A 56,104-nucleotide genomic window follows, 5' to 3' on the forward strand; every position below is an offset into this window, starting at 1 on the left:
GTATCACGGCGACCACCGACCTCGACGCCGTCGGCGACGCGGACATCGTCGTCGAGGCCGTCTTCGAGAAGCTGGAAGTCAAGCACGAGATCTTCCGCGCGCTGGACAAGATCGCGCGCGAGGACGCCGTACTCGCCTCCAACACCTCCGCCATCCCGATCACGAAGATCGCGGCCGTGACGGAGCGTCCGGAGCGCGTCGTGGGAACGCACTTCTTCTCACCGGTCCCGATGATGGGGCTGTGCGAGCTGGTGCGCGGATACAAGACGAGCGACGAAACCCTCGCCACCGCAAGGGAGTTCGCCGAATCCGTCGGCAAGACCTGCATCGTCGTCAACCGTGACGTGGCCGGGTTCGTGACGACCCGTCTCATCTCGGCGCTCGTCGTCGAGGCGGCGAAGCTGTACGAGTCGGGCGTCGCCACCGCCGAGGACATCGACCTCGCCTGCAAGCTGGGCTTCGGCCACGCGATGGGCCCGCTGGCCACCGCGGACCTCACCGGCGTCGACATCCTGCTGCACGCGACGAGCAACATCTACACCGAGTCACAGGACGAGAAGTTCGCCCCGCCGGAGCTGATGCGCCGAATGGTGGACGCCGGTGACATCGGACGCAAGAGCGGGCAGGGCTTCTACAAGCACTGAAACCGCACACGCCCCTCAGCCATCACACGCAGGGGTGAATTCGGTATCGGTTCGCTCACAGACGGCAACCTCCCGGCACTTCACGCAGTCAGAGGTTGCATCACCCACATCACGGAGTACGCCACCGCACTCACGGGGAGCGCATATGTACATCAGGGGCGACCACGTCGAGCTGGTCGTCGGGGGCCGCCTCGACGTCCGCAGCGCGGCGGACGCCCGTACGGTCCTTCACTCGGCCGTCGACGACGGAGTCGGCGATCTGGTGCTGGACCTGTCCGAGCTCGACTCCTGGGACGCCACCGGCCTCGGCGTCATCATGGGAGCCCACCGACGGGCCGGCCGCTGCGGTCGCCGTCTGGTGCTGCGCCGCGTACCGCCGCAGATGCAGCGCCTGCTCGTGGCCACCCGGCTGCACCGCATCCTCGCCATCGAGGGCGGTATCGGGGTGGAGTCACTTCCCAGAGTGTGACACTTTCGCCGAAAGTGTCACACTTTTCCGAAGTGGCCTCGTCAGGTGCCCGGGAAATGTGCGGCGCGCACAATCCTCACGAGACTGTGACGTCTCGGGCGGCGCGGTACCCCGGGCTGTCGTAGATACTGTGCGAAGGTTTAGGGTTCGGTCGCCCGCTGCCTTACAACCCTTCGAGCGGGCCCGGACCAGAAGCGACAGCGCGGTGTGCACAAGGCCGGGAGGGGCCTTGGGTCCTGTCGACCCGCACACGACGCTTTTGGGGGGCTTGGACCTATGGACCCGATCGACCGGGGACCCGAGGAGTACGGCCATGACGGCGACGACACGTCGTCGCGTCTGCGCCCGCCCCGGGAACCCCACACACCCGACTTCGGCCAGCACACACCCGCGCTCGCCCGCACCGTGCAGCTGGTCACCGGTGACTTCCTGCTCACCGTCAACCCCGTCGACGGCAGCGAGATCGAGGCCTGCCCGCCCGGCCAGCGGCCCGGCCGGCCCGCGAAGTTCGGCGCCGCCGAGCGCGCCGAGACGGCCCGCGCGGCCAGACCGCCCGTCCCGCCCGGCCTGAAGCGCCCCGAACTGCCGCTCCTGGAGCGCCAGGAGGAGCGTGAGCGTCTCGTACGGCTGCTCGCCCGCGGCCGTTCCGTACGCCTCACCGGCCCCTCGGGCTCCGGGCGCACCAGCCTGCTCGACCTCGTCGCCGAGGACTGCCTGGACCTCGCCCCCGACGGCGTGATCCGCCTCACCGGCTTCCACCGCACGGCCACCGACCTCCTGTACGACCTCTTCTACGCCGTCTACGACGCACCCCTGCACCGGCCCGGCCGGGAGGAACTCCTCGCGCTGACGCGGGAGATCGGCGCGGTCGTCGTCCTGGACGACATCGAGTTCGGCGCGTCCGCGCTCGACGAACTCCTCGACGCGACGCCCGAGTGCGCCTTCCTGATCGCGGCGACCCCGGAGGTCCCGGCACCGTCCGCGGACTCCGCCATCGAGGAGGTCTTCCTCGGCGGACTGGGCCGGCCCGGCGCCGTGGAGGTCCTGGAGCGCGCCGTGGGCCGCGTCCTCACCGAGGAGGAGGCGAACTGGGCGGGCGACCTGTACTTCGAGTCCGAGGGCCTGCCCCTGCGCTTCGTCCAGGCCGGCGCCCTGCTCCGGCAGCGCGACCAACTGCGCGTCGGCACCAGTGCCGTCGAGGAGTTCGGCGTCTTCCAGGACGTGCCCCCCGTCGACGCGCCCTTCGACGCGCCGCCCCTCGCCGCCGACGAGGCCGACGCCGTACCCCTGCCGTCCCTCGGTGAGGCCGCCGCGCCCGCGCCGCTGCTCGCCTCCCGGCTCAGCACCTCGGCCCGCGCCACCCTGCGCTTCGCCGTCGCGCTCGGCGGTGAGGTGCCGCACCAGGCGCATCTGCCCGCGCTCGTCGGCGACACCCACGCGGACGCCGCCCTCGGTGAACTCGCGGGCTGCGGACTGGTCTCCCCGGTCGGCTCCCGCTACCGGCTCGCCGCCGGCGTCCAGACCCAGCTGGAGGCCGCCGGATACGGCGACGAGGTCGCGTCCGGTGCCCTCATCGCCGCCCTGCACTACTCCTGGTGGGCCGGACACCCCTCGGTCACGCCCGAGCGCGTGTGCGCCGAGGCGGACGCCCTGCTCGCCGCCCTCGTCGCCCTGGTGCCGGCGACGACACCGCCCGGCGAGGGCGAGGAGAGCACCACCGTCCAACTCGCCCGCACGGCAGCGCCCGCGTTCGCCGCCGGGCTGCACTGGAGCGCCTGGGAGCGTGCGCTGCGCTCCGGCATCGAGGCCGCCGAGCTTGCCGCCGATGTGAGTGAACAGGCCTATTTCCAGCATGAGTTGGGCGTCCTCGCGCTCTGCGAGGGCGACCTCGACCGGGCCCGTGCCGAACTGGAGTCGTCCATCGGCCTGCGCGGCGTCGCCGCCGACAAGCGCGGCACCGTCGCGGGGCGGCGCGCCCTCGCCCTGGTCGCCGACCGCTCCGGCATCGCGCTCGGCCTCGGCTCCACGGCCGGCGAGGAAGTGCCGGACGCTCGCTACGAGGAGTCGGCCTCGCCGCCCGGCGGCATACCGGCGCCCTTCCCGCCGCTCCAGCCGCCCGGCGACACCTACACCCTCGTCGCGCACCAGGCCTCGCCCCCGAAGTCCCACAACAAGGCCCGGGGCGGCCTGCGCGGCTACGCCCGGCGCAACCTCGTCGCGGCCGGCGCGGGCGTCCTGCTCGCCGCCGTCCTCGGCACGGTCGTGACCCTGGGCGCCACGTCCAACAACAACAACGCCGACAACCCGTCCGACAAGGTCGGCGTCAACCCGTCCGCCAGCCAGGGCACCGGCGACGACAGCCTCGGCGCCGACAAGGCGAAGAAGGGCGACAACACGGGCACGGCGACCAGCCGGCCAACCGACCCGGGCCCGGACGGGACTTACGGCACGTCGGACGATCCGACGCCGACGGACAGCGGGCAGCCTTCGGACAACCCGAGCGGGACGAGCGGGTCGGGGAACGGGTCGCACACGCCGTCGCCGACCAAGTCCACGTCGAGCAGGCCGACTTCGTCGAGTCCGACTCCGACGAAGTCGACGTCCCCGAGCACTTCGGCGTCACCGTCCCAGAGCGGGTCCCCGACGCCGACCGAGTCGCCCGCGCCGTCGATCACCCCGTCCACCGAGACCTCGGCGAGCGGCGCGGCCTCAAGTGCCCCCGTCGAGACGACGAGTTCGGCCGCGCCGGTCGGCAGCAGCGCGGACACGTCGAGTAGTGCGGGTGCCGTCATCTGACCCTCCGTACGACACGAAAGGGCCGGCTCCGATGATCGGAACCGGCCCTTTTCGTCGTAGTGAAGTCGGTGTCTGGCGACGGCTGTTCAGAACAGGCGCAGTTTGTCGTCCTCGATGCCGCGGAGGGCGTTGTAGTCCAGGACGGTGCAGCCGATGCCGCGGTCGGTGGCGAGGACGCGGGCCTGGGGCTTGATCTCCTGGGCGGCGAAGACGCCGCGGACCGGGGCGAGATGGGGGTCGCGGTTCAACAGCTCCAGGTAGCGCGTGAGTTGCTCCACGCCGTCGATCTCCCCGCGCCGCTTGATCTCGATCGCGACGGTCTGGCCCTCGGCGTCCCGGCACAGGATGTCGACCGGGCCGATGGCCGTCATGTACTCGCGGCGGATCAGCGTGTAGCCCTCGCCGAGGGTGTCGATGCGGTCGGCGAGCAGCTCCTGGAGGTGCGCTTCCACGCCGTCCTTGATCAGGCCGGGGTCCACGCCGAGTTCGTGCGAGGAGTCGTGGAGGATCTCCTCCATCGTGATGATGAGCTTCTCGCCCGCCTTGTTGATGACGGTCCAGACGCCTTCGTCATCGCCGGAACCCTCCTTCAGCGTGCAGGGCGGCGACATCCAGTTGAGGGGCTTGTAGGCCCGGTCGTCCGCGTGGATCGAGACGCTGCCGTCCGCCTTCACCAGGATCAGACGGGGGGCGGAGGGGAGGTGGGCGGTGAGCCGGCCCGCGTAGTCCACAGAACACCGGGCAATGACGAGACGCATGGTCGGCAACGCTACTCGACGGGCGTGGGTGCACGCGATTCGCCCACCCGTCTCCCGCCACCGCCCTCGAACGGGTCCTGCGGGCCGCCCCTGTTGTCCTGGAAGACCCGTGACGCCCCTTGTTCATTAGTGGCCGATTGTGGGCCTATTGAGAGTTCCCTATGTACGCATTCTCCTGGTGCCGCCACCCTCCGTTGCCTACCGTATAAACGGGAGGTCGCGAGACGTGTACGCAGCGTGTTCGTAATCGCGGACTCCCTTACCTGTCCGGCAACCCCCGCGAGTTGGGGGTGCGAGAGGAGAACCCATGTCGCTCGACGTCTCACCGGCCCTACTCGAAAAGGCCGAGCGAGGCGAGGTCGACGAAGCTGAATTCGTCGACTGCGTCCGGACCTCCCTGCCTTACGCGTGGGAGATGATCAGCTCCCTGGTGGCTCAGCTGAAGGTCGACGGCGGTGCGTTCGCCGACAACCAGACGCCGCCGCCGGACGAGCAGGCACGCGGTCAGTTGCTGCGTGCGCTCGCGAGTGACGCGATACGCGGCGCGCTGCAGCGGCACTTCGGTGTACGTCTTGCCTTCCAGAACTGCCATCGGGTGGCGGTGTTCCCGCTGGACGGCTCGGTCGACGAGACGCTGGCCCGCTTCACCTCGGTGCGCAGTCAGCTGCTGAACCAGTCCCCGGAGTTCCGGGACTGCTGACGCGGCGGACGGCGCACTGCTTGCCGCTCCGTGCGCGGGAGGTGCACTGTACGGGGCGGCAAGCTCCCCGCGGTTCGCTCAGCCGAGGTGAGGGAGCACCTCGGCACCGAGCCGCCGTACGTTCTCCTCGGTGGCCGCGAGGTCCCCGGACCCCTCGACGAGCAGCGCGAAGCGGGAGATGCCGGTCCGCTCCGAGGTCGCCGCGAGCCGGTCGGCGCACAGTCGCGGGGTGCCCACCGGGTGCAGCCCGCAGAGGAGTTCGGTGTACGCCAGCGGGTCGCGCATCCGGCGCTCGCGGTCGTCCACCGTCACATGGGCGTCGAGCCCCTGCTTGAGCCAGCCCGGCATCGCCTTCACCAGGGTCTCCACGGCGTCGGCACGCTTGTCCGCGATCTGGCAGACGCCGGCCGACACATGGGCCGCGCCGAGGATCTCCTCCGCCGGCCGCCGGGCCGCCCGCGCGCACTGCCGCCACAGGGCGACCATCTCGGCCTTCTCCTCGTCCCCGACATGCATGCCCAGGAGCATCGGCAGGCCCCGCTCGGCCGCCAGCCGCACGCTCGCGGGCGAGGTGCAGGCGACGACGACCTCGGGGCCCGGCGCGTCCGACAGCGCCTCCGACGGCCTTGGTACGACGGGGACTTCACGGAACGCGAAGCGGCCCCCGGGGCCCGCGACCGACGGCTCGCGCAGCCAGCGCACCAGCAGATCGAGTGATTCCGGGAACCCCTGTTCGTACGCCGCGAGGCCCGAGCCGAACACCTCCAGGTCGACCCACGGCCCGCCGCGCCCCACGCCCAGCGAGAAGCGTCCCCCGCTCGTCACGTGCAGCAGCGCGGCCTGCTCGCCGAGGGCGACCGGGTGGACGGTGGGCAGCACGCTGACCGCGGTGCCGACGCGGATGCGCTGGGTGCGGCCCAGCAGTAACGCGGCCAGGGTGATCGCGGACGGGCAGGTGCCGTAGGGCACGAAATGGTGTTCGGCCAGCCAGGCCGTGTCGAGACCGGCTTCCTCCGCGACCTCCACCGAGCGGACCGCGCGGTGCAGTGCCTCCCCCTGGCCCTGCCCCGGGAACTGGGCCGCCAACACAAAACTTCCGACGCGCATGGCTTTTCCTGCTTCCTTGGCCCCGACACGGAGCTCCCCCACCGGGCATAACCGTGCGACACGTGCCGAGGACACGGCCTGGCAAAGAGATTTGCGGATTGTCTGCAGAATGCGCGGTCCCGAGGGGGACTTGTGCGGGTTGATGCCCTTCGCATACCCCTGCGCGCGCCACGTAGGCTGGACACAGCCCTTGCCTCCTGTATAGCCCCGTGAGGTGTTCTGTGTCCCCGCGTCGCAACCGACCCAAGGAGTCCGGTTCCCCCGGCCAGAGTGCCGACGACGACCGCTCCGGCCGCTACGGCGGCTGGCAGTCCGCGGAGCACTGGCAGGGCGAGGAGTGGAGCGTGCGCCATGTCGCCGGGGCGAGCGCGCAGGGCAAGACGTACCGCTGCCCCGGCTGCGACCAGCAGATCCCCTCCGGTGTCCCGCACGTCGTGGCCTGGCCGGAGCACGCGGGCGTCGACGACCGCCGCCACTGGCACAAGGCCTGCTGGAACGCGAAGGACCGCCGCACCACACGGGTGCAGCGGTCCAGGAACGCGCCGAGGTTCTGAGAGTCCTACGACCTACACGTCCCGCTTCTCCAGCAGCGCGACCGCGCCCGCGAACGCCACGGCCGTCACGCCCACGATGATCCACAGCGGGTCCCAGCCCGAAGGGCCGGAATCGGTGAGGGAGTTGGAGTAGAAGACGCTCATCTGGTTCGGGATCGAGTACTCGAACAGCCTCTGGCGTACGCCCTCCAGCGACTGCGAGAACATGAACAGCGCGATGACCAGCGGGGCGAGCACGGCGCCGATCATGACGGTGATGGCGCCCGCCGAGTGCCGGATGATCGAGCCGATGATCAGCGAGAGCAGCCCGAGGAGCGCGATGTAGAGGGAGACGCCGACCGTCCCCTTGAACCACTCGCTTGCGGACGGGTCCCTCGCGCCGTTGTTCTCCAGCAGTGAGGCGTCCACGAAGGCGACGAACGTCGAGGCCGCCAGCGTGACCACGAAGGCGACCCCGAAGAACACGATCGACTTCGCCGCGAGGACCCGGCCGCGGCTGGGGCAGGCGGTCATCGTCGTGCGGATCATGCCGGTGCCGTACTCCGAGGCCGTGGTCAGCACGCCGAGCGTGATGACGCACATGCAGCCGAGCAGCAGCCCGAAGAAGCCGTAGGACAGCGGGTTCTCGTCGTTCAGCTCCGAGGAGGAGTTGCTGACCACGGCGGCGGCGAGCAGGCCGATGCCGACGACGAGGACCACGAACACACCGAGCGTCCAGAGCGTCGAACGCACCGACTTGATCTTCGTCCACTCGGAGGCGAGCGCATGCCCGAGATGCGTGCGCACCACCGGGATCGGCGAGGTGTACCCGCCGTACGAAGGACCGGGCGCCGCCTGCCAGTTGGGCGCGGCTGCCTGCGGCATCGGGGGCTGGGGCGTACTCATCGGGCGTCCTCGGGCTTGGTCAGGTCGGCGGCGGGTGCGGGGGAGGAGGGCTGCGCGGGGGCGGACGCGGCTGCGGCGGGGGCCGGGGTCGCCTCCACGGCCGGAGCCGGAGCGGCGGCCGTGGCCTGAACCGCGGGCGCATCCGGAGCCGGGGCCTGAGGCGGCTGTGCGGGCGTCTGCGGGGCCTGGGGCGCCGGAGCCGCGTACGGGCCCGGTGCGACCGCGCCGGGCGCCGCAGGGGCGCCGTACGGATTCGGGGTGCCGTAAGGATTCGCCGGAGGCTGCGCCATGCCGAACGGCCGGCCGCCCTGCTGGGGTGACGGAGGCGCGTACCAGCCCGGCTGGCCCTGGCCCGGTACCGGCATGGGCGGCTGTGCGCCCGGCGGCAGTTGCTGCATCAGGCCGGCCTTCTGGTCGATCGTCGAGCGGTAGTCGACGGCGCCCTGCGTCATCCGCATGTACGCCTCCTCCAGCGAGGCCTGATGCGGGGACAGCTCCCACAGGCGTACGTCCGTGTCGTGCGCGATGTCGCTGATGCGCGGCAGCGGCAGTCCCGTGACGCGCAGCCCGCCGTCCTGCTCGGGCAGCACGTGGCCGCCCGCCTCGGTCAGCGCGGAGGTCAGCTTCTCGCGCAGCTGGGGCTCGCTGTCGGGGGTGCGCACGCGCGCGAAGTCGGCCGAGTTCGCCGAGATGAAGTCCCGCACGCTCATGTCCGAGAGGAGCTGCCCGCGCCCGATCACGATCAGGTGGTCGGCGGTCACCGCCATCTCGCTCATGAGGTGGGAGGAGACGAAGACGGTACGGCCCTCCGCCGCGAGCGCCTTCATCAGGTTCCGCACCCACAGGATGCCCTCGGGGTCGAGCCCGTTGACCGGCTCGTCGAAGAGCAGCACCTGCGGGTCGCCGAGGAGCGCGGCGGCGATGCCGAGTCGCTGTCCCATGCCGAGTGAGAAGCCCTTGGAGCGCTTTCTCGCCACATCCTGGAGGCCCACGACCCCGAGCACCTCGTCCACGCGCCGGGCCGGGATGCCCGAGAGCTGGGCCAGGCTCAGCAGATGGCTGCGGGCGCTGCGGCCGCCGTGCACGGCCTTGGCGTCGAGGAGGGCGCCGACCTGACGGGGGGCGTTCGGCAGCTTGCGGTAGGGGAAGCCGCCGATCGTCACCTGGCCCGACGTGGGGTTGTCCAGGCCGAGGATCATGCGCATCGTCGTCGACTTGCCCGAGCCGTTGGGCCCGAGGAAGCCGGTGACGGCACCGGGCCGCACCTGGAAGGAAAGGTTGTACACGGCGGTCTTGTCGCCGTATCGCTTGGTCAGGCCGACAGCCTCGATCATGCTCCGCACCCATCGAAAGGATCAGGACAGCAGGGCACACGCCCCCGTAAGGGTTAGGAGGATATCGGGGCGCTGACGGTTCCGCCCAAGAGAAAGTAAAGCAACGCCCGAGCCGTGCCCGCGCTACGCGTCCCGCCGCTTCAGCAGAACGTACGCGCCGACGAGCGCCGCCAGCACCCACAGGGCCATGATCCCGAACCCGCCCCAGGGTCCGTAGGGCGCGGAGTCGTCCACCGGGGTGACCACCTGCATGATCTTGCTGCCGGCCTGGTCGGGCAGGTACTGGCCGATCTTCTTCGTCGCGGAGACGTTGCCGAGGATGTTGGAGATCAGGAAGAAGAACGGCATCAGGATGCCCAGCGACAGCATCGGCGAGCGCAGCATCGAGGCGACGCCCATGGAGAACATCGCGATCAGGGTCATGTAGAGCCCGCCGCCGATCACCGCGCGCAGCACGCCCGGGTCGCTGATCTCCGCCTTGTGGGAGCCGAGCATCGCCTGCCCGAGGAAGAACGTGACGAAGCTGGTCACCAGCCCGACGACGAGACAGAGCCCGGTGGCCACCGCGATCTTGCCGAACAGGAACGTGCCGCGCTGCGGGACCGCCGCGAGCGAGGTGCGGATCATGCCGGTGCTGTACTCGTTCGACACGACGAGCACCCCGAACACGATCATCGCGAGCTGCCCGAGACTCATCCCGGCGAAGCTGATGAACGTCGGGTCGAAGGACAGCTTGTCCTTGGCGCTCATGTCGTCGAACTGGCTCTTCGACAGCGCCGAGATCAGCATGCCGAGCCCGATCGTCACCACCACGGCGAGGGAGAGCGTCCACACCGTCGACGCGACGGAACGGATCTTGGTCCACTCCGACCGGATGACCTGGGTCGCCGCCATGCTCAGTCCTTCTTCCAGCCGTCGCCCCAGCCCGGCCGCGCGGCCGGTGCCTCGGGGATCTGCACGTCGGAGGGCGCGTCACTGTGCGCGTGGTACTCCACCGACTCCGCGGTCAACTGCATGAACGCCTCCTCCAGGGAGGCCTGTTGGGGACTCAGCTCGTGCAACGTGATCTGGTGCCCCGCGGCCAGCTCACCGATCTGCTCGGACCTGCTCCCGTCGACCTCAAGGGTCCCGTTGCCGGATTCGACCACGGTGATCCCGGTCTGGTGCAGCACGTCGAGCAGCCGCTCGCGGTGCGGGGTGCGGATCCGGACGTAGGACCGCGAGTTCTGCTGGATGAAGTCGGCCATGGAGGTGTCCGCGAGGAGCCGGCCCTGGCCGATGACGACGAGGTGATCGGCCGTCAGCGCCATCTCGCTCATCAGGTGCGAGGAGACGAAGACCGTACGGCCCTGCCCGGCAAGGGACTTCATCAGGTTGCGGATCCAGTGGATGCCCTCGGGGTCGAGCCCGTTGACCGGCTCGTCGAACATCAGGATCCGCGGATCACCGAGCAGCGCGCCCGCGATACCGAGCCGCTGGCCCATGCCGAGCGAGAACCCCTTGGCCTTCTTCTTCGCCACCGTCGTGAGCCCGACGGTGTCGAGCACCTCGTGCACCCGGCTGTTCGGGATCCCGTTGCTCTGCGCGAGACACAGCAGGTGGTTGAAGGCGCTGCGCCCGCCGTGCATGGCCTTGGCGTCGAGGAGGGCGCCGATGTACTTCAGCGGGTCCTTGAGCTGGTCGTAGCGCTGGCCGTCGATGCGCACGTCACCGGCGGTCGGCCGGTCGAGCCCGAGCATCATGCGCATCGTCGTCGACTTGCCGGCGCCGTTCGGGCCGAGGAAGCCCGTGACGATGCCGGGTCTGACGGCGAAGGTGAGGTTGTTGACCGCCATCTTCTCGCCGTACCGCTTGGTCAGCCCGTCGAGCTCGATCATGCGGCCACGCTAAGACGGGCGTTCGGCGGATGCCACCCGAACGGGCAAACAGAGTCCGACACCGCAGGCAACAACGGTGAACGCGGTGGCCCAGCCGAACGCGTGCGGGAACGCCGTGCCGCCGTGTCCGTGCGCCAGGACCGTCGCCAGTACGGCGGTGCCGACGGACCCGCCGAGCTGCTGCACGATCCGGACGGTGGTGCTCGCGTGCGGGATACGGGCGCGGTCGAGACCTTGGTACGCGCCCACCATGACCGCCATGTTGGCCGCGCTCACCCCGAGGCCCCGCACGACCAGGGCGACGAGGAGCGGGGCGGCGCCGGGACGCGGGAGAAGGAAGGGGAGGGTGCCCAGCGCGCACAGCAGCATGGCCGCCACGGCGACCGGGCGCGGCCCGAGCCGGTCGGTCAGCGGTCCGGTGGCCCGGGCCAGCAGACTGCCCAGCTCTTGCGGCGCCAGTAGCAGCCCGGCCGCGATCACGCCCTCGCCGCGCGCCTGTTGGTAGTAGAGGGGGAGCAGGAACATCCCGCCGAACAGGGCGAGCCCGTTCAGGAAGGTCAGCACCGAGGAGACGGCGAACGCGCGGTCCTGGAACAGCCGTAGATCGACGAGGGGTTCGCGGGCGCGCAGCGCGTGACGGGCGAACAGGGCGATCAGTACGGCGCCCACCGGGACCGCCGTCGCGCGGGCGACGCCGGTCTCGGACAGGCCGTAGACCAGGGTGGCGAGGCCGGGGGAGAGGAGCAGGAGGCCGGTCAGGTCCAGGTGGTGGCCGGGGCGCGGGGTGTCCTTCGGGACGCCGCGCCAGGCCAGGGCGAGGGCCAGGAGGCAGACGGGCAGGTTGACGTAGAAGATCCAGCGCCAGCTGAGGTGGCCGACGATCAGGCCGCCGACGACCGGGCCGAGGATCGGTACGACCATGGCGGGCAGGGTGATCACCGCCATCAGGCGGCCGAGGCTGCGACCGCCGGCGGCTCGCATGACCAGGGTCTGCAGGACGGGCAGCAGCAGTCCGCCGCCGATGCCCTGGACGACCCGGAAGGCGATCAGCGAGCCGATGTTCCAGGCGAGCCCGCAGAGCAGGGACCCGGCGAGGAAGAGGGTCAGCGCGCCGAGCCAGACGCTCCGGGAGTCGAAGCGTTCGACGGCCCAGCCGGAGACCGGGACGACCGTCGCGAGGGTGAGGAGATATGCGGTGCTGACCCTCCCCCACTGCCTTAAAGGCGTGGGGGGACCCCCATCGGCTCGTCGTGGAGGCGTTCAGGTCGTGGCCCAGGGTGTGCAGGGCTATGGAGACGATCGTGCTGTCGAGGAGCGGGGCGAGGGCGCCGAGCACGAGGATGTCGGCGAGCCTGCGGACGGCCGGGTCGAGGTGTTCGGAGGAGCGGACGGTGGTGTCGGACAAGGTGGTAACCCCTTTAGAGACGCTGCGTCTCTAAAGGGCCACGATAGGCTGGGCCCGATAAGAGACGCAAGGTCTCCTAAGTGGAAGGTGCCGGTGATGACCGGAGAGCAGACGCGGCGGCGCGGGGCCGCGCTGGAGGCCGACATCCTGGACGCCGTATGGGAGGAGCTGGCCGAGGTCGGCTACGCCCGCCTCACCATGGAGGGCGTCGCGGCCCGCGCCCGCACCGGCAAGCAGGTCCTCTACCGGCGCTGGCCCAACCGCGCCGAACTCGTCAAGGCCGCCATGCCCCACCGCACCGGCTTCATCGCCGACCACCTCCCCGACACCGGGGAGCTGCGCGAGGACGTACTGACCCTGCTGCGGCTGATGGTCGTACGGCAGCGGGAGATCGGGCCCGACGTCATCCGGGGCCTGCTGGCGGAGGCGCCCGACCTGGACCCGAAGGTGTTCGGGATCATGCACGACATCCTGCTGACCCTGCTTCAGCGGGCCGTGCGGCGGGGCGAGATCCCCACCGCCGACCTTCCCCGGCGGGTCGTCACCGTCCCCGCCCAGCTGCTGCGTTACGAGATGGTCATCTCCCGCGACCCGGTCGCCGACTCCGCCCTGGTCGAGATCGTGGACGCCGTGTACCTGCCCCTGCTCGCCGGACACGGCAGACACGGCTGAGACACGGCCGGGACACGGCTGAGGCCCGCACCCCCGAAGGGAATGCGGGCCTCAGCCGGCGTTCACATACCTACTGACCGGTGCTTACCGGGACTGCTGAGCCGGAACTCCACGAGAGATCGGCTCGTCCTCGACCGGCGAGGTCGCGGCGGCCACCGCGGCACCGGTGAGCGTGGCGAGCATCTCGCGCACGTTCGTCAGCTGCGCGTTGATGCTGTCGCGACGGTTCGTCAGGGCGGCCAGCTCGCGCTCGGACTCCGAGCGGATGCGGTCGGCCTTGGCGTTCGCGTCGGCCACGATGTCCTCGGCCTGGCGCTGAGCCGTCTCCACCGTCTGACGGGCGCGACGCTCGGCGTCCGTGCGCAGCTTCTCGGCCTCCAGCCGGAGCTGCTCCGCGCGGTGCTCGATCTCCGCGAGGCGCTTCTCCGCCTTCTGCTGACGCGACGCCAGGTCGCGCTCGGACTGCTCGCGACGCTTGGCGAGGTTCGTCTCGAAGTCGGCGGCGGCCTGCGCGGCCTTGGCGCGGGTCTCCTCGAAGAGGGCGTCGGCCTCCTCGCGCTTCTGCTGCGCGTCCTTCTGGGCCTCGCCACGCAGCTGGGCGGAGTCGCTCTTGGCCTTCTCGACGATCCGGACGCCCTCGTCCTCCGCCTTGGACTTGCGCTCCGCAGCGAACGATTCTGCGTCGTTGCGGACCTGCTGAGCAGCGGACTCCGCGAGTTCGCGGTGCTGCTCGGCCGCGCGCCGTGCCTCCTCGCGCAGGTCCTTGGCCTCTTCCTCGGCGAGGCGGAGGATCTTCTCGACCCGCGCGCCGAGACCGGCGTACGACGGCTCTGCGTCGCTTACCTGGGCCGCGGCGTTCTGCGTTTCGAGGTGGAGCTCCTCGATGCGCTTTTCGAGAGCAGTGATACGGGCCAGAGCGCTGTCACGGTCGGAGACGAGCTTCGAGATGCGTTCGTCCACCTGAGCGCGGTCGTACCCACGCCGCACAAGCTCGAAGCCGTAGGGGGAAGTGTCGCTCATGGGGTTCCTGTCGAATGAGACCGGTGAGGTGATAGGGGGAATCCTAGGGGCCGAAGCGGTGTGTCATCGAGCGGATGCGTGTTTGATCTGGAGAATGACACCCCTTTTGAGTGGCTAACCGTCGGACCGCTTGCCAAAGACCGGGTCAAAGGCCTCAGAACGCCCGAACCTCACAGGAGGCTCCCAGCCTTTCCTAGCCTTCAACGGACTTGCCACCCGAACGAGTTGCGCCCGCGGTGACTCCCGCCTTGACCCCGCCGTCCTTGGCCACTGTCGGGGCCTCGAAAGACTCCAACGCTTCCAGGACGTCCTGGACACGGGAGATCTCGGCGTTGATGTCCTCGCGGCGGCGCACCAGCACCTCCAGATCGCGCTTGCCCTCCTCGACCGTGCGGCGGGCCTCGCGGATCGCCTCCGCCTTCAGCTCCTCCGCCTCGCGGATCAGCGTGGACTTCTTCTGCTCGGCCTCCTTGAGGAGACCCTCGGCCTTCTTCACGGCGGCGATACGGACCTTGCCCGCCTCGGAGTTGGCCTCCGAGACCAGCTCCTTGGCCTTCGCCTGCGCCTTGCCGAGCTGCTCCTCCGCGGCCTTGATGAGCGCGTCGCAGCGGTCGCCGGCCGACTTCATCGTCTCGGCGGACTCACGGCGGGCCCGCTCGTGCAGGTTCTCGATCTCGATGGTGATGCGGTCGCGCAGTTCCTCGGACCGCTCCCTTATGGCGGTGGCGTCCCGGCGCGCGCCGATGAGCAGCTCGTCCGCGTCCGTACGGGCCTGCTCCACCCGGGAGTTGCCCTCGACCGTGCCCTCGGACACCAGCCGGTCGGCCTCGCTGCGGGCCGCGCCGACCATGGAGTCGGCCTGCGCCTCGGCGTCCGCCGTCGTCTTCTGCGCCTGCTGCTGGGCCTCGCTGAGCAGCTTGTCGGCCTCGGCCGCGGTCTCCGTGATGAGGGTGTCGACCTGCTCGGCCGCCTCGGAGCGCCGTTTGTTGGCCTCCTTGCGGGCCTCGTCCAGCATCCGCTCGGACTCCTCGCGCGCCGCCGAGGTGACCCGCTCGGCGTCCGCCGCCGCTTCCGCCTTGAGGCGTGCGGCCTCGCTGCGGATCCGCTCGGAGTGCTGCTGCGCGGACCCCACCGTGTCGGCGGCCTCGGCACGCAGCCGCTCCGCGTCCCCGGTCGCGTCCGAGATGAGTTTCTCGGCCTTGGCCACGGCCTCCGACCGCACCCGCTCGGCCTCGTTGATCGTCTCCGTCTGGAGCCGCTCCGCCTCCGCCGTCACCTCGGTGATGAGGGTGTCGGCCTGCGTCGCCGCGTCCGAACGGATCCGGTTGGCGTCCTCGCGGGCGTCCGCCCGGGCCCGCGCCGCGTCCTGGTCGGCCTGCGCGATCGTGTCCGACGCCTGGGTGCGCACCTGCTGGGCGTGCTCGGCCGACTCCGACCGCAGCCGCTCGGACTCCGCGATCGCGTCCGAAACGGTGCGCTCCGCAAGGGCCTTGGCGGCGTCCGTCTCCTCGGCCGCCCGGCGCCGGACGCGGTTGGCGTCCTCGGTGGCCCGCTCCCGCTCGCTGTACGCGTCGGCGCGGACCCGGTCCGCCTCCTCCTGCGCCTCGCGCCGGGTGCGGTCCGCCACGTGCTCGGCGGCCGACCTGATCCCGGAGATCTCCTCCTGCGCCTGCTCGTGCAGCCCGGCGACCGACTCCCGTACCTGCTGGGCGTGTTGCTCGGCGCCCGACACCATCTCGGTGGCACGCCGGTCGGCCTCCTCGACCAGCCGTACGGCCTCGCCCTGTGCCTCCTCGACGCGGTTGCGCGCCGAGGCCAGCAGCTCCTCGCTCTGCTCGCGGGCCTGCTCGCGCTCCTGCCCGGCCTCCTCACGGGCCGACCCGAGCAGCTCCTCGGCCTCACGACGACGTCGTACGGCCTCCTCCTGGGCGGCGGCCAGCGTCTCCGACGCCTCCGTGGCCAGCCGCTCGGCGGCGGCCTGCGCCTCCGCGCGGACCCGGTCGGCGGTGTCCTGCGCCTCGGTCTTCAGCCGCTCGGCCTCGGCCGACGCCTCGGACCGCAGGCGTACGGCGATGGCCTCGCCCTCGGCGCGCGAGGCGGACGCGTCGCCCGCGGCCTCGTTGCGCAGCCGGTCGGCCTCCGTCTCGGCCTGCGCCTGGAGGGAGCGGATGCGGTCGGCGGCCTCGCCGCGCAGTCGCTCGGTCTCTTCGGCCGCCTCGCGGCGGATCCGCTCGGCCTCCTCGCGGGCGTCGATGAGTGCCTGCTCGGCAGCGGCGAGCCGCTCCTCGGTCTCCGTGTGCAGCCGCCTCAGGCCCTCGGCGGCCTCCTCGCGGCGTGCCTCTATGGCCCGCTCGGTCTCGTCGCGCAGGTCGCGCGCGGCCTGTTCGGCGTCGGCCTTGATGCCCTCGGACTGCTCGATGACCTCCGAGCGGTGCCGCTCCGCTTCCTTGCGGGTGCGGTCGAGGGTCTCCTCGGCCTGGCGGCGCAGCGTGGTGGCGCGCTCGATGGCCTCGGTGCGGACCTTCTCGCTGTCCGTGGCGGCGGTCTGACGCAGCTCGTCGGCGTCGACACGGGCCTTCGACAGCAGTTCCTCGGCGGTCTTGGCCGCCTCCTCGATCTGCTGGACGGCCTCGCGGCGGGCCTCGGCGCGGATGCGCTCGCCCTCGCCGACCGCGTCGGCGCGCAGCTGCTCGGCCTCGCCGCGCAGCCGGCGCGCCTCCTCCTGCAGCTCGACCGTCTTGGCCCGGTACTCCTTGGTGTCGTCCTTCGCCGCGCCCTTGAGCCCCTCGGCGATGTCGTGCGCCTGGGCGCGCAGCCGGTCGGCCTCGGCCTCCGCCTCGGAGCGGATCCGCTCGGCCTCCTCGGTGGCGGCCTTCGTGGTGTTCTTGGCTTCCTCGGACGCCTTGTCGAGCACGTCCTCGGCGGTACGGGCGGCCTTCGCGAGCTGGGAGGCGGTCTCCTCGGCGGTGAGGCTGCGGGCGTTCTCCTCGGCCTCCGCGACGATCTTGTCGGCCTTGGCCTGCGCCTCGGCGACGACCTGCTCGGCGTCCGACTTGGTGGACTCGGCCTCCTTGGTGGCCTCCGTCACCAGCCGGGCGACCTGCTCCTTCGCCGTCCGCGTGCGCTGCTCGTTGGCCGACTCGGCGCTCGCGAGGGCCTTGGCGGCGGCCTCCTTGGCCTCGGAGAGGACCTTCTCCGCCTCCAGGCGCGCCTCACGCAGTGAGGTTTCGGCCTCGGCCATGCGGGTCTCGGCGGCCCGGCTCATTTCGGTGGCCTGACGGCGGGCGGAATCCGACTCGTTGACCGTGGAGCTGCGCAGCTGCTCGGCGTGGTCGGTGGCCTCCTGGGCCTGCGAGGAAGCCGCGTTCAGCAGCCGCTCGGCGTCCGTGCGGGCACGGCGCAGGAGTTGCTCGGCCTCCGCGCGGGCCGTCTCGGCGTCGATCTCCAGCCGCTGGCGGGCCTCGGTGGCGACCCGCTCGGCCTCGGCGCGGGCGGCGGCCAGGGCCTGGTCGGCCTCGGCCCGCGACTCGTCCACGAGACGGCGGGCCTGCGACTCGGAGCGGGCGCGGAGCTGCTCGGCCCACGCCACGTTCTCGTTGACGTGCGACTCGACGGTCTGCCGGCGCTCGGCCAGCTCCTGGTCGAGCTGCTGGCGCCGGGTCACGGCCTCCGTGTGCAGCTCCGCCTGGAGGCGCGCGGCCTGCTCGGCGTGCTCCTGGAGGATGCGCTGGGTCTGCGCGCGGGCCTGGCTCAGCTCCCGCTCGGCGTCCTGCCGCAACTGGTCGGCCTGGACCTGGGCATTACGAAGCATCTGCTCGGCCTGGTAGCCGATGTCACCGCCGTCGTAAGCCGGTCGGGACATGAGGGTGCGGCGCGCCTCGTGCAGCTTGGCGCGCAGCACCTCGACCTGGTAGCCGAGGTCCTCGGCATGCTGGATCGCCTTTTCCCGCTCGGTCTTCAGCCGCTCCATCTCGGCCTCGAACCGAGAGAGGTGGTCGACGTCAGCCGCCGGCTCTCGCTCCTGGCGTTCGTAGCCCCGCACTGCGCGGTCCCATCCGTCCCCTGGTCGCGGTTTACTCCAACGAGCCCCGTCCATCCGCCGGACGGTGCTCCCGGGGAATGGTGTCAGATCAACGACGGAGCATGGGCTGCTGCCCGACGCTCGCCCCCCGAAACCCGGACCCCGGCATGCGGTCGCCCTGGTTGCGAGCGACGACCGACCCCAACCCTACCGGCCCATATGTACGCGGGTCAGTGCTCAGGTGACTCAACAGGCGCCGAAGTGACCAGTTCTGTCAGTACGCCATGGCAATCCTTTGGATGCAGGAACGTGATCCGTGACCCCATGGAGCCGCGCCGGGGCTCCTCGTACAGAACGCGTACGCCCTTGCCCCGGATGTCCTCGGAGTCCGTGTCGACGTCCGCCGTACCGAAGGCGATGTGGTGGACACCCTCCCCGTTCTTCGCCAGCCACTTTCCTACGGCGGAGTCCTCGCGGGTCGGTTCGAGGAGCTGGAGGTAGGAGGCACCGCCGTCGTCCGTGTTGTTGATCTTCAACATGGCCTCGCGTACGCCCTGCTCCTCGTTGACCTCGGAGTGGAACACCTCGAAGCCGTACGTGGCCCGGTAGAACTCGACTGTCTTGTCGAGGTCGAAGCAGGCGATCCCGATGTGGTCGATTCGCGTCAGCATGTATGTAGTGCAGCGCTCGCGCGATGGTTACGCAACGTGCGCGCGATCACACCGACGGCCCGATGACGGGGTGGACTACCGCTCAGTACATTTCAAGTAAACCCTCGTTCACTCCTCAGCTGAAACACGCTGGAAGGGGATCGCACCTCATGTCTGGAACGAACAGCACGACCTCGGTGATCGTCTCGGGCGCCCGGACGCCCATGGGACGCCTGCTGGGCTCCCTGAAGTCCTTCTCCGGAGCCGATCTCGGCGGCTTCGCGATCAAGGCCGCCCTCGACCGTGCGGGTATCGGTGGCGACCAGGTGCAGTACGTGATCATGGGCCAGGTGCTCCAGGCCGGGGCAGGGCAGATCCCGGCACGCCAGGCCGCCGTCAAGGCGGGCATCCCCATGAGCGTCCCCGCGCTCACCATCAACAAGGTCTGCCTCTCGGGCCTCGACGCCATCGCGCTCGCCGACCAGCTCATCCGTGCAGGTGAGTTCGAGATCGTCGTCGCGGGCGGCCAGGAGTCCATGACCAACGCCCCCCACCTGCTCCCCAAGTCCCGCGAGGGATACAAGTACGGCGCGATCGAGATGCTCGACGCGATGGCCCACGACGGCCTGACCGACGCCTTCGAGAACATCGCGATGGGCGAGTCCACGGAGAAGCACAACACGCGGCTCGGCATCGCCCGCCCCGAGCAGGACGAGATCGCCGCCCTGTCCCACCAGCGGGCGGCGGCCGCGCAGCAGAACGGCGTCTTCGAGGCCGAGATCACCCCCGTCGAGATCCCGCAGCGCAAGGGCGAGCCGGTCGTCTTCAGCAAGGACGAGGGCATCCGCGCGGAGACCACGGTCGAGTCGCTGGGCAAGCTGCGCCCGGCGTTCACCAAGGACGGCACGATCACCGCCGGTACCGCATCGCAGATCTCGGACGGTGCGGCGGCCGTGGTCGTGATGAGCAAGACCAAGGCGCAGGAGCTGGGCCTGGAGTGGATCGCCGAGATCGGCGCCCACGGAAATGTGGCGGGACCCGACAACTCCCTCCAGTCGCAGCCGTCCAACGCGATCCTGCACGCCCTGAAGAAGGAGGGCCTGGAGGTCGAGAGCCTCGACCTGATCGAGATCAACGAGGCCTTCGCCGCCGTGGCCGTGCAGTCAATGAAGGACCTCGGGGTGTCCACGGAAAAGGTGAACGTCAATGGCGGGGCCATCGCCCTGGGCCACCCCATCGGCATGTCGGGCGCCCGCCTGGTGCTGCACCTGGCCCTGGAGCTCAAGCGGCGCGGTGGCGGGGTCGGCGCGGCGGCGCTGTGCGGCGGCGGCGGTCAGGGTGACGCGCTGATCGTGCGGGTACCCAAGGCCTGAGCATGTCGTACGGATATCTCTAGGAACGGAGCTGTGATGGAGGACGTCGCCTCGCTGGTGGCCCAGGCCAGGGAAGGCCGGCCGCGGGCCGTGGCCCGGCTGATCTCCCTGGTGGAGGGGGCGTCCCCCCAGCTCAGGGAGGTCATGGCGACGCTCGCACCGTTGACCGGCGGGGCCTACGTCGTGGGCCTCACCGGATCGCCGGGCGTGGGCAAGTCGACCTCGACCTCCGCGCTGGTCACGGCGTACCGCAAGCAGGGCAGGCGGGTCGGCGTCCTGGCCGTCGACCCGTCCTCGCCGTTCTCGGGCGGCGCCCTGCTCGGCGACCGGGTCCGCATGTCGGACCACTCCTCCGACCCGGGCGTCTACATCCGCTCGATGGCCACCCGCGGCCACCTCGGCGGCCTCGCCTGGTCGGCCCCGCAGGCGATCCGCGTCCTCGACGCGGCGGGCTGCGACGTGATCCTGGTCGAGACGGTCGGGGTCGGCCAGTCGGAGGTGGAGATCGCCTCCCAGGCGGACACATCGGTCGTCCTCCTGGCCCCGGGGATGGGCGACGGCATCCAGGCGGCGAAGGCGGGAATCCTGGAGATCGGCGATGTCTACGTCGTCAACAAGGCCGACCGCGACGGCGCCGACGCGACCGCCCGCGAGCTGAACCACATGCTCGGCCTCGGCGAGTCCCGCGGCCCCGGCGACTGGCGCCCCCCGATCGTCAAGACGGTCGCCTCCCGCGCCGAGGGCATCGACGAGGTCGTGGAGGCCCTGGAGAAGCACCGGGCGTGGATGGAGGAGCACGGCGTCCTCGCGGAGCGCCGCGCGGCCCGAGCCGCCCGCGAGGTCGAGACCATCGCGGTCACGGCCCTGCGCGCCCGCATCGGGGACCTGCACGGAGACCGCCGCCTGAGCGCGCTCGCGGAGCGGATCGTGGCGGGCGAACTGGACCCGTACCGGGCGGCGGACGAGTTGATCGCGGGCATTACGGAGGGCTAATTCGATGGTCAACGGCCGTGTCCCGTTGGTACGTTGACCGCATGTTCCTTCTCTTGGCATAGGGCCGCCCGGCCCGCGCACGGCAGCGACCACATCGCATTGCACTGCATCGCACCGCTTTGCGTTGTACCGGATCGCATCGTCGTCGCGCGGCGCACAGGCGTCCCTTTCTCCTGCCTCCAGTTGAGGAACATCTCGCATGTCCGCGCCTTCTTCCACGCCGACTTCGGCGTGCCCTTCGTATGCCGCCGTGCTCCAAGTCCCGTACGCCCGGCGCACGTTCGCCGCCGCCCTCGTCGGCCGGCTCTCGTACGGCATGGTCTCGCCGGCGGTGCTGCTCGCGGTCGTCCGCGCCACCGGCTCCTACGCGGCGGCCGGCACGGTCATGGCCGTCTTCGGGGCCGCGACCGTCCTCCTGCTGCCCCTGCGCGCGGCCCTGGTCGACCGCCACGGCCCCCGCCGCGCCCTCCTGCCTATGGCGACGCTCTACGGCGGTCTCCTGTGCGTCCTCGCGGCGGTGACCTGGAGCCCCGGGACGCCAGAAGTGGTGCTCGGAACGGTGGCCGCGCTGACGGGCATGTGCGCGCCCCCGCTTGGACCCACCATGCGCTCCGTGTGGGCCGAACTCGTCGGCGACCGTGGGCTGTTGCAGCGCGCGTACAGCCTCGACGGCGTCGCCGAGGAACTCCTGTACGTCATCGGCCCGTTGGCGGTCGGCGGTGTGCTCAGTTTCGCTCCACCGGCTGCCGGGGTCCTGCTCAGCGCGGCTCTGATCGTGACCGGGGCGTTCGCCTTCGTCATGTCACCGGCGCTGTCCGGTGTACGCGTATCTGCGGGCGCCGAGCGGAAGTTGAGGCTTTCCAGGGTTCGCGGGCTGCTCGGGCCGGTCGTCGTGGCCGGCGGGATGGGGCTCGCGTTGAGTGCCGTCTACTTGTTGGTGATGGCGTTCGTGGAGCAGCGGGGGTACGGCGATGACGTCGTGCCCTGGGTGCTGGCCGCGCTGTCGGCGGGCAGTGCGGTGGGTGGGCTGCTGAACGGGGCGGTGAACTGGCGCACGGCCGCGCGGGTTCGGCTTTCGGGGGCGGCGTTGGGGCTCGGGGTGGCGTTGGCCGCGGCGGGGTTTGCCTCGGGGGTGTGGTCACTCACCGTGGCGGTGGGGTGTGCGGGGTTCTTTGTGGCGCCGGCGTTGACCACCGCGTACCTGCTCGCCGACGAGACTGCGGCGCCGGAGGCGCGGACTCAGGCGGGGGCGTGGGTCAACATGGCGGTGAATGCGGGGAGTTCGGGTGGGTCGGTGCTGACGGGGCTGCTTGTTGGGCGGCTGCCGTTGGGGATTTGTTTCTTGGTCGCCGGGGTGGTGGCGGGGGGTGCGGGGGTTGTGTCGTGTCTGCCGGCTCGTCGTGGCTGGTCGCGCCCACGCGGCGGAGCCGCAAATTGACACAGCCCCGCGCCTCTAAAAAAGCAGGGGCGATGCAGGAGGCCGGAGCTCTTTGCGAACTCCGGCCTCTGCTCGACTCGTTGCTGTCAGGGGCGTCCCCGTTGCCCTCGCAGATGTTCCGCGATCGGCTTCAGGGTTTTGTCGAGTTCTGACAGACCCTCGGGTGTGACGAGGTCGATGAAGTGGCGGCGTACGGACGCCACATGGTGGGGCGCGACCTTCTTCATCGTCTCCAGGCCGTGCTCGGTCAGCACCGCGTACAGTCCCCGGCGGTCCGACTCACAGTTCTCCCGGCGGACGAGATCCGCGTTCTCCATGCGGGTGATCTGGTGCGAGAGGCGGCTCTTGGACTGGAGGGTGGCGGCCGCCAGGTCGCTCATCCGCAGCCGTACGTCCTCCGCCTCGGAGAGGTTCACCAGGATCTCGTAGTCGTTCATCGTCAGGCCGAACGGCTGCAAGTCCTTCTCGAGTTGGTACGTCAGCAGCCTGTTGACCTCCAGGTGGGTGCGCCAGGCGCACTGCTCCTCATCGGTCAGCCAGCGCGTGGCCGTCTCGGTCTCCATGAATGAAGTCTACCTAAAATGTTGAAAGGCGAACTAGTGAGGGTGGCGTGACGGCGCGCACACGTTCGACGTCACACTCCGCAGACTACCGCTCACAGCCCGAAGCGCCGCTGGAGGTCCCCCAGCTGTCCGGGAAGGCGCGGTGCGCCCGCTTGCTGTGCGGGGCCTGTGGGAGCCCCGCTCCCGCCGGGTACTCCGGGTTCGTGCGGGACGGCCCCCGTGGCCTGCTCGGCCATGAGCGCCTCGGACGACTGGAGCAGCACCGTGCCCGCGCCGACGAACTCGAACTGGTGCTCCTCCCCGGAGGCCCCGCCGATGCCTGTCATCGCACGTAGACCGCCCATCAGGCCGGTCATGTACGCGTGGTCGTAGTGATGGCACGGGGAGGGGCAGTCGGCCCAGCCGACGAGGGCCTGCGGGTCGACCCGGATCGGGGGTTCCATGAACACCACCGGGCCGTTCGAGGCGGCCACGAACTTTCCGGTTCCGATGAGTGTCAGAAAACCGGGAACGATCGACTGCTTGAGAGCGAGAGTTGGCTGAAAAGCGAGCAGGTTGCCCGAGCGAATGGTCAGGTTGCCGTCTTCGAGGTCGTAGGAATTGACGTCGAAGGCCCGGTCGGCGAGCAGCATCTTGCCCGAGCCCTCCGCCACGACCCAGTCGCTCGCGTGCAGAGGCGAATGGAAGGACGTACGGACAAGTCGGTCGAGTCGCCCATGACCGATGCCGTTGAACTCCATCGAGCCGTAGTAGGCGATCATCTTCCCCTTCTGCAGGAACCACTGGCTCCCCTTGAGCTCCACGCAGAAGGTGTACTTGTTGACGTTGTCGTCGACCGGGAGGGTCATCGGGTCGTGGATCGTGGGGCCGCCGGCACCCGGGTAGGTGGTCACAGCTTCTCCTCCGAGGCCTGGACGTACACCGTGCCGTTGCCGCTCAGCTCCAGTTGGAACGCCTCGCCGGAGCCCCGGCCCACCATGTCGCGCCAACCGAGCGCCGTGGACAGCTTGTTGCGTACGTCGCCGTGGTGGGCGACGTAGGCCTGCGGGTCGACGTGGACGGGGCGGCCGGGGGTGATCGGGACCTCGAAGACGCCGCCGTGGGCCATCACGGCGACCGAGCCCTGCCCCTGGAGGGTGGTCGTGAACAGGCCCTGGCCGGTGACCTGGCCCCGGACCATGCCCATGACGCCGCCCTGCGATCCCATGAACATCGTGCCCTGCTGGAGGGTGCCCTCGAAGGCGAGGAGGCGGTCGGCCTCCACGTAGAGGGTGTCGCCGGTGAGGTTGATGATCTGGATGTGGTGGCCGCCGTGACCGAACATCACGGTGCCGCTGCCCTCGACGGTCATCAGGGGAGTCGCCTCGTTCGCCACCCGGCGCCCGATCATCGACATGACGCCGCCCTGGCCGCCCTGGATGTTGGGGGTGAAGGAGACGTCGCCCTTGTAGGCGAGCATCGCGCCGCGCTGACTGAACAGCCGCTGGCCCGGCATGACGGTCGCCTGGATCATCTTCGAGTTGATCTCGGTGAACGCCATGTCACACGTCCCCCGCGATCGTGTTCCGCTCGCTGGGCTGGACGTAGACAAGTCCGTCGCCCTCGAAGCGGATCTGGAAGGCCTCGCCGCCGCCCTCCCCGAAGAGCGTGCGGAAGGTCACACCGGACTGGAAGGACTGCTGCAGATTTCCCTGGTGCGCGATGTACGCGCCGGGGTCGACGGTCAGCGGGTACTGCCGGCTCACCCGGAGCACGACGGCCGGGCCGTCCGACATGATCGCCGCCTGGCCGTGACCCTCTACGGTCGTCGTGAACAGCCCGTTGCCCTGCGAGGCGCCGCGCAGACCGGTGAAGGTCGTCCCGGTGTGCAGCCCCGCGTCGGTCGCGAGCAGGTTGCTCGACTCGACGTACAGCTTGTCCCCCTGGAGACTCACGAGGTTGATCTCGGACGCCCGGTCCGCGAACCAGCAGGTCCCCTGCCCCCTCACCTCCATCACCGTCATCTGCTCACCGGTGAGCCGCCGGGTCACCATCCCCCGGATGCCCTCACCGCCGCCGCTCATCTTCTTGAAGGCCATCTGCCCGTCGTACGCGACCATCGAGCCGTTCTTCGCCTTCACGGCGTCCCCGGTCATGTCGACGGCGAGCACCTTGCTGCCCTGGAGTCGAAACATCGCCACGGTGCGAAGGTAACCGCAGGGGCGCGGTTGAGGACAGGGCCCGTGGGTGGAGAACGACCCTGACCTGCCCCCTAAGGGCGGGCTACGGTGTGTCGCGGGGCGCGTTCGCGTTCAGCCGGATGACCGCGGTCCCCGCGCGCAGGTCGACCGTGGACCAGGGCGGCGCCCCGTCCTCCTCGTCGTCCCGCATCACCAGCGCGCTCTGGCGTTCCTTCAGCTCGGTCTGCTTGCCCGGCGAGAGGCTCGCGTGCAGCTGCTCGAACCCGGTCGCGGATATCTGCCCCTGCCGTCCGGCGTTCCGCCAGGGGAGCATTCCGGCGCGGCCCATCTTCAGGAGCAGCTGGTCGAGGAAGGCGAGCGCGGTCAGGAGGACCACCAACCCGGGCAGGGTCATGAAGAAGACGAACTGCACAGGTACTCCCGGGCATCGGTATCGGCATCGGTATCGGGGTCCGCGGCGGACCCCCAGTCTCGGCGCGCGCAGCCGTTTGCCACAATGGGTGAACGTTTGTGCTCGCGTTCACAAACTGTGGACGTCTCCCTCACCGAAGGTGACCTGTGGACATCAAGACCGCCACCGCCATCCGCCGCCTCCGCCTGGTGTCGGCCCCCGAGGCCGTGTCCTTCCTCCTGCTGCTCGTCTGCTCGGTGCTGAAGCGGACCACGGACTTCAACGCGGTGCCCGTGATGGGCATGGTCCACGGTGTCCTCTTCGTCCTCTACGTCCTCTTCTGGGCCGACGCCTGGAACCGCACCAAGTGGGGCGCGAAGACCGCGGCCTTCTACTTCGTCCTCTCCGTGCTGCCCACCGGCGGCTTCTTCGCCGAGCGCAAGCTCAAGCGCGAGGCCGAGAACGCGGTCATCGCCTCCCGCGCCCGCCAGGAAGGGATCGTGAACGCATGATCGTCGCCTTCTCAGTGACGCCGCTCGGTGTCGGCGAGGACGTGGGGGAGTACGTCGCCGACGCCGTCCGCGTGGTCCGCGAGTCCGGCCTGCCCAACCGCACCGACGCGATGTTCACCAGCATCGAGGGGGAGTGGGACGAGGTGATGGACGTGGTCAAGCGCGCGGTAGCCGCGGTCGAGGCCCGCGCCCCGCGCGTCTCCGTGGTCCTCAAGGCGGACATCCGCCCCGGCGTGACGGACGGCCTCACGTCCAAGGTGGAGACGGTCGAGCGACACCTCGCGGAGTAGCGCGAGCGTTGCCGGGCGGGTCGGGTCAGGAGAGCCGGAGGGGTCGGGGGAGCCAGGGTCCGAGGCCCTGCCCGGCCACCCCCAGCACCTCACCCGGAGTCGGCTCATCCGCTCGGTCCACCACGACCGGCCCCCACCCGTGCCGGCGCACCACGTCGAGCGTCACCGCACGTTCGCGCCGCAGGTACGTCACCGCCGACGCGAGGTCCGACACGGGCGGGCTCACCTCGTACGCGGCGAGCTTGCCGACGTACCAGTCGAGCCACTCCGGCCCCTCCCGCTCCCCGGCGCGGGACAGCGCGGCCCCGGCGTCCCCGTCGAGGAAGACCACGACCGGGCGGACCGGCGCCAGCACGCCCGTGAGATCGGCCATGAACGCGTCGACCGCCTCATCACCGTGCCCCATCGCCAGCAACGTCGGCACGAACGGCACCAGCGCGTCCGCGATCACCACGTCGTCGCCGCGCGCCAGAACCGAGGCGACGAACCGCTCCGTCGCCGCGACCAGCGTTTCCAGACCGACAGCTCCCGTCGCCCCGAACTCCTCGGCCACCGCGGCGAATTGAGGACGGCTCAGGATCTCCTCCTCGCGGAAGTGATCCACCCGCAGCCCCGCACCGGCGAGCGACCGGGCCAGCCCGGCGCACAGCGTCGACTTGCCGACGCCGGGAGCCGCACCCCACACCGACACCAGAACCGGCACCCTCAACTCCCCACCGCAGTCACGAAGTCGGTCACCGCACCCGCTCCAACGCCGCACTCAACCGCGACACCACCGCCGGCCCCGGCACGCACCCCAGGGACGCGACAACCTGTCCGCTCCCGAACGCCCTCTGCGCGGCCGTCACCGTAGGGTCGATCGCGCACTCGGCCTGTACCCGTACGTAGTTCAGCGCGGTAGCGAAGAGCATCGAGAACGACTGCGGACCCTGTACGACGGCACGCCCCCCGGCACCCCGATAGGCCCGCGCCACGCGCACGCCGGCCTCCACGTCCCCCTCGTTCCCGCCCGACCACACGAACAGGGCGCGGGCCAACTCCCGTTCCGCCGAAGCGGATCCGGCGTTGTCCCAGTCGAGGAGAACGGGACCGTCCGGGCCGACCAGGACGTTCTGGGGTTGCAGATCGAGGTGGGACGTCACCAGGTCGCCGGGGTCGGACGGGGTCACCCAGTGCGCCAACTCCCTTGCGGAGGTGGCGATGAACCGGCCCAGCGCATCCGCCCACGGCATCTCCGCCCGCCGCACCTTCCCGTGCAGTTCCTTCCACTCGGCGTCCTCCGGGCACCGCTCGTACCAGGGACCCGGCGTCCTGCTCGCGCCCTCGCCCGCCCTGTGCAGCAGCGCCATGGTCCGCCCGAACCAGTCCAGGACGTCAGGGTCGGACACGTCCGCGGGGGTGCCGTCGATCCAGTCGTACAGCTTGATGTGAGAGCCGGCGGAAGGCTCGGAGCCGGAGCCGGAGCCGGAGCCGGAGCCGGAGCCGGAGGCTAGGTGCGAGACGGGCGCTCCCTCCCGATTCGGCATCAGCCGCGGCGACGCGATGCCCAGCCTCTCCGAGACCTCCCGTAACGCGGCCTCCCGGCGGACCTGGTCCTCGTCGCAGTCGAAGAGGAGTTCCTTGACGGCCCACGAGGAACCGTTGCCGGACAGCTTCCAGATCTGGCCCAGCGCGCCCCGGGTGACGGGCGTCAACGTCCACGGTCCGGTGCCGAGCGCGTAGGTCTCGGCGATGTGGTCGGCGGTGTCGTACATGCGGATGCCTTTCGGAGCGCCGGAGATCACCAACGGCGGCATTCTCGCCGAGCCGCTCGTCGGGCGGGGTTCCGCCGCCGGAGTCAACTCCCCACCCACCTGGACGCACCCAGTTCGACACGCCCCTCTATCTCCACTTGTGTGTGGGTATCGGCCCGGTCGATCTTCGGAACCCAACCGTTCCTCGGTACCCGGGCGTCGATCACTCCTCAATCATTGGAGGGCGCTGTGCGGCCGGAGGGCTACGACTACGACACCTACAGCCGACTGGCCGGACCGCTCACCGAGCCGTCCGGTGCGTCGTACCAGGTGCAGTACACCTCGCTCCTCTCGCGCGAGCCGCACCGAATACGCGCGGTCCTCCTGATGAGCCTCGCCCCGGTGCTCACCGCCGCCCTGCTCGTCTATCTCGTCTGGCCCTCCCACTGGGTGGAGCGCGAGGGCGGTCAGGAGTGGATGGTCGGGCTGGACGTCACGATGCTGATAGCCATCGGCCTCATCGAGTTGTTCATGGTCGTCAACGTCGCCTCCGTCGCCCACGCCACGCTGGTCGCCCGTGACCCGATCCCGGTCGTCGCCGCCCCCGGCACCCGCGTCGCCTTCCTCACGACGTACGTCCCGGGCAAGGAACCCCTCTCCATGGTCCGCGCCACCCTCGAAGGCGCGGTCGAGGTGACCCACACCGGACCCGTCGACGTCTGGCTCCTCGACGAAGGTGACGACGAGCAAGCCAAGGCGCTGTGCGCCGAGTTGGGCGTACGGCACTTCACGCGGCACGGAGTTCCCGAGTGGAACCGCCCCAAGGGTGTCCACAAGGCCCGTACGAAGCACGGGAATTACAACGCCTGGATCGCGATGCACGGCGGCGACTACGAGTTCTTCGCCTCCGTCGACACCGACCACGTGCCGCTCCCCAACTTCCTTGAGCGGATGATGGGTTACTTCCGGGACCCGGACGTCGCCTTCGTCGTGGGGCCGCAGGTGTACGGGAACTACCACAACCCCGTCACCAAGGCCGCGGAGTCGCAGCAGTTCCTCTTCCACGCGCTGATCCAGCGCGCCGGCAACCGCTACCGCGCCCCCATGTTCGTCGGCACCAACAACGTCGTACGGATCGCCGCCGTCAAGCAGATCGGCGGGCTGTACGACTCCATCACCGAGGACATGGCCACCGGGTTCGAACTCCACCGGCACCGCAATCCCCTGACCCGTACGCACTGGCGGTCCGTCTACACCCCCGACGTGCTCGCCGTGGGGGAGGGGCCGGCCTCCTGGACCGACTTCTTCACGCAGCAGATGCGATGGTCGCGCGGTACGTACGAGACGCTCATCAAGCAGTACTGGAAGGCGCCGTTCACGATGCCGCCGGGGCGGCTGTTCTCGTACACGCTGATGCTCGTCTACTACCCGATGACGGCCGTCAACTGGCTGCTGGGGATCATGAGTTGCTTCCTCTTCCTGTGGTTCGGGGCCTCCGGCACGCAGGTCGCCGCGTCCGTGTGGCTGATGCTCTACAGCGATGCCGCGGCCCTGCAGATCGGGCTCTATCTCTGGAACCGGCGGCACAACGTCTCCCCGCACGAGCCCGAAGGGTCCGGCGGTCTGGCGGGTATGGCGATGTCGGCGCTCTCCGCGCCGATCTATCTGAAGTCGTTCGGCGAGGCGCTGATCCGTCGGCCGAGCCGGTTCGTCGTGACCCCCAAGGGCGGCGACGCCAGCCCGGACCGGGTGATGACCTTCCGCATCCATCTCTTCTGGGCGATTCTCCTGGCGACCTCGCTGGCCGCCTCGGTCGTCCTCGACCACACCCACGCGGCCATGCGCACCTGGGCCGTCCTCGCCATGGTGATCTCGCTGGCGCCGCTCGGGGTGTGGACCGGCTCGCTGCTCAAGGAGCGCCGGGAACGCCGGTCGCTGCTCGGCGGGGCACGCGCCGTCGACACCGCCGAGCCCGCTCTCGCCACCACCGGGGCCGGTCCGTCCGTCTCCCGCACCACGACAGGGGGTAACTAGACCATGGCCTTCCAGCCGTCCCAGAGAACCAGGAAGACCGTCCTCGGCATCGGCGGCGTCGCCGTCCTGGCCGGTCTCAACGCCCCGGCCGCCCTCGACTTCGCCGGCGAGCAGTACCACGAGTACAAGATCACGCGGCCCGAGTACATGGCCAAGTACGGCTCCTGGGACCAGATCGACATCCCGAAGGAGTACCGCACCAACGCCATCCACGCCTCGCTCCTGCACACCGGCAAGGTGCTGATCGTCGCCGGTTCCGGCAACGAGCAGAAGAAGTTCAACGCCGGGTCCTTCGACACCGTCCTGTGGGACCCGAAGGCCAACACCTTCAAGAAGATCCCGACCCCGGTCGACTTCTTCTGCGGCGGACACAGCCAACTCCCCAGCGGCAACCTCCTGGTGGCCGGCGGCACCGCCCGCTACGAGCGCCTCGACGGCGAGGTGAAGCGGGCCGGCGGCGGAATGCGCGTCAAGAACGAGAGCCCCAACAAGGCGATGTTCCTGAAGAAGGGCACCCGCTTCCGCTCACCGGCCGGCGTCGACTACGTCACCAAGTTCGACGTCACCGTGCCCAAGGCCAAGCGCGAGTTCAAGGTCACGTACAACGCCCGTGGCGCGATGCAGCCTTGGCAGACCAAGGTCACCGCGAGCGAGGTCCGCGTCTTCGTCGAGGCCGCCGAACCGGGTCCGATGTCGGTCACCGAGAGCCAGGCCCAGTACGACATCGTCGGCCTCAAGGGCAAGGACGCGAACAACACGTACGGCCTCTCCGAGAAGATCACCCTGGAGAAGCAGGACTACCAAGGCATCCGCGCCGCCTACGAGTTCGACCCCAGGGCCGAGCGGTACATCCCCGTCGACCCGATGGAGAAGGCCCGCTGGTACCCGACCCTCGTCGGCCTCGACGACGGCCGCGTCCTCGCCGTCTCCGGCCTCGACGACGTCGGCGTCATCGACCAGGGCGACAACGAGATCTACGACCCGAAGACCAAGAAGTGGACCCCGGGCCCCAAGCGCTACTTCCCCACCTACCCGGCCCTCTTCCTCACCAAGGGCGGCAAGCTCTTCTACCCGGCCTCCAACGCCGGGTACGGACCCGCCAACAAGGGCCGCGAGGCCGGACTTTGGGACCTGAAGACCAACAAGTTCACCAAGGTCGCGGGGCTGCGCGACCCCGACGAGACCGAGACCTCGTCCTCGCTCCTCCTGCCGCCCGCACAGGACCAGAAGGTGATGATCCTCGGCGGCGGAGGTGTCGGCGAGTCCAAGAAGTCGACCCCGCGCACCGCCGTGGTCGACCTCAAGCAGGACAGCCCCGTCTTCAAGGACGGCCCCAACCTCCCCCAGGGCACCCGGTACTTGAACAGCGTGATCATGCCGGACGACTCGGTCTTCACCACCAACGGCTCCTCGGACTACCGGGGCCGCAGCGCCAGCAACATCTTCAAGGCGCAGTTCTACGACCCGAAGGGCAACGCCTTCCGCGAGGCCGCCGCTCCGATGGTCGGCCGCAACTACCACTCCGAGGCACTGCTGTTGCCCGACGGCAGAGTCGTCACCTTCGGCTCCGACCCGCTCTTCGACGACCAGGCCAACACCAAACTGGGCCACTTCGAGCAGCGCATGGAGATCTTCACCCCGCCCGCGCTGCACAAGAACGGCAGCAAGAGGCCCGTACTGCAGGACGGTCCGGAGACCCTGGACCGGCACCACCGCGCGACCTTCCGCACCGACCACCCCGAACGGGTCGTCAAGGCCCGTCTGATGCGGCCGAGTTCGGTCACCCACACGACGGACGTCGAGCAGCGCTCCATCGAGGTCGGCCTCGTCAAGGACGGCAGGTCGGTGACGGTGGACGTCCCCAAGGATCAGGCACTGGTGCCGCCCGGCTGGTACATGCTCTTCGTGACGGACGCGCAGGGCACGCCGTCGGAGGCCAAGTGGATCAAGGTGCAGTGAAGTCGGTGAACTGCCCTGTTACGCCTTTGAGTTGCGCGCCAGCTCCAAGGCGTACTCCGGCCACCACTGCCCCGCGTCGGGACCGCCCTCACAGGTCCCGTCCGAGGCGCCGGGCCGCTTGATCCACAGATAGGCGTCCAGCGCCTGCTCGCCGGTGTCGGTGGTCGGCCGGGTGCCCAGACCCCGGCCCGGCGGGTTGCACCAGGCGCCGGCCAGCGGCCCGTTGCCGTTGCGGCTGGTGTCGACGACGAAGTGCTTGCCGCCGAGATCGCGCGACAACTGGACGCCGTACTTCTTCGTCACCGCGTCCGTCTGGAAGTTGGACACGTTGAGGGAGAACCCGTCGGCCTCCTCTACACCGGCCCGCTTCAGCGGCTCCACGAGCTTCCAGGAGTCCCGGATCCAGGCCGGGTTGCCCGCGTCGAGATACACCCTCGTGCCGGACTGCTGCTTCAGCCGGACGACCGCCTCGCTCAGCAACTGCTCCCGCTCGCCCTGGTACTCGCCGGGCGTGCACCCGTCCACCATGTGCGCGACGGCATCGGGCTCCAGCACGACCAGCGCCTTGGAGTTCCCCAGCGCCTCGGCGAACTTCCCGATCCACGCCCGGTACGCGTCCGCGTCCACCGCCCCGCCGGCCGAGTGCTGACCGCAGTCCCGGTGCGGAATGTCGTACGCCACGAAGAGCGCCGTACGCCCCTCCTGGCCCGCGGCCGCGGTCGCCGCCTTCACCACCGGAGCGGGGTCGATCTCCCCGGCCGGCCACAGCGCGGCCGGCTCGTCGGCGATCCGCTTGAGCAGCGCGGCGTCCTGCTTGCGCCCCTCCCGCTCCCACATCTGGATCTGCTCGGCCGCCGGACTCGCCGGGTCGACCCAGAAGGACATGTCGCCCACCGGCCCCTTGGACCGGGCACCGGCGACGGAGGCCTCGTCGACGTCGGACGCGGACGAACAGCCCACCGCGAGCCCGAAGACCGCGAGCGCCGCGAACGTGCGGATCAGCCGGGACATGCTGCTCCCTTGCGCGAGGGGGACATTCAGTGACAATCAGTCAGTAATCCTGACACAGGGCACGCGCCCCGCCCCGACACGACACCGGGCACGCGGGCGCGGTCCCCGGGACCGATGGGCGAGACGGGGCTGACCACGATGTGACCGGCCGGTAAGGTCTGGTGCCGTGTCAAAGCCGCTCAGTCTTCCTTTCGACCCCATCGCCCGCGCCGACGAACACTGGAAACAGCGCTGGGGGAACGTGCCGTCCATGGCCGCCATCACCTCGATCATGCGGGCGCAGCAGATCCTGCTCGCCGAGGTCGACGCGGTCGTCAAGCCGTACGGACTGACCTTCGCGCGCTACGAGGCACTCGTGCTGCTCACCTTCTCCAAGGCGGGCGAGTTGCCGATGTCCAAGATCGGCGAGCGGCTCATGGTGCATCCCACGTCCGTGACGAACACCGTGGACCGGCTGGCCAGGTCCGGCCTCGTCGCCAGGCGCCCCAACCCCAACGACGGCCGCGGCACCCTCGCCTCCATCACCGACAAGGGCCGCGAGGTCTGCGACGCGGCCACGCGTGACCTCATGGAGATGGACTTCGGGCTGGGTGCCTACGACGCCGAGGAGTGCGGGGAGATCTTCGCGATGCTGCGGCCGCTGAGGGTCGCCGCCGAGGACTTCGACGAGGAGTGACCCGGGCCGCCGACCCGGGGAAAGATCGCCCGGAACGGGTGGTTACGCTCGTCCTCATGAAAAAGAGCGTGTTCACCCGCTACCGCGTTTTGGCGTACACCACGGGTGTGCTGCTGGTCCTGCTGTGTCTGAGCATGATCGCCAAGTACCTCCTGAAGATCGACGGCGCCGGGAGCTTCACCGAGGTCGTCGCCATCGCGCACGGCTGGCTGTACGTCGTGTATCTCCTCTTCGCCTTCGACCTGGGCTCCAAGGCGAAGTGGCCGGTCGGCAAGCAGCTGTGGGTGCTGCTGGCGGGGACGATCCCGACGGCCGCCTTCTTCGTGGAGCGCAAGATCAGCCACGAGCTGGAGGGGCACTTCGCCGAGCCGACTCCGGTCGCCGCGAAGGTCTGAGCCTCACCGCTTTCACCGCCGTACGAGTTGCGTACGGCGGTTGCCCATCGACATTTACTAGGACGTCCTAGTAAATTCGAGGGTATGGACGCTGACGCCATCGCAGAGGGCCGCCGACGCTGGCAGGCCCGGTTCGACGCCGCACGCACGCGTGAGGCCGATTTCACCACGCTCTCCGGCGATCCCGTGGAGCCGGTGTACGGGCCTCGCCCCGGGGACAGGTACGACGGCTTCGAGCGGATCGGGTGGCCCGGGGAGTACCCCTACACGCGCGGGCTGTACGCGACGGGCTACCGGGGGCGGACGTGGACGATCCGGCAGTTCGCCGGGTTCGGCAACGCCGAGCAGACCAACGAGCGGTACAAGAAGATCCTCGCCAACGGCGGCGGCGGCCTCTCCGTGGCCTTCGACATGCCGACCCTCATGGGCCGCGACTCCGACGACCCGCGCTCGCTCGGCGAGGTCGGGCACTGCGGGGTCGCCATCGACTCCGCCGCCGACATGGAGGTCCTCTTCAAGGGCATCCCGCTCGGCGATGTGACGACCTCCATGACCATCAGCGGACCGGCCGTCCCCGTCTTCTGCATGTACCTGGTGGCGGCCGAGCGGCAGGGCGTCGACCCGGCCGTCCTCAACGGCACGCTCCAGACGGACATCTTCAAGGAGTACATCGCCCAGAAGGAGTGGCTCTTCCAGCCCGAGCCGCACCTGCGCCTCATCGGCGACCTCATGGAGTACTGCGCCACCGGCATCCCCGCCTACAAGCCGCTGTCCGTCTCCGGCTACCACATCCGCGAGGCCGGCTCCACGGCCGCGCAGGAGCTGGCGTACACACTGGCCGACGGCTTCGGGTACGTCGAACTCGGCCTGTCCCGCGGCCTCGACGTGGACGTCTTCGCGCCCGGCCTTTCCTTCTTCTTCGACGCGCACGTCGACTTCTTCGAGGAGATCGCCAAGTTCCGCGCCGCGCGCCGCATCTGGGCCCGCTGGATGCGGGACGTCTACGGCGCGAAGTCCGAGAAGGCCCAGTGGCTGCGCTTCCACACCCAGACCGCCGGCGTCTCGCTGACCGCGCAGCAGCCGTACAACAACGTGGTCAGGACGGCCGTAGAAGCGCTCGCGGCCGTCCTCGGCGGGACCAACTCGCTGCACACCAACGCCCTGGACGAGACCCTCGCGCTGCCCAGTGAGCAGGCGGCGGAGATCGCGCTGCGCACGCAGCAGGTGCTGATGGAGGAGACCGGGGTCGCCAACGTGGCGGATCCGCTGGGCGGTTCGTGGTACGTCGAGCAGCTCACCGACCGCATCGAGGCGGACGCCGAGAAGATCTTCGAGCAGATCAGGGAGCGGGGGCTGCGGGCCCACCCCGACGGTCAGCACCCGATCGGGCCGATCACCTCCGGCATCCTGCGCGGGATCGAGGACGGCTGGTTCACCGGGGAGATCGCCGAGGCCGCGTTCCAGTACCAGCGGTCCGTGGAGAAGGGCGACAAGCGGGTCGTCGGCGTCAACGTGCTCCACGGGTCGGTCACCGGCGACCTGGAGATCCTGCGCGTCAGCCACGAGGTGGAGCGGGACCAGATCCAGGAACTCGGCGCGCGCAAGGGCGTACGGGACGAGGCGGCCGTGGGAGAGGCCCTGGACGCGATGCTCGCGGCCGCGCGGGACGGGTCGAACATGATCGGGCCGATGCTGGACGCGGCGCGGGCGGAGGCGACGCTGGGGGAGATCTGCGGAGTGCTGCGGGACGAGTGGGGGGTTTACACCGAGCCCGCCGGTTTTTAGGGGTTGTTGATCGACGTCAGGCCGAGGAGCAGGACCTGGGTGAAGCTGCGGACCCACCGTTCGTCGGCCGGTTCCGCGCTCACCAGGGTGCGGTGGACCACCGCGCCCGCCACCACGTCGAAGATGAGGTCGGCCGTGCGCGCCGCCTCCTCCGGGTCGGTCTCCGGGGGGAGTTCGCCGCGCGCCTGCGCCCGCGCCCTGCCCTCCACGACCAGGCACTTCTGTCGGTCCACGATCGACTCGCGGATGCGCTCCCGCAGGGCGTCGTCGCGGATCGACTCGGCGACCACCGCCATCAGTCCGCTCTTGGCCTCCGGGCGGGCCAGGATCGTCGCGAACTGGAGGACGACGCCCTCGATGTCGGCGGCCAGCGTGCCCCGGTCGGGGAGGTGGAGTTCGTCGAAGAGTTCGGCGACCGCGTCGACGACGAGTTCGTTCTTGCCGGCCCAGCGGCGGTAAAGGGTCGTTTTCGCAACCCCCGCGCGCGTGGCGACGTCTCCCAACGTGAGCTTGGACCAGCCGAGTTCGACCAGCGCCTCCCGGGTCGCCGCCAGGATCGCGGTGTCCGCGGTGGTGCTGCGGGGGCGTCCAGCGGCGCGTGGGGCGGGAGTGCTGCTCTGCATCCCCCGACCATAACCGGCGGTTCCTGTGGTGCAGTGAGGGAGATCACCGGGTATCTGTATGCGGGAAGGGGCCTGCGCTATTACGCTACGGGTCGTAGCGTAACCACTGGGCGCGGGGTGGGGACCCGGCGCCGAACAGCTCGCAACAGACCGGCTTTCACAACGCTTTTCATTCACACGCGCGGACGGGGGAGGATAGACGCATGCAGCCACGGAACATGTCCATGAGCGGAGTCGTCGACCTCGCCGCGGTGAAGGCGGCCCAGGAGGCCAAGGTCAAGGCGGAGCAGGCGCGCGCCGAGACCGCCAGGCAGGGCGGCGGCGGGGCCGTCTCCCCCGCCGATCTGGTGATCGACGTAGATGAGGCGGGGTTCGAGAGCGAGGTCCTGCAGCGGTCCACCGAGGTCCCGGTCGTCATCGACTTCTGGGCCGAGTGGTGCGAGCCGTGCAAGCAGCTGAGCCCGCTCCTGGAGCGGCTCGCGCTTGATTACAACGGGCGCTTCGTCCTTGCCAAGATCGACGTCGACGCCAATCAGATGCTGATGCAGCAGTTCGGGGTGCAGGGCATCCCGGCCGTCTTCGCGGTGGTCGCCGGCCAGGCGCTGCCGCTCTTCCAGGGGGCCGCCGGCGAGCAGCAGATCCGCGAGACCCTCGACCAGTTGATCCAGGTCGCCGAGCAGCGCTTCGGCCTCACCGGGCTGGCCGTCGACCCCGACGGCGAGCCGGGCGACCGGCCCGAGGTGGTGGCCGAGGTGCCGGCCGGACCGTACGACGGGCTGCTCGAAGCCGCCGTTCAGGCCTTGGACGCGGGGGACTTCGGCGGGGCCGTGCAGGCGTACAGGAACGTGCTGAGCGACGACCCGGCCAACAGCGAGGCCAAACTGGGGCTCGCCCAGGCCGAGTTGCTGCAGCGGGTGTCGACGCTCGACCCGCAGCAGGTGCGCACCGAGGCCGCCGAGAAGCCGGGTGACGTGCCGGCGCAGATCGCCGCCGCCGACCTGGACCTGGTGGGCGGTCATGTCGAGGACGCGTTCAGCCGGCTGATCGACACCGTGCGGCGCACGGTGGGTGACGACCGGGATGCCGTACGGCTGCGGCTGCTGGAGCTGTTCGAGGTCGTCGGCGCCGATGACCCCAGGGTGACGGGGGCCCGGCGGGCACTGGCGAGGGCGCTGTTCTGAGCGGGGCGCGGGGCCGGTTCTGACCAGTCGGTAAACCCCGTGACCTGTGATGCCGAAGTGAAAGATTTGCCGACGGAGTGTCACTGCGGCCGCGCTTTACCAAAACTTGGTAATCGCGGCCGCTGTTACTTGGAGTAAGCCGAGGGCGTTGATCTGTCGGATTCCGCCCGGGTGTCAACTGATTTGTCCTGGCCCACGATGACACCCAGCGTCGTCGACCGATACCGGCGGGTCGTTGTTCGGTTATCCGGCCGTTACTACCCAGTAACGAAGCCCCTTGTGCGGGCGGCGAGAATGCACCACGATCGGCGACGCTCGGTCCATTTCCGTACCCCGACAGCCGGTCGGGCCGACGGGGTTTCCTGGGTCCCCACCGAGTAGAGCCGGAAACAATGGAGTCGGCTCTTGGGCAGGGGGGTCTTCGCCGTACGGCGGAGCCTGTCCAGCAAGGTTGTGCGTGATGTGCGTCAGGCGCGACCAGTGGTTGTCGCTCGGGGGTGATCGCCGGTGATCGGTGCGCGGTTCGCGCCTCCGAGGACGGGCGCTCCCCTTCCCGAGGACGTAGCACTTCTCCCATCCCTGCCCGGCTGAGCCGCCAACTGGGGGCAGTCAGGGCCAGGAGATGTACGTCCGAGAAGGAGGAAATATGGAGTCCCAGGTGCGTGGCGGGACGAGATGGAAGCGCTTCGCTGTGGTCATGGTGCCCAGCGTCGCCGCTACGGCGTGTATAGGTGTCGCCCTTGCGCAGGGCGCTCTCGCCGCGTCATTCAGCGTTTCGGGTCAGTCGTTCAAGGTGACGGCGGACCAGCTCAACGGCACGGGCTTCGCCCAGTACGGAGCCCTGGACTCGGGCTACAACCTGGACGGCAGCAAGTCGCTTCACCCCGTCGCGGTCTCGTCGTTCAAGTCCGCGTCGATCACCAACATGTGCCAGTCGGTGGTCACCCCGAACATCCCGCTGCTCGGGTCGGTCAGCCTGGTGCTGAAGGCCGGCGGCAGCGGTACGCCGGTCGAGGCCTCGAACCTGTACATCGACGTCGAGGACCTCAGCGCCGACGCTGTGTTCCACAACATCGACATCGGTGTGGCGGCCGGCAACACGGGCGCCGACAAGGGCGGCAAGGGTCCGGGCATGAAGGGCGGCAGCGAAGCTGCCAACCCGTACGGATTCGCCCAGCAGGCGGAGTCGGCCGAGCTGAGCAACGTGAAGCAGACGGCGTGGGCCACCACTGCCGGAACCTTCAAGCTCAGCGGGCTGAAGATGTCGGTTTCGGCCGGCACCCACGAGTGCTACTAGGCACTTGAAGACGGGCGGGGGAGCCGGTGGCGCCCCCCCCCGTCCACCTTCCACCCGCACCTTCACACAAGGTGCAACTCTCCACCACAGCAACGCCGTACCAGGGAGCTGTTTTCCATGAGCGCCGAGACTCCTGCCGCACCCGGCCAGTTCGCCCGCCGGAGGCTGCAGTTTCGTGCCTGGCGTGGCACGAGGCCGTTCTGGGCCGGTCTGTTCGTCATGCTCGGCGGACTCCCGATCGCCTACTTCCCGTACGCACATCTTCAGGTGGGCCATCTGACGCTGGCGATGGCCACCACCGCGGGCGCCGGGTCCCTGATCATCGGCGTACTGCTGGTCGTCCTGGGCTTCAGCCTCTGGTTTCAGAAGCACGTCCGCACCTTCGCGGGTGTCGCGGCGATCCTGCTGGCGCTGGTGTCCATCCCCGTGTCCAACCTCGGCGGCTTCCTGATCGGCTTCCTCCTCGCCATGGTCGGCGGGGCACTGGCCGTGTCGTGGGCGCCGGGCGCACCGCCGGAGCCGCAGGCGGTACAGGAGGACACACAGGGAGAGGGCGGCGCGCCCGCGGCCGCACCGTACGAGGCGGCGCCTCATGACTCCGCGTCGTACTACGCCGCGCCTCAGGAGCCCGCGCCGTACGAGCCCGCGCCGTACGAGTCCGCCGACGGTACGGGCGAGCCGAACGATCTGTCAGGAACGAGCCCGGTGAGCAACGGGGCGAACGGGAGGCACAGTGCCGGCTGACGAGGTGACCCACGGGACGGATGTGGACGAGTCCCGTGTGAGAACCGGGCCGCGGCATGCGGCACCCAAGAAGCCGCTGTTCACCAGGCTCCACATGCCCGCCGGCAAGGCGATAGCCACGGTGGCGATGCCGACCGCCGTGATCATGGGGATGGGCTTCACGTCCTCCCTCGCCCTCGCCGACAACGGATCGACGACCTCGCCGTCGTCGAAGAGCCTGACGGCCGACGAGTACAAGGACTGTGTCGCGGCCCTTGCCGAGTCGACGGCCAGCCCCTCGGCCACGCCGTCCACGAGTGCCAGCGAGTCCGCCGACTCCTCCAAGGACGACGCGACCCCGTCGGCATCCGCCTCGGAGGACTCCTCCTCGGGCAAGGCATCTTCGTCTTCGTCGGATTCAGGTTCCGACGCCAAGGCCGCCACACCCACGCCGTCCGCCTCCGCGAGCAAGTCGGCGGATTCGAGCGGTTCGTCGAGCGGCACCGCCACGGCGACGCCCTCGGCGTCCGCGAGCGGCGGCGGCCTGCTGGACAGCATCGGCGACGCCATCACCGGCATCCTCACCGGCGGTTCGTCGAGCTCCGACTCCACGGCGAGCGCCACCCCGACGCCGACCGCGTCCGCCTCGGCGAGCGCCACGAAGGACGCGTCCTCGGGCGACTCCTCCAGCGTGTCCGACACCGTCAAGGACACGACGAAGAAGGTCACCGACACGGTCAACGACACCGTGAAGGACACGACCGACACGGCGTCCAAGGCGGCCGGGGACACCACCAAGGCAGTCGAGGACGCGGCTTCGGCGACGGCCACCCCGAGCCCGTCCGCGAGCGCGAGCGCCGACACCTCGGACTGCCCGGTCGCCACGGACGACACCAGCGGCGTCGACAACAAGGTGCTGCTGCCGGACGACCCGTGGTACCTGAACGCCAGCTCACTGCTGCTCAAGGGTGCCGACTACCAGGGCGTCGTCCAGGTGAAGACCGCCAGCGGCAAGGTCAAGAAGGTCCTGAAGTACGTCATCTCCAGCGGGACCGACATCGGCGACCTGCACCAGACGGTGAACGACAAGCAGTCCGGCAAGACGTACCACGTGCAGGCGGCCGCCGGCTCGACGTCCACCATCCGCGACGGCGACACCGTGATGTACACGGAGTCCATCTCGGGCAACCTGTTCGGTCTGATCCCGATCACGTTCGACCCGGACAACCCGCCGCCGCTGAACATCCCGCTGATCTACTTCACCAACGTGAAGGTGGTCCAGGCCGGCCAGTTCGGCGGCACGCTGACCGTCCCCGGGCTGCACAGCTACCAGACCGACTGAGCGTCCGCACAGGCCCGTTCGGGAGCCGCGCACAAACTGAGGGCGCCCCCTTTCACAGGGGGCGCCCTCAGCGCCGTACAAGACCTTTTACGAGTACGTCAGTTGCCCTGGCCGCCGCCGAGGTGGTGGACGCGGAGCATGTTGGTGGTGCCGGCGACGCCGGGGGGCGAGCCGGCCGTGATGATGACGGTCTCGCCCGGGTTGAAGCGGTTGATCTTGGCGATCTCGCCGTCGACCATGTCGACCATCTCGTCCGTGCTGTTGACGAACGGCACCACGTGCGACTCCACGCCCCAGCTGAGCGTCAGCTGGTTGCGGGTGCTCTCGTCGGTGGTGAAGGCGACGATCGGCTGGGCCGCGCGGTAGCGGGACAGCCGGCGGGCGGTGTCACCGGACTGCGTGAAGGCCACCAGGGCCCGGCCGCCGAGGAAGTCGGCGATCTCGCACGCGGCACGCGCGATCGAACCACCCTGCGTACGCGGCTTCTTGCCCGGCACGAGCGGCTGCAGGCCCTTGCTGAGCAGCTCCTCCTCGGCCGCGACGACGATCTTCGACATCGTCTGCACGGTCTCGATCGGATAGGCGCCGACCGAGGACTCCGCCGACAGCATGACCGCGTCCGCGCCGTCCAGGATCGCGTTGGCCACGTCGGAGGCCTCGGCGCGCGTGGGGCGGGAGTTGGTGATCATCGACTCCATCATCTGGGTCGCCACGATCACCGGCTTGGCGTTGCGCCGGCAGAGCTCCACGAGGCGCTTCTGCACCATCGGGACCTTCTCCAGCGGGTACTCGACGGCGAGGTCGCCGCGGGCCACCATCACGGCGTCGAAGGCCGCGACCACGGCCTCCATGTTGGCGACCGCCTGCGGCTTCTCCACCTTGGCGATGACGGGGACCCGGCGGCCCTCCTCGTCCATCACCTTGTGGACGTCGTACACGTCGCCCGCGTCGCGCACGAAGGACAGGGCGACCATGTCGCAGCCCATCCGCAGGGCGAAGCGCAGGTCCTCGACGTCCTTCTCGGACAGCGCGGGCACGTTGACGGCCGTGCCGGGCAGGTTGATGCCCTTGTGGTCGGAGATGACGCCGCCCTCGATGACGATCGTCTTCACGCGCGGGCCCTCGACGCTCAGGACCTTCAGCTCGACGTTGCCGTCGTTGATCAGAATCTGGTCGCCGCGGGAGACGTCACCGGGCAGGCCCTTGTACGTCGTCCCGCAGATGGTCTTGTCGCCCGGGATGTCCTCGGTGGTGATGGTGAACTCGTCACCGCGCACCAGCTCGACGGGACCCTCCGCGAAGGTCTCCAGGCGGATCTTCGGGCCCTGCAGGTCGGCGAGGACGCCGATGGCACGGCCGGTCTCCTTGGCCGCGGCACGGACGCGGTCGTACCGCCCCTGGTGCTCGGCGTGGGTGCCGTGGCTGAAATTGAAGCGGGCCACATTCATGCCGGCCTCGATCAGCGACACCAGTTGTTCGTGGGAGTCGACCGCGGGGCCGAGAGTACAGACGATTTTCGAACGGCGCATGGGACGATCCTATCGGTTTGTTTCGCTACGGAATATTCCGTCTGGCGGAAGATACAAATGGGCGGGCATGCGCTCAGGCGTTGTAATTTCCGACCAGTGCGTAGGTCTGTGTGGCGATCTCCAATTCCTCGTCCGTCGGTACCACCGCGACCGCGACCCGCCCGGACGCGGGCGAGATGAGCCGCGGCTCGTCACTCCGTACGGCGTTCAGCGCGTCGTCGACCTCAAGCCCCAGCAGCTCCAGGCCCGCGACGGCGGCTTCCCGCACCGCACTCGCGTTCTCCCCGACTCCCGCCGTGAAGGCGACCGCGTCCACCCGGCCGAGTACCGCGCAGTAGGCACCGATGTACTTCTTCAATCGGTGAATGTAGATGTCGAAGGCCAGTTCCGCCTGTTCGTCACCCTCGTCGATCCGGCGCCGGATCTCGCGCATGTCGTTGTCCCCGCACAACCCGATCAGACCGCTCTTCTTGTTGAGAAGAGTGTCGATCTCATCGGTGGACATTTCGCCAACACGCATCAAATGGAAGATGACGGCCGGATCCAGGTCTCCCGACCGGGTCCCCATCACCAGCCCCTCCAACGGTGTCAGCCCCATGGACGTGTCCACGCACCGGCCCTTTTCCACGGCCGACGCGGACGCCCCGTTCCCGAGGTGCAGCACGATCACGTTGACGTCCTCGGGCGCCTTCCCCAGCAGCTTCGCCGTCGCCCGCGACACATACGCGTGCGAGGTCCCGTGGAACCCGTACCGCCGGATCCGGTACGCGTCCGCGGTCGCCACGTCGATCGCGTAGCGCGCGGCCGACTCCGGCATCGTCGTGTGGAACGCGGTGTCGAACACGGCCACCTGCGGCAGATCGGGCCGCAACGCCATTGCGGTCCGGATCCCGACGAGGTTCGCCGGATTGTGCAACGGCGCGACGGGGATGAGCCGCTCGATCTCGGCGAGCACGGCGTCGTCGATGACGGTAGGCGCGGTGAAGACGAGCCCGCCGTGCACCACCCGATGCCCGATCGCGGCCAACTCCGGTGAGTCCAGGCCGAGTCCGTCCTTCGTCAGCTCTTCCGCCACGACCTTCAGGGCGGCCTCGTGATCGGGGATCGGCCCGGTCCACTCACGGGTGGCGCCTGTGTCGATGTGGGTGTGCTTGAAGCGGGAGGTCTCCTCGCCGATGCGCTCGACGAGCCCCATGGCCAGCCGCTCGCCGCCGCGCATGTCGAGCAGCTGGTACTTCACCGACGAGGAGCCGGAGTTGAGGACGAGGACACGGGTCGCGGTCACTGCTGGGAAGCCTTCTCGTTCGGGTTCTGCGCCTGGATCGCCGTGATGGCGACGGTGTTGACGATGTCCGAGACGAGGGCGCCCCGGGACAGGTCGTTGACCGGCTTGCGCAGCCCCTGCAGCACCGGCCCGACGGCGATCGCGCCAGCCGAACGCTGCACGGCCTTGTAGGTGTTGTTGCCGGTGTTCAGGTCGGGGAAGATCAACACGCTTGCCTGGCCCGCGACTTCGGACTCCGGCAACTTCGTCGCGGCGACGGTGGGTTCGACGGCGGCGTCGTACTGGATCGGCCCCTCGATCCGCAGATCGGCCCGCCGCAGCCGGACCAGTTCGGTCGCCTCGCGCACCTTGTCGACGTCGATGCCGGAGCCGGACGTACCCGTCGAGTACGACAGCATCGCGATCCGTGCCGAGACGCCGAACTGCTCGGCGGTGGCGGCCGATTGGATGGCGATGTCGGCCAACTGCTCGGCGTTCGGGTCGGGGTTGACGGCGCAGTCGCCGTACACCAGCACCTTGTCGGCGAGGCACATGAAGAAGACGGACGAGACGATGTCGGCGTCCGGCTTGGTCTTGATGATCTCGAAGGCGGGCCGGATGGTCGCGGCTGTGGAATGCACGGCCCCGGAGACCATCCCGTCCGCGAGCCCCTCCTGCACCATCAAGGTCCCGAAGTAGTTCACGTCGGCGACGACGTCGTAGGCCAGCTCGACGGTCACGCCCTTGTGGGCGCGGAGTTGGGCGTACTTCTCGGCGAAGCGGTCGCGGAGTTCGGCGGTGTGCGGGTCGATCAACTGGGCCGCGGTGAGGTCGATGCCGAGGTCGGCGGCCTTCTTGCGGATCTGGTCGAGCGGACCGAGAAGGGTGAGGTCGCAGACACCCCGGCGCAGCAATACCTCGGCGGCGTGCAGGACGCGGGCTTCGGTGCCCTCGGGGAGGACGATCCGGCGCTTGTCGGAGCGGGCCCGCTCCAGGAGCGTGTGCTCGAACATCATCGGGGTGACCCGGTCGCTGCTCGGCGCGGAGACGCGCTTGAGCAGGTCGCTGGTGTCGACGTACCGCTCGAAGAGGCCGAGCGCGGTCTCCGCCTTGCGCGGGGTGGCCGCGTTCAACTTCCCCTCCAGGGAGAAGAGTTCGGCGGCGGTGGGGAAGGAGGTGCCGGCCACCGAGACCACCGGGGTGCCCGGCGCGAGGCGGGCGGCGAGGGTGAGGATCCCGTCGCCCGGCACCTCGTTCAGGGTGAGCAGGACCCCGGCTATCGGCGGGGTGCCGGCGCTGTGCGCGGCGAGGGCGCCGATGACGAGGTCGGCGCGGTCGCCGGGGGTGACGACGAGACAGCCGGGCGTCAGCGCCTTGAGGAAGTTCGGCAGCATCGCGCCGCCGAAGACGAAGTCCAGCGCGTCCCGGGCGAGCCCGGAGTCGTCCCCGAGCACCACCTTGCCGCCGAGGGCGTGGGTGATCTGGGCGACGGTCGGCGCCGAGAGGGCGGGCTCGTCCGGTACGACGTAGCAGGGCACCGGCAGCCGGGCGTCGAGCCGGCCGGCGATCGCGTCGCGGTCCTCGCGGGCGACCCGGTTGGTGACCATGGCGAGGACGTCGCAGCCGAGGCCGTCGTAGGCGCGGTAGGCGTTCCGCGTCTCCGCGAGCACGGACTCGGCGGTCTGCTTGCGGCCGCCGACGACGGGGATCACGGACGCGCCGAACTCGTTCGCCAGGCGGGCGTTGAGGGACAGCTCGTCCGGGAACTGGGTGTCGGCGAAGTCTGTCCCGAGGACGAGGACGACGTCGTAGTCACGGGCGACGAGATGGAACCGGTCGACGAGGGTCGACACCAGTTCATCCGTCCCCTGCTCGGCCTGGAGGGCGGAGGCCTCGTGGTAGTCCATGCCGTAGACGGTCGCCGGGTCCTGGGACAGCCGGTAGCGCGCACGCAGCAATTCGAACAGGCGATCGGGACCGTCGTGGACGAGGGGACGGAACACCCCCACCCGGTCGACCTGCCGGGTCAGGAGTTCCATGACCCCCAGCTCGACGACCTGACGGCCGTCGCCGCGGTCGATCCCGGTCACGTACACGCTGCGCGTCACGCGTGCTCTCCCTCTCGGTTCCGGTGCCCTGTGCGGTCCATGGGCGGCCCATGTGCGGTGGTCATAAAAATCGCCCACCGAGGTGAGCAGAACCCTCTTGACAGTACCTCCGAGGGTGGACAGGTCGCCCGTCAGTAGGGGAGCTGCAAAGGGCGTACTGGGGAGTGGTCGGGGCGCGGCGGGGGCGCGGCACATCGGACGGAATCGGCATCCCTGTGGAGGACGTGAAACAATCCCCATGGCTCACCGGTGTCAAAAGCGACCAGGAGACACAGCACGATGCGTATCGGAGTTCTCACCGCAGGCGGCGACTGCCCCGGCCTGAACGCCGTGATCCGGTCGGTCGTGCACCGAGCCGTCACGACCTACGGCGACGAGGTCATCGGCTTCGAGGACGGCTACGCGGGACTGCTCGACAGTCACTACCGCACCCTCGACCTCGACGCGGTCAGCGGCATCCTCGCCCGCGGCGGCACGATCCTCGGCTCGTCACGCCTGGAGCGGGACCGGGTGCGGGAGGCGTGCGAGAACGTGCCGGACATCGCGCGCGGCTTCGGCATCGACGTGCTGATCCCGATCGGCGGCGAGGGCACGCTGACGGCGGCGCGGATGCTGGGCGACGCGGGTCTGCCGGTGGTCGGCGTACCGAAGACGATCGACAACGACATCTCGTCGACGGACCGCACCTTCGGCTTCGACACGGCGGTCGGGGTCGCGACGGAGGCGATGGACCGCCTGAAGACGACGGCGGAGTCGCACCAACGGGTGATGGTCGTCGAGGTCATGGGCCGCCACGCGGGCTGGATCGCGCTGGAGTCGGGCATGGCGGCCGGCGCCCACGGCATCTGCCTTCCCGAACGCCCCTTCGACCCGGCCGACTTGGTGAAGATGGTCGAGGAACGCTTCGCGCGCGGCAAGAAGTTCGCGGTGATCTGCGTCGCGGAGGGCGCGCACCCGGCCGAGGGTTCGATGGACTACGGCAAGGGCGCCATCGACCAGTTCGGCCACGAACGCTTCCAGGGCATCGGTACGGCGCTGGCCTACGAGTTGGAGCGCCGCCTCGGCAAGGAGGCCAAGCCGGTCATTCTCGGACACGTCCAACGCGGCGGCGTACCGACCGCGTACGACCGGGTGTTGGCGACGCGCTTCGGCTGGCACGCGGTGGAGGCCGCGCACCAGGGGCAGTTCGGGCGGATGACCGCGCTGCGCGGGACGGACGTGGTGATGGTGCCGTTGGCGGAGGCGGTCACCGAGCTGAAGACGGTGCCGAAGGACCGGATGGACGAGGCGGAGTCGGTTTTCTAGCCGGGTTCGGTTTTCCGGCCGGGGTTTCCGGGCGGGTTCGTTTTTTGGCGCGTGCTGCTCGGTGTCTGTGCAGCTGCGTGCTCAGTACGTACTCCTCTCGACCATGGACCAGAAACGGCTGATGATCTGGTCGAGGAAGTCACGGCCGGCCTCGCCCGCTTCTACGGCCGAGTTGCCGCCGCCCCAGCTCAGGGTGGCGACCATCTGCGCCTGGTAGTCCTCGTGCAACTCCTGGAGGGAGTCCTCCAGGAGGCGCCGGTCCAGGGGCACCATCTTGCCTATCGGGCGTACGTAGGCCTGCCAGCGCGTGGTCATGGCACTGCGCAGCAGCTCCGCGAGTCTGCTGTCGCGCCCCGTGACGCTGACGAAGTCGGGCAGTGAGAGGTCGAGCAGATCGGCGAGCGCGGAGGACTGGCGCTCGGTGCCGTGCCACTGGTCGTGCTCCTCCATCCGTAGATACGCGAGGAGTTCGAGCCCGACGGCACGGGCGACGTCCTCCGGCGCGAGGCCACGGGCGAGGCGGTGCTCACGCAGCGTGCGTGGCTTGCCGATGAGTTCGGCCGGGGAGCACCACAGCACGCCCGAGAGCGCGGTGAGTTCGGGACCGGAGGGCGCGGTGAGCCCACGCTCCCAGGCGATGACCAGGTCAGGCGTGACATAGGGGAGCCCGTACGAGGCGCGCATGCCGTACGCGACGTGTTCGGGACCCATGTTGAGCGCGGTACGGAGCCTGCGGGCGGCGGGCGCGTTGAACGGCGGCGTGGGCGGCGTGGACTGGCTGGGCTGAGCTGGGGGTCGGCGCACGGGCCACAAGCTAGGGGTGCCTGGGTGCGGTGACTACGGTCTGTTCGGCCAGGATTACGGATTGTAGGAACGTACGGATTCGGTCGTGCGGGGGTGGGCGGGGAGAGATCGCCGGGGGGCGGAAGGGGGGTGGGCGGTGACGCTGAGTGGTGGCTGTGCGGGTGCGGGGACGGCTGAGGGGTAGCGCATATGCCTCTCTACCTTGCCATTCGTCGGAGCGGCGGGGGCTTGGGACTGCCGGGGGCGGTTCGATCGGCGTCGGGTGTGTGGGCGGGGATCGAAGGGGAGTGCGTTTGTGGTGGGGGCGGTGATCGGGTGTGGGGGGAAGTGGGGGGTGGCGCAAAGTCGTCGGTGACTGTCCGGCGGACGCCGGTGGCCGGGTCGTTCAGGTACGCATCGCGGATGCGGCCGCATCGAGCACCTGCCCCCAGGGGAACTCCTTCGGCTTGCCCTGCCCGGGCTGGTTCGGCACGAAGCCGCCCTCGCCGTACAGGAGTTGTACGCCCATGGCACGCAACTCGGCGACGCTGCGTTCGAACTGCCGGTGCTGTACGTAGGCCGAGTTGACGCAGGGCATCGCGACGATGGGGATGCCCTTGCCGATGCCTTCGGCGACGACACCGATCACGAAGTCGTGGGTGAGGCCCAGCGCCCATGAGTTGACCGTGTTGAAGGTCGCCGGCGCGACCACGATGACGTCCGCCTTCGGCCAGACGTCCGGCTCGCCCGGCATCTTGTACTCACTGCGCACGGGGTGGCCTGTCAGGTGCTCCAGGTCGCCGAGTCGGGGCTTCAGCCAGCGGGCCGCGGTGGGGGTGAGACCGAGGCAGACGTCGAAGCCGCGGGACTGGGCGTTCTCGATGACCTTCGCGATGTCGAAGACGGGGGGTGCGGCGGAGGCGAAGAGGTAGAGGACGTGGGGGGTGGTCGTCATGCGGGTCATCCGATCACGGGGCAATCAGCGTTGATGTGTCGCGACGGCCTAGGCTTCGAGGGGTGATGGAGACCATCGTGTTCGACGTCGGCGAGACGATCACCCGAGACGACCGGTACTGGGCGTCGTGGGCCGACTGGCTGGACGTTCCCCGCCACACCCTCTCCGCACTCGTCGGGGCTGTGGTGGCCAGGGGCCAGGACAATGCGGAGGCGCTCCGTCTCGTTCGGCCGGGTATCGATGTCGCCGCCGAGTACCGCGCTCGCGAAACGGCCGGCCGCGGCGAGTGCCTCGACGAGAGCGACCTCTACGACGACGTGCGCCCGGCCCTGTCCGCGCTTCGCGAGCTCGGAGTGCGTGTCGTCGTCGCAGGTAACCAGACTTCCCGAGCTGGCGAGTTGCTGCGTGATCTCGATCTGCCTGTGGATCTCGTCGCCACGTCGGGGGACTGGGGGGTGGCGAAGCCGCAACTGGAGTTCTTCGAGCGGGTACTTGAGGTGGCCCAGGCCGCACCGGACCGGACGGTCTACGTCGGCGACCATCCGGCCAACGATGTCTTCCCCGCCAAGCGGGCGGGGTTGCGCGTCGCGCACATCCGTCGTGGTCCGTGGGGGCATCTGTGGGTGGATGACCCCGAGGTCGTGGCGGTGGCGGACTGGCGTATCGACAGTCTTGTCCAGCTCGCGTCGATCGTGGCGGGCTCCTGGACTGACAACCTCACCCCTTGACCGCCCCGCCCAGCGCGAACCCACCCCCCAACCGCCGAGCCACCAGCACATACAACAAAATCACCGGCGTCGAATAAACAACCGAGAACGCGGCCAGCTGCCCGTAAGCCACCATCCCCCGATTCCCGAAGAACTCATTGATGCTCACGCTCGCCGGCATCTGATCCGGCGTAAGCAGCAGCATGAACGGGACGAAGAAGTTCCCCCACATCATCACGAAGGAGAAGACGGTCACCACCGCCACCCCGGGCCCCATGAGCGGAAGAACAATCCGCACGAGCGACTGAAGTGACGACGCCCCGTCGGTCCACGCGGCCTCCTCCAGTTCCTTCGGTACGCCGTCCATGAAGTTCTTCATCAGCCAGATGGCGAACGGCAGTTGGGACGCCGCGAAGAAGAAGATCGTGCCCTGCATGGTGTCGATGAGATTCACCTGCACGAACAGCGCGTACACCGGCACCATGATCGCGGTGATCGGAAGGCTCGTCGCGAAGAGGATCGTCAGGAGGAAGGGGCGGTTCAGGCGCGACCGGAACCGCGACAGCGGATACGCCGCCAGCGCCGCGCACACCACCGTCAGCAGTGTCCCGAACCCGCACAGGATCAGGCTGTTGAGCAGGGGCGTGAAGGTGATGTCCGAGTTCAGGATCGCGTGGAAGTTGTCCAGGGTCAGGCCGTCGGGGGCCTTCACCTTGAGGTCCGCGTGGGCGTCGAGGGACGACAGGACAACCCAGAGCAGTGGCAGTACGAACGTCGCCGCGACCACCAACAGCCCCGCGTCCGCTGCCAGGCGTCGGCTCGTGCGGCGGGAGGAGAGGGTGAGTGCCATGGGTCAGACCTCCGTTCGCAGCAGGCGCATGTAGATCACCGAGAAGAGCGAGCCGACCAGGAGCAGGAGCAGTGCGACCGCCGTGGCGTAGCCGATCATGCTGTTCTGGAAGGCCTGTTCGTACATGTAGAGGGGGAGGGTCTGGCTCTTGTTTCCCGGGCCGCCTCGCGTCATCACCCAGATCAGACCGAAGACGGACAGGGTCTGCAGCGTGTTCAGCATCAGGTTCGTGCCGATCGAGCGGCGGATCATCGGCAGCGTGATGTGCCACATGCGGCGCCAGCCGCCCGCGCCGTCGACCTCCGCCGCCTCCGTGATCTCCTGGGGGATCTCGTTCAGGGCCGCCGAGTACACGAGCATCGAGAACGCCGTTCCCCGCCACACGTTCGCGAAGGACACCGCCAGGATCGGAAGCGTGAACAGCCAGTTCTGGGAGGGGAGATGGAGCCAGTCCAGGATGGCGTTCAGGGTGCCTTCGCGGCGGAAGAAGGCGTAGAGGAGGAAGCCAGCCACCACCTCCGGGAGCACCCATGCCGTGATCACGATCGCGCCCGTGAGGGTGCGGATCGGTTTCGAGGCGCGTTGCATGAGGGTGGCGAGCGCCAGGCCGAGGGTGTTCTGGCCGACCAGCGACGACAACACCGTGAACACCAGCGTCAGCCAGACCGCGTTGAGGAATTCCGCGTCCTTGAAGGCCGTACGGAAATTCTCGAAGCCCACGAAGGACGAGTGGGCCTGGCCGGTGAGTTGGAGATTGGTGAAGGCGATGTAGGCGCAGTAGCCGATCGGGACGGCCAGGAAGAGGAGCAGGAGGATCAGGGCGGGGGAGAGGGGGAGGAGGTGGGTGAGGATGCGGCGGAGGGTGCGGTGGTCGTTGCGGGGGTGTCGCTGGTGCGCGGACTGTCGGGGGGCCGGGCCCGGGCCGGACTTCGTCACGTCCGGGCCCGCCGCTTGCCGGGGTGCGGTGGTCACTTCTGGGTGACCTGGTTGTCCGTGGCCGACTTGAGTTCGTCGTCGTACGAACTCGCCGCCTTGTCCACCGACATGTCGCCGGTCGTCACGCCCTCCATCGCCTCCTGGATGGCGGTCGAGACCTTCGGGTACGCCGGGTAGGCGGGGCGGTAGTGCGTGCTCGCGACCAGGTCCGTGAAGAACTTGATGCCGGGCTGGGCGGTCGCGTAGGCGGGGTCGGCGGCGACGTCCTTCCGCACGGAGATACCGGAGTTGGCGATGTACCACTTCTCCGCGTTCGCCTTCGTCTGCATCGTCTTGATGAAGTCGAAGGCAAGGCCCGGGTTACCGGCCTTGGAGGGGATGGCCCAGGTCCAGCCGCCCGACATGCTCACCTTGCCGGGAGCCTGGCCCTGCTGGGTGGGCATGTACGCGAGGCCCAACTCCTTTGACCAGTCCGGCCATTCATGCCCGCTGCCCTTCAACCAGGCCTGCGGCAACCACGATCCGTCGAGGGCGATGCCGAGTTTGCCCTTGGGGAGCAGTTCACCGGCCACGTAGGTCTGGATGTTGGGGTCGAGGGCGTCCGAGACGTCCGGGCCGAGCTTCTCCTTGTAGACCGAGTGGACGAAGGAGAGCGCGTCCTTGAAACCCTGGCCGCCGGCGATCCACTTCTTCGACGACTTGTCGTAAAGGGGGTCCGTGGTCCCGTCGTTGGTGCCGTAGAGCAGCATCTCGAAGCCCTGCATGGTGGCCGCTTCGCCGGCCGGCTTCCCCGTGTAGACGTTGAGAGGGGTGACGCCTGGGACCTTCTGCTTGATCGTGCGGGCCGCGGCGAGGACATCGGCCCACGTCTTCGGCTGCCAATTCGCGGGCAGACCCGCCTTCTTGAAGATCCCCTTGTCGAACCAGAGGCCTCGGGTGTCCGTGCCGTCCGGGACGCCGTACGTCTTGCCGTCCTCGGCCTTGGCGGCGGACTTCGACGTGTCGATGAACTGGTTCCAGTCCGGCCACTTGTCGAGGTAGGAGTCGAGGGGCTTCAAGTACCCGGACGTGATGTCGCTGTTGATGAGGAACGTGTCCTCGTAGACCAGGTCCGGGGCGGTCTTCGGCGAGCGGAGCATCTGCTGGAGCTTGGTGTAGTACTCCGAGTCCGGGGCCTTGATGGGGACGAGCTCGACCTTCTTGCCCGGGTACTGCTTCTCGAACTGCTTCTTGATGTCGGCCAGGTAGGTGTCCATCACCTTGATGGAGTTGTCCGTCGACTGCTTGAAGGAGATCTTGACGGTGTCGGGGCTGCTGCCGGAACCGCTGCCGCAGGCGGTGAGGGTGGTTGCGGCAAGGGAGAGAGCGGCGAGAGCAACTAGGGGCGTGAGTAGGGCAGTTCGGTGGGGGCGGGTGGCGGTGGGGCGCACGGGCATGACCTCCTACGGGCTCACTACGTTGTGGCCTGGGCGGATGGCTGCCCGGTGAAGGTAAGTGGAGTGGTCTAGTCAGGTCAATGCGTCTGCGCGGGATTGGGCGACGGCGGCTTCGGTGGGGGCGTTGGCTCGGGTGTAGGCGGCGGCGGAATGGAGGTAGTTGGTGCGGGCTTCGGCGGGGCGGGCGGCGTGCTTGTGGGCGATGGCCAGGTTGGAGAGGGTGCGGCCCGTCTCGTACCAGCTGTCGAACTCCCGGTAGCCGTCCAGGGCCTTCTCGTACGCCTCAACCGCCTCCTCTACACGGCCCAGCCCACGCAGGGCGCCGCCGAGGTTGTTCCACGCGGTGGCCTCGAGGTGGCGGTCCCCGGCCGTCTGGAAGAGGTCGCGGGCGCGGGTGTGGGCGTCGTTGGCCTCCTCCGCCTGGCCCGTCTGCTGCAGGGCGTTGCCGAGGTTGTTCCACGTGATGGCCTTGAGGTGGCGGTCCCCGGCGGTCTGGTACAGGTCGCGTGCGCGGGTGTGGGCGTCCATGGCCTCCTCCATTCGGCCCGTCTGCTGTAGGTCGACGAACAGAGTCCCGCCCGGGAACCACCCGTCCCGCACGGCCTTGTGCGCAGCACACAACGCCAGCGACGTCTTCCCGATCCCGCCAAGGCCGGACATCGCGCAGATCACCACCGGCAGTTCGGACTCCGCGGCCGGGTCCAGTACGGGAAACAGCCGCGCCAAGTCCTCGTCCCGTCCGGTGAATCCGGCCGGCACCGCAGGCAACGCGGCCGTGGCAACCGGCACCGGACCGTGAACGGACCCGCGACCCGCCCCGCTGTTACCGCTGCCCGTCCTCCCGCCCCACCCGTTTGGCAACGAACGGCCCGTTGAAGGTGCTCCCCCGGAAGTCGAGGTGATCTCCCCCGTACGCAGCCCCCCGATGGGGTCCTCCTCGGAGTCCTCGACCTCCCTGTCGGAACCCCCGCCCCGTCAAGGACGAGCAGAAGACCCGTATCGGTTTCCGCGACAACCTCCTCTACGTCACCCTCACCGTGGTCGCCGCCGTCATCGCCGCCGCGGCCCAGGCCAAGCAGTCCGAGATGCTGCTCGCGCTGCCCCCGGTGTGTGTCGTGCTCGGCTGGACCTACCTCGTGAACGACGAGAAGATCTCCGCGATCGGGACGTATGTACGGGACGACCTGGGGCCCCGACTCGCCGAACTCACCGACGCCGAGGCGGTGTTCACGTGGGAGACCGCCCACCGTTCCGACACCCGGCGACGTTCCCGCAAGGTCATCCAGAGTGTGGTCGACCTGCTGGCGTTCTGCGTCGTCCCGCTCGCCGGTCTCGTCGTCTACTGGGCCGCGGGTCAGACGTCCCCCGGGCTGCTCGCCCTGTCGGTGGGCGAGGCGCTCATCGTCGTCGGCCTCGCCCACCAGGTCCTCAGTTACGCCAGGCCCTTCAACTCGCCCCGCCCGCCTACCCCTTGACCCACCGATACTGCAACTCAGGCCGCCCCACAGTCCCGTACTGAGGACTACGCGCAGCCCTCCCCGCCTCCACCAAATGCTCCAGGTACCGCCGAGCAGTGATCCGGGAAATCCCCACCGCCTCCGCGACCCCCGCCGCAGTAAGCCCCTCCCCGCAATCCCGCAGAGCGACAGTCACCCGCTCCAGCGTCGGCGCACTCAACCCTTTGGGCAGCGCCGCAGGCGAAGGCGCCCGTAGCGCGGCCAACGCGCGGTCGACCTCGTCCTGACCGCTTGCCTCACCCGCCGCCGCATGGAACTCGGCGTACCGCACCAGCCGATCCCGGAGCGTGGCGAACGTGAACGGCTTGAGCACGTACTGCACGACCCCCAGTGACACCCCCTCCCGCACCACCGCCAGATCCCGAGCCGACGTCACCGCGATGACGTCGGCGTGATACCCGGCCGCCCGCAACGACCGCGCGAGTTGCAGCCCGTGCGCGTCCGGCAGATGCAGGTCCAGCAGCAACAGGTCCACCTGCGTACGCTCCAGCGCGCGCCGTGCCTCCGCCCCCGTGTGTGCCTTGCCCACCGCCACGAACCCCGGTACTCGGCCGACGTACATGACGTGCGCGTCGGCGGCGACGGGATCGTCCTCGACGATCAGGACGCGGATCGGCTGGGCCGTAGTCACGAGGTACCACCCTTGGAAACAGAGCCCGCGCTCATGGAACCCGACCCCGACCCCGACCCCGAACCCTGGGACGCCTGAACGCCGCTGTCCTCGCTCGCCTCCCGATCCGCCCCCCACAAAGGCAACCGCACCTCGAACACCGCCCCGCCCCCCTCCGCCTCAGCCACCGTCAACGTCCCCTCATGCCGGTTCACCGCCTGCCGTACCAACGCCAGCCCCAGCCCCCGGCCACCGGGCCCGGCCGGCTTGGTCGAGAAGCCCCGTTGGAACACCGCCTCCGCGTGCGCCGGATCCACCCCCGACCCCGTGTCCGCGACCCGCAGCACCAGGGCGGAGCCGTCCGCGCCCGCTTCCGTGTACGCCGTCACCGTGACCCGTGCCCGCAGGCTCCCCTGCGCCGCGTCCACCGCGTTGTCGATGAGGTTCCCGAGGATCGTCACCAAGTCCCGCGCGGACAGCGAGTCGGGCAGCAGGCCGTCGTCCAGGGCGCTGTCCTCCGACACCACCAACTCCACACCCCGCTCGTTGGATTGGGCCGTCTTGCCCAGCAACAGGGCTGCCAGCACAGGCTCGTTGACCGCTGACACCACCTGGTCGGTCAGCGTCTGGGCCAGCTCCAGTTCGGCCGTCGCGAAGTCCACCGCCTCCTCCGCGCGCCCCAACTCGATCAGCGAGACGACCGTATGCAAGCG

The 56,104-nt window shown here is 69.5% G+C and carries 51 protein-coding genes and 2 pseudogenes (1 of these 53 cut by a window edge); 23 read left to right on the forward strand and 30 right to left on the reverse strand.

Features of this window, described 5'->3' with window-relative positions; translation table 11 throughout:
- From ACFWP5_RS15925 to ACFWP5_RS15935, 3 genes are all read left to right on the forward strand, one after another.
- A partial coding sequence (locus tag ACFWP5_RS15925; protein ID WP_384155714.1) for a 3-hydroxyacyl-CoA dehydrogenase family protein occupies positions 1–644 on the forward strand: 644 nt, incomplete at its 5' end.
- Positions 645–789: 145 nt separating this feature from the next.
- Positions 790–1,113 carry an STAS domain-containing protein gene (locus ACFWP5_RS15930; protein ID WP_019060737.1) on the forward strand — a complete coding sequence of 108 codons (324 nt, stop codon included), beginning with the start codon at positions 790–792 and terminating at the stop codon, positions 1,111–1,113.
- A 276-nt stretch (positions 1,114–1,389) separates the two neighbouring features.
- Positions 1,390–3,909, forward strand: coding sequence for an ATP-binding protein (locus ACFWP5_RS15935; protein ID WP_384155717.1), 2,520 nt, complete (start codon positions 1,390–1,392; stop codon positions 3,907–3,909).
- 86 nt (positions 3,910–3,995) lie between these two features.
- Here the strand turns inward: ACFWP5_RS15935 and nucS are convergent, their stop codons facing one another.
- Positions 3,996–4,667, reverse strand: a complete 672-nt coding sequence (gene nucS, locus ACFWP5_RS15940; protein ID WP_384155720.1) for an endonuclease NucS — start codon at positions 4,665–4,667, stop codon at positions 3,996–3,998.
- A 307-nt stretch (positions 4,668–4,974) separates the two neighbouring features.
- Here nucS and ACFWP5_RS15945 point away from each other — a divergent pair, with 307 nt between their 5' ends.
- A complete protein-coding gene (locus ACFWP5_RS15945) occupies positions 4,975–5,367 on the forward strand; it encodes an SCO5389 family protein (protein WP_019060740.1) in 393 nt (130 codons plus the stop codon).
- Between the two features lie 78 nt (positions 5,368–5,445).
- Here the strand turns inward: ACFWP5_RS15945 and ACFWP5_RS15950 are convergent, their stop codons facing one another.
- Complete coding sequence (locus tag ACFWP5_RS15950) at positions 5,446–6,474, reverse strand: LLM class flavin-dependent oxidoreductase (RefSeq protein ID WP_384155723.1); 1,029 nt, start codon at positions 6,472–6,474, stop codon at positions 5,446–5,448.
- A gap of 221 nt (positions 6,475–6,695) precedes the next feature.
- Between ACFWP5_RS15950 and ACFWP5_RS15955 the strand changes: the two genes are divergently transcribed.
- Positions 6,696–7,028, forward strand: a complete 333-nt coding sequence (locus tag ACFWP5_RS15955; protein ID WP_384155726.1) for an ATP/GTP-binding protein — start codon at positions 6,696–6,698, stop codon at positions 7,026–7,028.
- 12 nt (positions 7,029–7,040) lie between these two features.
- On the opposite strand, the gene ACFWP5_RS15960 is transcribed toward ACFWP5_RS15955, so the two are convergent.
- From ACFWP5_RS15960 to ACFWP5_RS15980, 5 genes and pseudogenes are all read right to left on the reverse strand, one after another.
- Positions 7,041–7,913 carry an ABC transporter permease gene (locus ACFWP5_RS15960; protein ID WP_384155729.1) on the reverse strand — a complete coding sequence of 291 codons (873 nt, stop codon included), beginning with the start codon at positions 7,911–7,913 and terminating at the stop codon, positions 7,041–7,043.
- A complete protein-coding gene (locus tag ACFWP5_RS15965) occupies positions 7,910–9,247 on the reverse strand; it encodes an ABC transporter ATP-binding protein (RefSeq protein ID WP_384155732.1) in 1,338 nt (445 codons plus the stop codon). The genes ACFWP5_RS15960 and ACFWP5_RS15965 overlap by 4 nt, the downstream gene beginning before the upstream one ends.
- A gap of 123 nt (positions 9,248–9,370) precedes the next feature.
- Positions 9,371–10,141: an ABC transporter permease gene (locus ACFWP5_RS15970; RefSeq protein WP_384155735.1), complete on the reverse strand. Its 771-nt coding sequence runs from the start codon at positions 10,139–10,141 to the stop codon at positions 9,371–9,373.
- Between the two features lie 2 nt (positions 10,142–10,143).
- Entirely contained in the window at positions 10,144–11,124 is a 981-nt protein-coding gene (locus ACFWP5_RS15975; RefSeq protein WP_384155738.1) for an ABC transporter ATP-binding protein, read from the reverse strand.
- A 9-nt stretch (positions 11,125–11,133) separates the two neighbouring features.
- Positions 11,134–12,267, reverse strand: a pseudogene (locus ACFWP5_RS15980) (DHA2 family efflux MFS transporter permease subunit); the annotation flags it as partial.
- Positions 12,268–12,625: 358 nt separating this feature from the next.
- On the opposite strand from ACFWP5_RS15980, the gene ACFWP5_RS15985 reads away from it, so the two are divergent.
- Positions 12,626–13,201 carry a TetR/AcrR family transcriptional regulator gene (locus tag ACFWP5_RS15985; RefSeq protein ID WP_384155741.1) on the forward strand — a complete coding sequence of 192 codons (576 nt, stop codon included), beginning with the start codon at positions 12,626–12,628 and terminating at the stop codon, positions 13,199–13,201.
- Positions 13,202–13,285: 84 nt separating this feature from the next.
- Here ACFWP5_RS15985 and ACFWP5_RS15990 read toward each other — a convergent pair whose 3' ends face one another.
- The 3 genes from ACFWP5_RS15990 to mce all read right to left on the reverse strand — a co-directional run bounded on the left by ACFWP5_RS15990 (position 13,286) and on the right by mce (position 18,913).
- Positions 13,286–14,221, reverse strand: a complete 936-nt coding sequence (locus ACFWP5_RS15990) for a cellulose-binding protein (RefSeq protein ID WP_384155744.1) — start codon at positions 14,219–14,221, stop codon at positions 13,286–13,288.
- 193 nt (positions 14,222–14,414) lie between these two features.
- Positions 14,415–18,263: a polarized growth protein Scy gene (gene scy / locus ACFWP5_RS15995; protein ID WP_384155746.1), complete on the reverse strand. Its 3,849-nt coding sequence runs from the start codon at positions 18,261–18,263 to the stop codon at positions 14,415–14,417.
- Positions 18,264–18,472: 209 nt separating this feature from the next.
- Positions 18,473–18,913 carry a methylmalonyl-CoA epimerase gene (mce, locus tag ACFWP5_RS16000; RefSeq protein WP_033285428.1) on the reverse strand — a complete coding sequence of 147 codons (441 nt, stop codon included), beginning with the start codon at positions 18,911–18,913 and terminating at the stop codon, positions 18,473–18,475.
- 149 nt (positions 18,914–19,062) lie between these two features.
- Between mce and ACFWP5_RS16005 the strand changes: the two genes are divergently transcribed.
- From ACFWP5_RS16005 to ACFWP5_RS16015, 3 genes are all read left to right on the forward strand, one after another.
- Entirely contained in the window at positions 19,063–20,265 is a 1,203-nt protein-coding gene (locus tag ACFWP5_RS16005) for an acetyl-CoA C-acetyltransferase (protein WP_384155749.1), read from the forward strand.
- A gap of 36 nt (positions 20,266–20,301) precedes the next feature.
- Positions 20,302–21,258, forward strand: a complete 957-nt coding sequence (meaB, locus tag ACFWP5_RS16010) for a methylmalonyl Co-A mutase-associated GTPase MeaB (protein ID WP_384155753.1) — start codon at positions 20,302–20,304, stop codon at positions 21,256–21,258.
- A gap of 199 nt (positions 21,259–21,457) precedes the next feature.
- Positions 21,458–22,696 carry an MFS transporter gene (locus ACFWP5_RS16015; RefSeq protein ID WP_384155756.1) on the forward strand — a complete coding sequence of 413 codons (1,239 nt, stop codon included), beginning with the start codon at positions 21,458–21,460 and terminating at the stop codon, positions 22,694–22,696.
- Positions 22,697–22,782: 86 nt separating this feature from the next.
- On the opposite strand, the gene ACFWP5_RS16020 is transcribed toward ACFWP5_RS16015, so the two are convergent.
- From ACFWP5_RS16020 to ACFWP5_RS16040, 5 genes are all read right to left on the reverse strand, one after another.
- On the reverse strand, positions 22,783–23,259 hold the full coding sequence (locus ACFWP5_RS16020; RefSeq protein WP_329257547.1) for a MarR family transcriptional regulator: 477 nt from the start codon (positions 23,257–23,259) through the stop codon (positions 22,783–22,785).
- 92 nt (positions 23,260–23,351) lie between these two features.
- Positions 23,352–24,152, reverse strand: coding sequence for an AIM24 family protein (locus tag ACFWP5_RS16025; protein ID WP_384155759.1), 801 nt, complete (start codon positions 24,150–24,152; stop codon positions 23,352–23,354).
- A complete protein-coding gene (locus tag ACFWP5_RS16030) occupies positions 24,149–24,799 on the reverse strand; it encodes an AIM24 family protein (protein WP_384155762.1) in 651 nt (216 codons plus the stop codon). The genes ACFWP5_RS16025 and ACFWP5_RS16030 overlap by 4 nt, the downstream gene beginning before the upstream one ends.
- 1 nt (position 24,800) lies before the next feature.
- A complete protein-coding gene (locus tag ACFWP5_RS16035; protein ID WP_384155861.1) occupies positions 24,801–25,433 on the reverse strand; it encodes an AIM24 family protein in 633 nt (210 codons plus the stop codon).
- Between the two features lie 88 nt (positions 25,434–25,521).
- Positions 25,522–25,851 (reverse strand): DUF6191 domain-containing protein, encoded by a 330-nt coding sequence (locus tag ACFWP5_RS16040; RefSeq protein WP_384155765.1) that lies wholly within the window; start codon positions 25,849–25,851, stop codon positions 25,522–25,524.
- A gap of 146 nt (positions 25,852–25,997) precedes the next feature.
- On the opposite strand from ACFWP5_RS16040, the gene ACFWP5_RS16045 reads away from it, so the two are divergent.
- Both ACFWP5_RS16045 and ACFWP5_RS16050 read left to right on the forward strand, forming a co-directional pair.
- Positions 25,998–26,342, forward strand: a complete 345-nt coding sequence (locus ACFWP5_RS16045; protein ID WP_384155768.1) for a DUF3817 domain-containing protein — start codon at positions 25,998–26,000, stop codon at positions 26,340–26,342.
- The gene (locus ACFWP5_RS16050; protein WP_019060761.1) at positions 26,339–26,632 is read left to right on the forward strand and encodes an MTH1187 family thiamine-binding protein; all 294 of its coding nucleotides are present in this window, start codon (positions 26,339–26,341) and stop codon (positions 26,630–26,632) included. Before ACFWP5_RS16045 ends, ACFWP5_RS16050 begins: the two co-directional genes overlap by 4 nt.
- A 25-nt stretch (positions 26,633–26,657) precedes the next feature.
- Here ACFWP5_RS16050 and ACFWP5_RS16055 read toward each other — a convergent pair whose 3' ends face one another.
- Together ACFWP5_RS16055 and ACFWP5_RS16060 are read right to left on the reverse strand one after the other, a co-directional pair.
- The gene (locus ACFWP5_RS16055; protein WP_384155771.1) at positions 26,658–27,335 is read right to left on the reverse strand and encodes a hypothetical protein; all 678 of its coding nucleotides are present in this window, start codon (positions 27,333–27,335) and stop codon (positions 26,658–26,660) included.
- 31 nt (positions 27,336–27,366) lie between these two features.
- Complete coding sequence (locus tag ACFWP5_RS16060) at positions 27,367–28,386, reverse strand: phosphotransferase enzyme family protein (RefSeq protein ID WP_384155774.1); 1,020 nt, start codon at positions 28,384–28,386, stop codon at positions 27,367–27,369.
- Between the two features lie 228 nt (positions 28,387–28,614).
- On the opposite strand from ACFWP5_RS16060, the gene ACFWP5_RS16065 reads away from it, so the two are divergent.
- Together ACFWP5_RS16065 and ACFWP5_RS16070 are read left to right on the forward strand one after the other, a co-directional pair.
- Complete coding sequence (locus tag ACFWP5_RS16065) at positions 28,615–30,399, forward strand: glycosyltransferase family 2 protein (RefSeq protein ID WP_384155777.1); 1,785 nt, start codon at positions 28,615–28,617, stop codon at positions 30,397–30,399.
- 3 nt (positions 30,400–30,402) lie between these two features.
- Positions 30,403–32,358: a galactose oxidase-like domain-containing protein gene (locus tag ACFWP5_RS16070; RefSeq protein ID WP_384155780.1), complete on the forward strand. Its 1,956-nt coding sequence runs from the start codon at positions 30,403–30,405 to the stop codon at positions 32,356–32,358.
- An 18-nt stretch (positions 32,359–32,376) separates the two neighbouring features.
- Here the strand turns inward: ACFWP5_RS16070 and ACFWP5_RS16075 are convergent, their stop codons facing one another.
- Positions 32,377–33,369, reverse strand: coding sequence for a glycoside hydrolase family 6 protein (locus ACFWP5_RS16075; RefSeq protein WP_384155783.1), 993 nt, complete (start codon positions 33,367–33,369; stop codon positions 32,377–32,379).
- A 166-nt stretch (positions 33,370–33,535) separates the two neighbouring features.
- On the opposite strand from ACFWP5_RS16075, the gene ACFWP5_RS16080 reads away from it, so the two are divergent.
- From ACFWP5_RS16080 to ACFWP5_RS16090, 3 genes are all read left to right on the forward strand, one after another.
- Entirely contained in the window at positions 33,536–34,045 is a 510-nt protein-coding gene (locus ACFWP5_RS16080; protein ID WP_384155785.1) for a MarR family winged helix-turn-helix transcriptional regulator, read from the forward strand.
- A 56-nt stretch (positions 34,046–34,101) separates the two neighbouring features.
- The gene (locus ACFWP5_RS16085) at positions 34,102–34,440 is read left to right on the forward strand and encodes a DUF3817 domain-containing protein (protein WP_328678980.1); all 339 of its coding nucleotides are present in this window, start codon (positions 34,102–34,104) and stop codon (positions 34,438–34,440) included.
- An 84-nt stretch (positions 34,441–34,524) separates the two neighbouring features.
- Complete coding sequence (locus tag ACFWP5_RS16090; RefSeq protein ID WP_384155788.1) at positions 34,525–36,225, forward strand: methylmalonyl-CoA mutase; 1,701 nt, start codon at positions 34,525–34,527, stop codon at positions 36,223–36,225.
- Here ACFWP5_RS16090 and ACFWP5_RS16095 read toward each other — a convergent pair.
- Positions 36,222–36,848, reverse strand: coding sequence for a TetR/AcrR family transcriptional regulator (locus tag ACFWP5_RS16095; RefSeq protein WP_384155791.1), 627 nt, complete (start codon positions 36,846–36,848; stop codon positions 36,222–36,224). The genes ACFWP5_RS16090 and ACFWP5_RS16095 overlap by 4 nt on opposite strands.
- A 203-nt stretch (positions 36,849–37,051) precedes the next feature.
- Here ACFWP5_RS16095 and ACFWP5_RS16100 point away from each other — a divergent pair, with 203 nt between their 5' ends.
- The 4 genes from ACFWP5_RS16100 (at position 37,052) to ACFWP5_RS16115 (ending at position 41,391) form a co-directional block, all read left to right on the forward strand.
- Positions 37,052–38,029 carry a tetratricopeptide repeat protein gene (locus tag ACFWP5_RS16100; protein WP_384155794.1) on the forward strand — a complete coding sequence of 326 codons (978 nt, stop codon included), beginning with the start codon at positions 37,052–37,054 and terminating at the stop codon, positions 38,027–38,029.
- A 646-nt stretch (positions 38,030–38,675) separates the two neighbouring features.
- Positions 38,676–39,326: a DUF6230 family protein gene (locus ACFWP5_RS16105; protein WP_327401243.1), complete on the forward strand. Its 651-nt coding sequence runs from the start codon at positions 38,676–38,678 to the stop codon at positions 39,324–39,326.
- A 117-nt stretch (positions 39,327–39,443) separates the two neighbouring features.
- A complete protein-coding gene (locus ACFWP5_RS16110) occupies positions 39,444–40,070 on the forward strand; it encodes a DUF6114 domain-containing protein (protein WP_384155797.1) in 627 nt (208 codons plus the stop codon).
- The gene (locus ACFWP5_RS16115; protein ID WP_384155800.1) at positions 40,060–41,391 is read left to right on the forward strand and encodes a hypothetical protein; all 1,332 of its coding nucleotides are present in this window, start codon (positions 40,060–40,062) and stop codon (positions 41,389–41,391) included. Before ACFWP5_RS16110 ends, ACFWP5_RS16115 begins: the two co-directional genes overlap by 11 nt.
- A gap of 98 nt (positions 41,392–41,489) precedes the next feature.
- On the opposite strand, the gene pyk is transcribed toward ACFWP5_RS16115, so the two are convergent.
- The 3 genes from pyk to pta all read right to left on the reverse strand — a co-directional run bounded on the left by pyk (position 41,490) and on the right by pta (position 46,292).
- Positions 41,490–42,920, reverse strand: a complete 1,431-nt coding sequence (gene pyk / locus ACFWP5_RS16120) for a pyruvate kinase (protein ID WP_384155803.1) — start codon at positions 42,918–42,920, stop codon at positions 41,490–41,492.
- 73 nt (positions 42,921–42,993) lie between these two features.
- Positions 42,994–44,205 (reverse strand): acetate kinase, encoded by a 1,212-nt coding sequence (locus ACFWP5_RS16125; protein ID WP_384155805.1) that lies wholly within the window; start codon positions 44,203–44,205, stop codon positions 42,994–42,996.
- Positions 44,202–46,292 (reverse strand): phosphate acetyltransferase, encoded by a 2,091-nt coding sequence (gene pta, locus ACFWP5_RS16130; protein WP_384155808.1) that lies wholly within the window; start codon positions 46,290–46,292, stop codon positions 44,202–44,204. Before pta ends, ACFWP5_RS16125 begins: the two co-directional genes overlap by 4 nt.
- Positions 46,293–46,571: 279 nt before the next feature.
- On the opposite strand from pta, the gene ACFWP5_RS16135 reads away from it, so the two are divergent.
- Complete coding sequence (locus ACFWP5_RS16135) at positions 46,572–47,597, forward strand: ATP-dependent 6-phosphofructokinase (protein ID WP_384155811.1); 1,026 nt, start codon at positions 46,572–46,574, stop codon at positions 47,595–47,597.
- 81 nt (positions 47,598–47,678) lie between these two features.
- On the opposite strand, the gene ACFWP5_RS16140 is transcribed toward ACFWP5_RS16135, so the two are convergent.
- Positions 47,679–48,308: an XRE family transcriptional regulator gene (locus ACFWP5_RS16140; RefSeq protein ID WP_384155863.1), complete on the reverse strand. Its 630-nt coding sequence runs from the start codon at positions 48,306–48,308 to the stop codon at positions 47,679–47,681.
- 478 nt (positions 48,309–48,786) lie between these two features.
- Positions 48,787–49,335, reverse strand: coding sequence for a flavoprotein (locus ACFWP5_RS16145; RefSeq protein WP_384155814.1), 549 nt, complete (start codon positions 49,333–49,335; stop codon positions 48,787–48,789).
- A 65-nt stretch (positions 49,336–49,400) separates the two neighbouring features.
- Here ACFWP5_RS16145 and ACFWP5_RS16150 point away from each other — a divergent pair, with 65 nt between their 5' ends.
- Positions 49,401–50,063 carry an HAD family hydrolase gene (locus ACFWP5_RS16150; RefSeq protein WP_384155816.1) on the forward strand — a complete coding sequence of 221 codons (663 nt, stop codon included), beginning with the start codon at positions 49,401–49,403 and terminating at the stop codon, positions 50,061–50,063.
- On the opposite strand, the gene ACFWP5_RS16155 is transcribed toward ACFWP5_RS16150, so the two are convergent.
- From ACFWP5_RS16155 to ACFWP5_RS16170, 4 genes are all read right to left on the reverse strand, one after another.
- Positions 50,053–50,892: a carbohydrate ABC transporter permease gene (locus tag ACFWP5_RS16155; RefSeq protein ID WP_384155819.1), complete on the reverse strand. Its 840-nt coding sequence runs from the start codon at positions 50,890–50,892 to the stop codon at positions 50,053–50,055. The two genes, ACFWP5_RS16150 and ACFWP5_RS16155, sit on opposite strands and share 11 nt — an antisense overlap.
- 3 nt (positions 50,893–50,895) lie before the next feature.
- Positions 50,896–51,864: a carbohydrate ABC transporter permease gene (locus ACFWP5_RS16160; protein WP_384155822.1), complete on the reverse strand. Its 969-nt coding sequence runs from the start codon at positions 51,862–51,864 to the stop codon at positions 50,896–50,898.
- A complete protein-coding gene (locus ACFWP5_RS16165; protein ID WP_384155824.1) occupies positions 51,861–53,264 on the reverse strand; it encodes an extracellular solute-binding protein in 1,404 nt (467 codons plus the stop codon). The genes ACFWP5_RS16160 and ACFWP5_RS16165 overlap by 4 nt, the downstream gene beginning before the upstream one ends.
- A gap of 72 nt (positions 53,265–53,336) precedes the next feature.
- Positions 53,337–54,053 (reverse strand): tetratricopeptide repeat protein, encoded by a 717-nt coding sequence (locus ACFWP5_RS16170; RefSeq protein ID WP_384155827.1) that lies wholly within the window; start codon positions 54,051–54,053, stop codon positions 53,337–53,339.
- A 185-nt stretch (positions 54,054–54,238) separates the two neighbouring features.
- Between ACFWP5_RS16170 and ACFWP5_RS16175 the strand changes: the two are divergent.
- Positions 54,239–54,739: pseudogene (locus ACFWP5_RS16175) on the forward strand (hypothetical protein); the annotation flags it as partial.
- Here the strand turns inward: ACFWP5_RS16175 and ACFWP5_RS16180 are convergent.
- Together ACFWP5_RS16180 and ACFWP5_RS16185 are read right to left on the reverse strand one after the other, a co-directional pair.
- Positions 54,729–55,412, reverse strand: a complete 684-nt coding sequence (locus ACFWP5_RS16180) for a response regulator (protein WP_384155830.1) — start codon at positions 55,410–55,412, stop codon at positions 54,729–54,731. The pseudogene ACFWP5_RS16175 and the gene ACFWP5_RS16180 sit on opposite strands and share 11 nt — an antisense overlap.
- A protein-coding gene (locus tag ACFWP5_RS16185; protein ID WP_384155833.1) for an ATP-binding protein crosses the window boundary here: on the reverse strand, positions 55,409–56,104 show its 3' end. The gene runs 1,029 nt beyond the window's last position; the window shows 696 of its 1,725 coding nt (coding positions 1,030–1,725); its start codon lies beyond the right edge, outside the window — the gene reads right to left on this strand; it ends in the stop codon at positions 55,409–55,411. The genes ACFWP5_RS16180 and ACFWP5_RS16185 overlap by 4 nt, the downstream gene beginning before the upstream one ends.

The organism is Streptomyces sp. NPDC058469, assembly GCF_042721125.1.
In the GTDB taxonomy this organism is placed as follows: domain Bacteria; phylum Actinomycetota; class Actinomycetes; order Streptomycetales; family Streptomycetaceae; genus Streptomyces.

Excerpts from the sequence above, each read along its gene's own strand:
- ACFWP5_RS15930 (WP_019060737.1), top strand. The coding sequence starts at position 790 with ATGTACATCAGGGGCGACCACGTCGAGCTGGTCGTCGGGGGCCGCCTC.
- ACFWP5_RS15935 (WP_384155717.1), top strand. The coding sequence starts at position 1,390 with ATGGACCCGATCGACCGGGGACCCGAGGAGTACGGCCATGACGGCGAC.
- nucS (WP_384155720.1), bottom strand. The coding sequence starts at position 4,667 with ATGCGTCTCGTCATTGCCCGGTGTTCTGTGGACTACGCGGGCCGGCTC.
- ACFWP5_RS15945 (WP_019060740.1), top strand. The coding sequence starts at position 4,975 with ATGTCGCTCGACGTCTCACCGGCCCTACTCGAAAAGGCCGAGCGAGGC.
- ACFWP5_RS15950 (WP_384155723.1), bottom strand. The coding sequence starts at position 6,474 with ATGCGCGTCGGAAGTTTTGTGTTGGCGGCCCAGTTCCCGGGGCAGGGC.
- ACFWP5_RS15960 (WP_384155729.1), bottom strand. The coding sequence starts at position 7,913 with ATGAGTACGCCCCAGCCCCCGATGCCGCAGGCAGCCGCGCCCAACTGG.
- ACFWP5_RS15965 (WP_384155732.1), bottom strand. The coding sequence starts at position 9,247 with ATGATCGAGGCTGTCGGCCTGACCAAGCGATACGGCGACAAGACCGCC.
- ACFWP5_RS15970 (WP_384155735.1), bottom strand. The coding sequence starts at position 10,141 with ATGGCGGCGACCCAGGTCATCCGGTCGGAGTGGACCAAGATCCGTTCC.
- ACFWP5_RS15975 (WP_384155738.1), bottom strand. The coding sequence starts at position 11,124 with ATGATCGAGCTCGACGGGCTGACCAAGCGGTACGGCGAGAAGATGGCG.
- ACFWP5_RS15985 (WP_384155741.1), top strand. The coding sequence starts at position 12,626 with ATGACCGGAGAGCAGACGCGGCGGCGCGGGGCCGCGCTGGAGGCCGAC.
- ACFWP5_RS15990 (WP_384155744.1), bottom strand. The coding sequence starts at position 14,221 with ATGAGCGACACTTCCCCCTACGGCTTCGAGCTTGTGCGGCGTGGGTAC.
- mce (WP_033285428.1), bottom strand. The coding sequence starts at position 18,913 with ATGCTGACGCGAATCGACCACATCGGGATCGCCTGCTTCGACCTCGAC.
- ACFWP5_RS16005 (WP_384155749.1), top strand. The coding sequence starts at position 19,063 with ATGTCTGGAACGAACAGCACGACCTCGGTGATCGTCTCGGGCGCCCGG.
- meaB (WP_384155753.1), top strand. The coding sequence starts at position 20,302 with ATGGAGGACGTCGCCTCGCTGGTGGCCCAGGCCAGGGAAGGCCGGCCG.
- ACFWP5_RS16015 (WP_384155756.1), top strand. The coding sequence starts at position 21,458 with ATGTCCGCGCCTTCTTCCACGCCGACTTCGGCGTGCCCTTCGTATGCC.
- ACFWP5_RS16020 (WP_329257547.1), bottom strand. The coding sequence starts at position 23,259 with ATGGAGACCGAGACGGCCACGCGCTGGCTGACCGATGAGGAGCAGTGC.
- ACFWP5_RS16030 (WP_384155762.1), bottom strand. The coding sequence starts at position 24,799 with ATGGCGTTCACCGAGATCAACTCGAAGATGATCCAGGCGACCGTCATG.
- ACFWP5_RS16035 (WP_384155861.1), bottom strand. The coding sequence starts at position 25,433 with ATGTTTCGACTCCAGGGCAGCAAGGTGCTCGCCGTCGACATGACCGGG.
- ACFWP5_RS16050 (WP_019060761.1), top strand. The coding sequence starts at position 26,339 with ATGATCGTCGCCTTCTCAGTGACGCCGCTCGGTGTCGGCGAGGACGTG.
- ACFWP5_RS16060 (WP_384155774.1), bottom strand. The coding sequence starts at position 28,386 with ATGTACGACACCGCCGACCACATCGCCGAGACCTACGCGCTCGGCACC.
- ACFWP5_RS16070 (WP_384155780.1), top strand. The coding sequence starts at position 30,403 with ATGGCCTTCCAGCCGTCCCAGAGAACCAGGAAGACCGTCCTCGGCATC.
- ACFWP5_RS16075 (WP_384155783.1), bottom strand. The coding sequence starts at position 33,369 with ATGTCCCGGCTGATCCGCACGTTCGCGGCGCTCGCGGTCTTCGGGCTC.
- ACFWP5_RS16085 (WP_328678980.1), top strand. The coding sequence starts at position 34,102 with ATGAAAAAGAGCGTGTTCACCCGCTACCGCGTTTTGGCGTACACCACG.
- ACFWP5_RS16090 (WP_384155788.1), top strand. The coding sequence starts at position 34,525 with ATGGACGCTGACGCCATCGCAGAGGGCCGCCGACGCTGGCAGGCCCGG.
- ACFWP5_RS16095 (WP_384155791.1), bottom strand. The coding sequence starts at position 36,848 with ATGCAGAGCAGCACTCCCGCCCCACGCGCCGCTGGACGCCCCCGCAGC.
- ACFWP5_RS16100 (WP_384155794.1), top strand. The coding sequence starts at position 37,052 with ATGCAGCCACGGAACATGTCCATGAGCGGAGTCGTCGACCTCGCCGCG.
- ACFWP5_RS16105 (WP_327401243.1), top strand. The coding sequence starts at position 38,676 with ATGGAGTCCCAGGTGCGTGGCGGGACGAGATGGAAGCGCTTCGCTGTG.
- ACFWP5_RS16110 (WP_384155797.1), top strand. The coding sequence starts at position 39,444 with ATGAGCGCCGAGACTCCTGCCGCACCCGGCCAGTTCGCCCGCCGGAGG.
- pyk (WP_384155803.1), bottom strand. The coding sequence starts at position 42,920 with ATGCGCCGTTCGAAAATCGTCTGTACTCTCGGCCCCGCGGTCGACTCC.
- ACFWP5_RS16135 (WP_384155811.1), top strand. The coding sequence starts at position 46,572 with ATGCGTATCGGAGTTCTCACCGCAGGCGGCGACTGCCCCGGCCTGAAC.
- ACFWP5_RS16140 (WP_384155863.1), bottom strand. The coding sequence starts at position 48,308 with ATGGGTCCCGAACACGTCGCGTACGGCATGCGCGCCTCGTACGGGCTC.
- ACFWP5_RS16145 (WP_384155814.1), bottom strand. The coding sequence starts at position 49,335 with ATGACGACCACCCCCCACGTCCTCTACCTCTTCGCCTCCGCCGCACCC.
- ACFWP5_RS16150 (WP_384155816.1), top strand. The coding sequence starts at position 49,401 with ATGGAGACCATCGTGTTCGACGTCGGCGAGACGATCACCCGAGACGAC.
- ACFWP5_RS16155 (WP_384155819.1), bottom strand. The coding sequence starts at position 50,892 with ATGGCACTCACCCTCTCCTCCCGCCGCACGAGCCGACGCCTGGCAGCG.
- ACFWP5_RS16165 (WP_384155824.1), bottom strand. The coding sequence starts at position 53,264 with ATGCCCGTGCGCCCCACCGCCACCCGCCCCCACCGAACTGCCCTACTC.